This window comes from Chitinophaga horti (assembly GCF_022867795.2).
Lineage (GTDB): Bacteria > Bacteroidota > Bacteroidia > Chitinophagales > Chitinophagaceae > Chitinophaga > Chitinophaga horti.
In genome coordinates, this window is the sequence record NZ_CP107006.1 from 4,785,930 (window position 1) to 4,843,600 (window position 57,671).

The window sequence follows — 57,671 nt, forward strand, 5'->3', positions numbered from 1 at the left end:
CGTAATTTTCCGCCGGCAAAACAGACGAACATGAACTTTTACACACGCAAATGGGTAAAACCACAGGACCTCAACGCACACGGCACCTTATTCGGAGGCACGTTGCTGGCCTGGATTGACGAAGAAGCAGCCATCTATACTATTATACAGCTGGGCACGAATGGCGTAGTCACCAAGTACATGTCCGAAATCAACTTCATCAACTCTGCAAAACAGGGCGACATTGTAGAACTGGGTATCAAAGCCACCCATTTTGGTCGCACCTCGCTCACCCTCACCTGCGAAGTGCGTAACAAGATCACGCAAAAAACTATTCTCACAATTGATAAGATCGTTTTTGTGAGTGTGGATGAAAACGGCGCTCCCAAAGCACACGGCCGTACCGAAATTACTTATACTGACGAGCGGTTACGAGAAGATTAGTCGCTCCCGTCCCGTTAGCCCTGCTTCTTCCTATATGGGAAGAAGTCGTATATTTGCGCTCATTACTGATAAGCTGATAAAGCCTTGAGCCGTGTAATCGCATTCACATATTAACCTTTTGGCAATTCCGCCCCACTCCCCGGGGCGGCTGTGATTGTATTGTTTTTACTTAAACGTTATTACATGGCTATCTCTCAAAAATATGGCCGCACGTACCACTACCCGTTTTCGCCTGGCACCACCAGCGACGACCGGATAAGTCACGACTATTGGCCACTGATCAGCAACATACCACAGCTGGTACATACCGAAAAACTCGACGGCGAAAACAACTGCCTGTCCAAACTCGGCGTGTTCGCCCGCTCGCATGCAGCACCCACCACTTCGCCGTGGACGGAAAGCCTGCGCCGTTACTGGCAGCTCATCAAACATGACCTTGGCAACCTCGAGGTTTTTCTCGAAAACCTGTATGCCGTGCACTCGCTCGAATACACGCAGCTGGAGCATCACTTTTACGTGTTTGCCATCCGCGAGCAGGACCAATGGCTGAGCTGGGAAGAAACGAAATTTTATGCGGCGATGCTCAACCTGCCTACCGTGCCAGAAATTAAAGTGCTGCCAACGCCCTCGAATCGCACGGTATTTGAGCAGGAGGTACTGTCTGTCGTAAGCGGCCCCGGCACCTTTGCACCAAATGATGCAGCTACCGGCAAACCGGCCACGATGGAAGGATTGGTAACACGTAACACTGCCAGTTACCCGGTAACGGCATTCGCTGAAAATGTATTTAAATACGTGCGCAAAGGCCACGTACAAACCGATGAACACTGGACGCGCCACTGGAAACGCGCCAGGTTATTAAATGAAGGAGGTACCCATGTGGACACTCACCAACGATAAAGAATGGTCTCAGCTGGAAGCGCAATTCAGCTGGGTCAATGATATGCAATACGTGCCGCAGGACGCGGTGCATCATGCGGAAGGCAACGTCGCCATTCACACCCGCATGGTGTTGGAAGCGTTACAACAACAGGACGCCTGGCAACAACTTGCTGCCCAGGAACAGGAAGTGCTTTGGGCCGCCGCTTTACTACACGATGTAGAAAAACGCAGCACAACGGTAACGGAAGAAGATGGACACATTTCCGCCAAAGGTCACGCCCGTAAAGGCGCTACGACGGCCAGGCAGCTGTTGTACCATGATATTCCAACGCCTTTCGCCATCCGCGAAATGATTTACGGATTAGTGCGACATCACAGCCTGCCCTTATGGCTGCTCGAACGCCGCGATCCGCTGAAAGAACTGGTGAGCGCCAGCCTGGAAGTAAACACGCAATGGCTGGCCATGCTGGCACGGGCGGATGTGATAGGCCGCATCTGCCACGATAAAACCGACCTGCTTTACCGGGTGGACTGCTTCGAAGAGTTTGCAAAGAACATCATTGCTGGGGCCACACCCGGGCGTTTGCAAACAACAACGCCCGTTTCCATTACCTGCACCATGCCAATACGGACGTGGATTATGTGCCCTTCGAACAACCCGCCGTGCAGGTAATACTCATGAGCGGCTTGCCGGGCGCGGGTAAGGATACGTTTATCAAAAAGCACTATCCCGATTTGCCGGTGATATCGCTCGACGATATCCGGGAGCAGCTGAACGTGCAGGCGACCGACAAGAGTGGAAATGGCCAGGCGATACAGGCGGCTAAAGAACAGGCCCGCGTATACCTGCGCAAAAAGCAGCCATTTGTATGGAATGCGACTAATACTACCCGGCAGATGCGCGCGCAGTTGATTAGCCTGTTCCTCACCTACAAGGCGGCCGTGAAAATTGTATACCTCGAAGTACCCTATCGTAAACTGCTTGCTCAAAACAAAAACCGGGAAGCCGTGGTACCCGCACCCGCCATCGAAAAGCTGGTACGGAAGCTGGAAGTACCGGCCTTATGGGAGGCGCACGAAGTGGAATATCATATTAACGATTAAACAAGAAAACAGTCCGGCACAAAGCTGGACTGTTTTTTGTGGCTACTAGCGCTTTGTAAAATTAAAACAAGTGCCTATGTGGAACGACCTGGAAAACTACTTTGACAAGCTACCACCCATCTTCTGGAACCTGCTGTTGACCGCGATTGCCCTGCTGGCGGGATTTATATTTAAAGTGATCATCACCTTTTTTTCCAGGTATTATGCCAAACGCAGCACGAAATATTCTCTTTTTTACTCGGTTTTATCGCGCATCGGGCGACCACTTAACTTTTTTCTACCTGTCTTCATATTTAACCTGATGTTGCCCCTGATGCGTTTATCGGATCGGGCAGCCACAGGGCTGGACCGCATTGTGGGCATATTGATCATTGTAGCATTTGCCCTCCTACTGATTGGCGTCATTAAGGTGATAGAAGATTACATCAACAGCGTATTCGATCTGTCTAAAGCTGATAACCTGAAAGAAAGAAAGATCCGTACCCAGTTACAATTTGTGCGCAAATTTGTGGTATCGATCATTATTATATTAGCTGGATGTGCTATCCTGCTCAGCTTTCCGCATCTCCGCAAAATTGGTACCGGCTTGTTGACGGGTGTTGGTATCGGCGGTATCATCATCGGTTTTGCAGCGCAACGCTCCCTTGCCAACTTCCTGGCGGGTTTACAAATTGCCTTCACACAACCGATGCGCATCGACGATGTGTTGATCGTGGAAGGCGAATGGGGACGCGTGGAAGAGATCACACTCACATATGTGGTACTCAACATCTGGGATAAAAGAAGGCTCATCCTGCCCATCAATTACTTTATTGAAAAGCCGTTCCAAAACTGGACACGCAATAGTGCGGAGCTGCTGGGCACAGTGTTTATTTACCTCGATTACACCGCGCCGATGAATGCGCTGCGCGAAGAATACAGCCGCCTGTTAAAAGCCAATGAATTGTGGGACGGCAATGTGAACGTCGTACAAATCACCGATGCAAAAGAAAGAGTGATTGAAGTAAGGTTTCTGATGAGTGCCACTACCTCCGGCCGTGCGTTCGACCTTCGCTGTTACATCCGCGAAAACATGATCCGTTTCATCCAGGAAAATTATCCGGAAGCACTTCCTAAAACACGGGCGATCATCGAAGAGAAACAGTTTAAGGAAGAAATCAGGCCGTAAGCATCGCTTTTATTTCGATACGAATGAAAGCAGTGGCGTCCTTTTGTAATTCGTCGCTGTAATCGAGCAGGATAGCCGCTCCTCCAATCGCGGCATATTGCTTTACCACGTTGTACACCTGTCGCGCACCCTGACTATCCAGTCCTTCCAAATCGACAATGATGCGGTTTGACCAGGAAAGAGAAGTGTACAAGGCCACCAACTTCCGTCCCGTAGGCGTCAGGGCACTCAACTTATCATTCGAGTAAATATCGCCTGTTTCGTATACCGTTTGGGCAATACTGTTCGCCACGCTGGCGTGTTTACGAATGTAATCCTTTACGGTTACCGGGTTAAACAGGCGGCCTACGAGCGATTGCTGCGGCGCGTCTACATACAGAAAGGGTGCATCCGTAGTAACGGCACTATCAGTGGCGGGCAGTATGGCCTTCAGGCATGCCTCGCGCGCTTCCTGCTGCTTCGCTCCACCTGGCACCCGTATAACGGCAATCTCGCCATCGGTGAGCGTAAATGCCGGGATGCACACATCACCGGACTGCTGTCCTTTTAAGCTAAATAACATAGGGATCTGGTTAAAATCTATTTTATGGCTGCATTACTAATTACAGTGAAGTTCGCAAAAAATAGTCCAACATCGAAGCGGAATTTGTTATAAAATCCACAACAATGCAAATATCCCTAACACGTTCGTAGTAAAGGTCTTGCCTACACGCTAATAGCGCTACAAGTTTAATGGGCTGCCCGGCTCCAGTTCGTAAGCAGCATTACCCGCCGTAAATATTTTCGCCGGTTGTGAGCCCTCCATGGTGATGTGACGGCCCTTCACCCTTATCCAGCTGCCTTCGCGGAGCCCGACCACGGGTATAGTTTGCTGCGTATGAAATTCTTTGATGCGGGTTTCGCGGGTTTCGCCCATATGGGCTACGCCTGGAATGGGATCGATGTAGTGGGGATTGAGGTTAAACGGCACAAGGCCCATGGTATCAAAACTAGGGGGATAAACGATTGGCATATCGTTGGTAGTTTGCATATTGATGCCGCCGATGTTACTGCCCGCGCTGGCGCCCATATAGGGTTTACCGTTTTCCACGGCGTTTTTCAGCACCTGCATCAGCCCCTGTTCATGCAATTGTTTTACGAGCAGAAATGTATTACCACCTCCTGTAAAAAAGCCTTTTGCCTGGTGTATGGCCGCGGCGGGGTCGCTGAACGTATGCAGACCTGTCACTTTAATGCCCAACTCCGCAAAAGCGCCTGCCGCCTTCGCAGTATAATCATCGTGCGAAATACCGCCGGGGCGGGCAAAGGGCACAAAGATAATTTCGTCGATGCCTTCGAATAATTCTTTGATAACAGGCGTAAGGTATTGCAGATAAGCTTCTCCGAACAAAGTGGAAGTGCTTGCCAGCACGATATTTTTATTCATATCCGTTTACAGCGGGCATTTTTCGTGATAGTTGATCAATTCGATCGGCGAATGCTCGATTTCCACGCCGTCGTAAGTGGTAAGCACTTCGTCCAGCACAGCTTCTACTTCTTCCGGTGTTTTGAGTACCACCAGGCGGTTGCGGAATTCTTTAATGTTTGGCAAACCTTTCAGGTAGCTGGAGTAGTGGCGGCGCATTTCGTTGATGCCCACGATCGGACCTTTCCATTCTACAGATTTACGCAGATGCGTTTTGCAAACGTTTACGCGTTCCTGTACGCTTGGTCCGGACAACACCTCGCCCGTTTGCACGAAATGTTTGATTTCCCTGAAAATCCAGGGATAACCGATCGCTGCGCGGCCGATCATAATGCCGTCTACGCCATAGCGGTTTTTATATTCCAGCGCCTTTTGCGGGCTGTCGATATCACCATTCCCGAAAATCGGGATCTTGATGCGGGGATTGTTCTTCACTTTTCCGATGAGGGTCCAGTCGGCCTCGCCTTTATACATCTGGGCGCGCGTACGGCCGTGGATGGAGAGGGCTTTGATGCCTACATCCTGCAGGCGCTCGGCTACCTCCTCAATGTTTTTGCTCTGGTCATCCCAGCCGAGGCGGGTTTTTACCGTTACGGGCAGGCGGGTCGCTTTTACGCAGGCCGCTGTGAGGCGAACCATCAGGTCAATATCTTTCAACACCCCGGCACCGGCACCGCGACAGGCCACCTTTTTTACGGGGCAGCCAAAGTTGATGTCCAGCAGGTCGGGATTGGTCACATCCACGATACGGGAGGCCATGGCGAGGCTATCCTCGTCGCCACCGAATATCTGGATGCCGATTGGCCGTTCGTAGTCGAAAATGTCCAGCTTTTTCCGGCTTTTGATCGCATCGCGGATCAGGCCTTCGCTGGAAATAAATTCCGTATACATCAGGTCGGCCCCGTTTTCCTTGCACACAGCACGGAAAGGCGGGTCGCTCACATCTTCCATCGGCGCCAGCAGTAACGGAAAGTCCGGCAGCTCTATATTTTCAATCTTAACCATTTTTTTGATAATATGATCCTTCAGGAGGGCAAAGATACTCCAATTTCGGGAGATGGGCGTGAACGTCAGCGGACGTACAGGCAGACCAGGATTCGCCCGCTAATCCAAAAAATACTTGTCAGACCGACATTTATTATTATTTTTCGAGAAACTAACACAACGTTATGAAAAGAGCGATACTCCTGGCCGCCGCCATGGCGGGCATTGTACTTTCCTCCTATGCGCAGGCCCGACTGCTGGTAAACGCCCACGCTCCCAAAGAAACGATCAGCAGGCATATTTACGGTCACTTTTCCGAACACCTGGGCCGCTGTATTTACGACGGATTTTGGGTAAGTGACACCATGCAGGTCCCTAAGAAAGACCGTATCCGTATGGACGTGGTAGAGGCACTGAAAAAGATAAAAGTCCCCAACCTTCGCTGGCCCGGTGGCTGTTTTGCAGACGAATATCATTGGCGCGATGGCATTGGTCCGCGCGAAAACCGTCCAAAAATGATTAACTCCAGCTGGGGTAACGTAACCGAGGATAATAGCTTTGGCACCCACGAGTTCCTGGAGCTGTGCAGCCTGATCGATTGCGAGCCTTACATCAGCGCCAACGTAGGCAGCGGCACCGTGCAGGAAATGAACAACTGGGTGGAGTACCTCAACTTCGACGGACTGAGCCCGCTGACCGACCTGCGTAAAAAGAACGGCCGCGATAAACCCTGGGGTGTTGAGTTTTGGGGCGTAGGCAACGAAAGCTGGGGCTGTGGCGGTAACATGACACCGGAGTATTATGCAGGCGAATACCGCCGCTATGCTACGTTCTGTAAAAACTACCCGGACGCTCGTCTTAAAAAGATCGTATCCGGCGCAAATAGCAACGATTATAACTGGACGGAAGTAATGATGAAAAACATCCCGCTGAACATGATGTGGGGGCTGTCACTGCACCATTACACCATTCCTAAAAACTGGGGCGACAAAGGTTCTGCTACACAGTTCAACGAGCGGGAGTACTTCCTGGCCATGAGAAGCTGCATGGAAATGGAAACGCTCATCCAGCGCCACTCTATCATCATGGATAAATATGACCCGAATAAAAGAGTAGGTCTGGTGGTTGATGAATGGGGCATCTGGACGAACGTGGAACCTGGCACCAACCCTGCTTTCCTTTACCAGCAAAACAGCATGCGCGATGCGATCATTGCCGGCACGACGCTCAACATCTTTAACAACCACGCCGATCGCGTAAAGATGGCCGAACTGGCGCAAACCGTGAACGTACTGCAGGCTGTCATCCTCACCAAAGGCCGCCAGATGTTGCTGACGCCCACGTATCACATATTCGATCTGTACAAAGTACACCAGGACGCTAAACTGTTGCCTGTGCAGCTGGCTGGCCCCGAATACAACTCTGAGAACGACAAACTGCAAGCGGTGAACGTATCTGCTTCGCAGGATGCTTCCGGCGCAATTCATATCTCGTTCGTGAATATCGACCCGAACAAGGACATTACGATTCGCACCGCGCTGAACGGCAGCAGCTGGAAAAATGTAACCGGCCAGATCATCACTTCGCCTAAATTTACAGATATCAACACCTTTGAGCAGCCAGGCAAAATAGTACCTGCAGCTTTCAAGGGTGCTAAAAAAGAGGGAGAAGAATTAGTGGTGACGCTGCCTAAATTATCGGTAGTCGTATTGGAATTAAAATAACGCATCTACCCAAAAAACAAAAGCCCGCTCCTTCCGGAACGGGCTTTTACTATTTTATACCTTACTTAACTCAGGCCTCTGGTGCCGATTTAAAGAAAAGCGGCTTGAGGGTAAACCAGCCCAGCGCAGGAAAGAAGTGCATTGGAACGGTAAGACCGAGGAATAACTCGGGCATTTCAATTTCCAGCGGCAACCTGTGCGAGATGGGCCCCAGCAGCGACGCGAAGCTGAGAATGGTAAAAAGCAAATTAAACACTGGTTCTGTCCGTTGTTTCAACAGTTTGTGCAGCAGCCAGTAACCAATAGCCGCCAGCAATGTTCCGCCGATACAGGTGATGAAAATGCCGCTGGTCGTCACTACCGACGGAAATTCGCCTGCTGTATTTTCTGCATATACTTTAGCATAAGCCAGCGAGGCCACGCCTGCCAGTACACCGGAAATAATTGCCAGCAACAAAAGTTTCTTAAACATGCGCTATTTTTTAAAGTGACTATTTAGTAACAGGAACAGTAACTTCCAGCTTGATTTCGTTTGACACATCGCCACCGGCTTCGCCGATCCTGAAGTCGTTACGGTTTACGGTAAATGTGCCGGTAAATACGCCGCCATTGCCCGCTTTCTTAAAAGTAAAGGGAAGGTTTACCGCTTTTTTAACACCGTGCATCTCGAGTGTGCCCTGTGCCTGGTAACCGGCGCCTGCCTTTACAATTTTAGAAGATGTGAACGTGATGTTCGGGTATTTGCCCGCATCGAACCAGTCGGTGCCTTTGGCGTGTTTGTTCATCAGCGCATTGCCTGTATTAATAGACGCAACGGGGATGGTAACATTGAATTTAGATGCATTGAGGTTACTCTCGTCAAAGCTGATCGTACCCTTAAGCTCTTTGAATATACCTGCCGCTTCCCCTGCCGAAAACTTAATGGAATAACCTCCGGCAATCTTCCAATCTATGCCCGCTACGGGTTTGAACGCGCTGGCCGCTACTGCGATCACGAGCGCTAATGCATAAAATAACCTCTTCATAAAATTCTTTGTTTTAAAAATTAGCCTTTGATAAACTCGGTGTCGGCTTCGATTTTAACTACATCGCTCAGCATCGCTTCTGGCATACCTGGCGCAACACCAAAGTCAGAACGTTTGAAAGAACCGGTCACTTTAAAACCCGCGATTTCTTTTTTGTTCATTGGATGCGTAGTAGTACCCACCAGTTCTGCTTTCAGGGTAACAGGTTTAGTTACACCGTGGAAAGTGAGTTCGCCGGCTACGTCGTAAGTTTTAGCACCTGTTTTTTTGAAGGTAGTGCTTTTGAAAGCAATTGCGTTAAATTTAGCGGCGTCCAGCATATCTTCTTTCTGCAGGTGCTGGTCACGCTGGCTGTTATCTGTATTGATGTTTGCTACTTCCGCTTTGATTTCGATGGTAGCATCGGTGAAATCAGCTTTAGAGGAAGTGATAACGGCATCAGTTTGTTTAAAGCTGCCATGAAACTCGTTAACGCCCATGTGTACGAGGCTAAAACCTACGCGTGAGTGCGCGGCATCCAGTTTCCAGGTTTGTGCAAAGGCAGATACGGAAAAAACTAAGCTCGCTGCGATAAATGTAATCTTCTTCATCTTCGTTTTTTAAAATTTAGGTAGTGTGAATAATTGTAAATTTAGTTACCTTTAGTAACTCAAAGCTATTTAATAACTCGATTACCACCAAGAAGGAACTGAACTAAACCTTGGTATCATGATAGTAACTAATACTGAAAATCAAGAACTTACGATCGAAAATAAAATTGATAAAGTTTTCGACATGGAACATTGCGAAGGTATCCTTTGTCCGATTAAAGACATCCTGGCACACCTTGGCGACAAATGGTCGATCTTTACCATCCTTGCGCTCGGTCAAAATAAAGTGGCCCGTTTTAACGAGCTCAAAAAGCAAGTGAATGGAATTTCCCAACGCATGCTCACTGTTACACTGCGGTCGCTGGAAGAAAACGGCCTTGTTTCGCGCCAGATTTACCCGGAAATACCTCCGCGGGTAGAATATGCCCTCACTTCACTCGGTCATAGCCTTTTAGGCCAGATGCTGCAGCTGGCGGAATGGGCTACCTCGCATCGCGATGAAATTGAGGAAGCCCGTCAAAACTTCAAAGAGAAGAAACTGGTTTTCTAAATAGCTATGGCTTCAGTTCCTCTAACTTTTCCGGACTGTTTACGAGTTAAGCATGTTCCTGGTTGCTTACTTCATCCCAAATATAATATGTTTCTTACTCATGGAAAGGGGCTTGCGAACTTTTGGCAACTCTATCCATGATTTAAACAAACAAAAGCGGCCCGCCTTCTGCAAAGCGGACCGCCAATATCAAGTTGCTAATTTTTTTACCAGATCACGATACGTTGCCCCTCAGGCAACACCATCTTATCACCAGGCTTACAACCCCATGCGTCGGAAAACTCCTTCAGATGCGGCATCGGGCCGTTAATACGTTCCCTGGCCGGTGAGTGAGGATCTGTTTGTATCTGGTTGCGCAGCGCTGCTTCCGTAATGTTAGCATGCCATACCTGCGCCCAACCCAGGAAGAAGCGTTGCTTCCAGTTGTAGCCGTCGATCAGCTTCGGCTCCGGCTTACCTTCCAGTGACTTTTTCAAGGCGTAATAAGCCAGTGTAAGACCGCCCAGGTCAGCGATGTTTTCACCGATCGTAAGCGCGCCATTCACCTTGAAACCAGGCAACACTTCAATGTCGTTAAAGTAGTTGATATACTTTCCGGAAAGGGCATCGAAGTTTTTACGGTCTTCTTCTGTCCACCAGTTTTGCAAATTACCTTCCGCATCGAACTGCGATCCCTGATCATCAAAGCCGTGGCTGAATTCGTGGCCGATTACCGCGATAATGCCACCATAGTTGATCGCATCATCCGCATCCGGGTTAAAGAAAGGCGGCTGCAGGATGCCGGCAGGGAACACGATCTCGTTGTTCAGCGGATTGTAATAAGCGTTCACGGTTTGCGGCGTCATCATCCACTCTTTCTTATCTACTGCTTTGCCGATCTTCGCTACGTTCTCCTCATGTTTGTAAAGTGCAGCAGCAATCACATTCTCCACCAGTTTACCTGGTTCGATATTGATGCTTGAGTAATCTTTCCACTGATCAGGATAACCGATCTTGTAGGTGAAAGCGGCCAGTTTCTTGTGGGCCATCTTCTTTGTTTCAGGACTCATCCAGGTTAACTGGTCTACACGCTCACCGTACACGGTACGTACGTTCTCGATCATCTCAGATACTTTCTGTTTGGATGATTCGGGGAAGTATTGTTTGGCGAACAGTTTGCCCAGTGGCATACCCATGGTGCCGTCGGTTGAGCGGATGGCACGGTCGATGCGGGAACGCTGTGCTTTAGTACCGCGCATCACGGTCGCGAAGAAGCGGAAGTTCTCATCGTCCAGTGGTTTAGACAGGAAGCCGGCGAAACGGGTCAGCAGCTGCCAGCGGGAATATGTTTTCAGCGTTTCGAGGCTGGTTTCTTTCAGCAGTTTGTTCAGCCCCTGCAGGTATTCCCTGTTCTGAATGATCACAGAATCAGACTTGATACCCTGCACGGTAGCAAAGGTGCTCCAGTCAAAGTCGGGCATCAGTTGCTTCAGTTCACCGAAAGCGGCTTTGTTATAGGTTTTCACCGGGTCGCGCAATTCTACGTTCGTGAGTTGCAGTTTGGCGACTTTATTTTCGAAATCGAGAATAGTTTTACCCGGATTGGCATCTTTGAAACCGGCCAGGGCAAACATTTTATCAACATGCAGTACAAATTCGGCACGCACTTTTTCGGTGCTTTCGTCGGTTCGGTCGTAGTAGCTTCTTTCACCGAGACTCAGCCCGTCCTGCCCTTCATACAGTGCATTGATCTTGCTGTTCTTCAGGTCTGCTTCCACGCCAAATCCCGCCACGGTAGATACGCCGTACTTCTGCATTTCGCCGGTAACGATCGCCCATTCGCTCAGGCTTTGTACACCGTCGATCATGCGCAGCTGGCGCTCCAAAGGGGTGATGCCGCGTTTTGCGATGGTAACGGTATCCAGGAAGGATTTGTAGAAATCGGCGATCTGCTGTTCTTCGCTGCCTTTTTTGAAGCCGGATTTGCCCACTATGCCGAGAATGATACCTTTCAACCGCACTTCTTTATTCTCTTTATCGAGGATGTTGAAGGCGCCCCAGCGGCTGTCGGTGCCGGGGATAGGATTGTTCTTTTTCCAGTTGTTGTTGGCAAATGCGTCGAAATCGGAGCAGGGCGACGCCGTTTTATCGATCGACGACATGTCGAACGCAGGCACTTTAGCGGCCTTTTGTGCATGACTGGCTATTGGGGACAAGCCGGCGGCCAGCACTGTTGTAACAGTTAGAATTTTCTTATACATTCAATTCAGGTTTATTACCGCTAAAGTTATGGAAAATCCGGTTCTGGCAGGCAGTGCCGTGATCGGCATGAAAATTTCGTACGTTTGCAGGACTTATTTATGTGAAAACAGCGCTGCATGATGAATTTAAAGCTTGGCTTCTTCCGTTTTCTGACGATCAGTAATATTGTTGTGCTTGCATTGGAAATGTTTGGCATCTTATTGCAAGGCTGGGCCATGCCCGCCCTTTTGATAATCGCTTTCCTGCTGCTCTTGCCGGCATTTATCCATAACACGCGGTGTTTACGGCTGCAGCGTTATTTTTTGAAACCCGGTACGCCCGTAGATCCGCGCCTGCCGATGCTGGTTAACCTGAGCTCGATCGGCGCATTTATTTATGGCATACTGCTGGTATCTTTCCTGATGGTGTATTTCCGCAACCCGGACATTATTCAGCAGGCGCGTGAAATGCAGCATATGGACAAGGTGCCGGATAATACACTGCAGAAAGTGCAGCTGGGTCTCACGATCTTTCATGCCACCACGATCCTGCTGAACTGCATTATTTCAGTACAATTCTCCCGCCGCCTGCGCGATGAATTACCTGAAGAAAAAGATAACCGCGATTCACTTTAACCATTTTGTAAGAAGATGCAACATTCCTCCATACCGTTGGCGGAACGCCTCCGCCCTCGAACCCTGGCCGACCTTGTTGGACAGGAACACCTCACCGGCGAGGGAAGCATCCTGCGCAGGGCGCTGGAACAGGGTAAGATCCCATCCATGATCCTGTGGGGACCTCCGGGTGTAGGAAAAACAACGATCGCTAACATTGTAGCACATACATTGAACGTACCTTTTTACACGCTCAGCGCTATTGCGGCAGGCGTAAAGGAAGTACGTGAGGTTATAGAGATGGCTAAACACCAGCAACAGGCGGTGTTATTCATCGACGAGATCCATCGTTTTAATAAATCGCAGCAGGACGCATTGCTGGGTGCTGTTGAAAAAGGTACGATCACCCTGATCGGTGCCACTACCGAAAATCCATCTTTCGAAGTGAATGCGGCTTTGCTGTCGCGATCGCAGGTGTATGTGCTGAAAGGTCTTGGTACCGAGCAGCTGCACCAGCTGATCGCACAGGCGATGGAGCGGGACGAATGGCTGCAAAATCAACAGATCGAGCTAAAGGAAACAGAGGCGATGTTTAACATCTCCGGCGGCGACGCCCGTAAACTGTTAAACCTGTTCGAACTAGTGGTACAATCGCTCGGCCACGAATCTCCCATTGTGATCACAAATGAAAAAGTAATGGCCATCGCACAACAGCGTGTAGCCATCTACGATAAGTCCGGCGAACAGCATTACGATATTATTTCTGCTTTTATTAAGTCGATCCGCGGTAGTGATCCTAACGGCGCCGTGTATTGGTTGGCGCGTATGATCGCAGGTGGAGAGGATGTAAAGTTCATAGCACGCAGGCTGCTGATCCTGGCATCAGAAGATATCGGCAATGCCAATCCGAACGCGCTGTTGCTGGCTACGAGCTGCTTCCAGGCGGTATCGATGATCGGTTATCCGGAATCGCGCATCATCCTTTCGCAATGCGTGACTTACCTCGCCTCGTCACCAAAGAGCAATGCCTCTTATGAAGCGATCAACCGTGCGCAAAGTGTGGTGTCGCAAACAGGCGACCTGCAGGTGCCCATGCATATCCGTAATGCACCTACCAAGTTGATGAAACAACAAGGATACGGGAAGGACTATAAGTACTCGCATAGTTACGAAAACAACTTTTCTGCGCAGGAATACTTGCCGGAAGGGCTCACAGGCACAAAGTTCTACAATCCTGGCAATAATCAGCGCGAAGACGAATTACGCCGTTACCTCAAAAATCTCTGGAAAGACAAATACGGTTATTGATCCTTTTCCCTATCTAATATCTCGAACTGGATCTGCACTTGTTCGCCCGCCTCGTCGACCAGCGTAAGCGTGTGTTTACCTGGTGCGGGCCGTAATGCCAGCTGGTGAAAGTTCGCTGTCGTGTTCACAAATGCATTATCCAGGTGCCAGAATATCTTCGCATCCGGGTTACGGTGCGTCGCGCGGAATACGGTTTCGCCACGTTCCCCGCCTAACTCAAGTGGTACATAAATGCGCGCATTAGGTCTTGGGTAGATGAGGTCCATCGCGTGACCAGGCTCGTCCCCGGTGTCGCAGCCGGGTTTAAAGGGCGGCAATTGTTCATACAGGTGTTTGCTGCGGTAATAATATTCCATCGCCGGAGGCAATACGAACCAGCTTTTATGCTGCATTTGCTGGGGTAGTTCACAGGCGGCCGTTACCCGGTATTTGCCGGTGGCATCCAGGTGTACGAGTTGGTGGTACGGACACACGACGGAACGCAAGCCTGCCGCGGGCACCATTACAGAATCCGTTTCCTCACAATATGCACCGGCGCGATAACCACTTTGCCGGCATACGTTTATTTTCCTCATTAAGGATGATGGTATGTCGAACCAGCCGGTCGTTCGCAACTGCCGGAAGATTTCGAACATCACAGGTGCCGCAGTGGAAACGCCTACCAGTCCGGGCCGCCCCTCGCCATCTGTATTACCCACCCAAACACCTACTACATATTGTGGTGTTACGCCAATCGCCCATCCATCTCTAAAACCAAAGCTGGTACCCGTCTTCCATGCTACGCGTTGGGAAGATGAGAATTGCTGCCATAACATTTCCTCGCCCGGCCGCATCACATCTTCCATCGCCTGAAAAGCATACCAGATAGATGCGGCATCAATAATACCATAGGGACTCAGCTTATGTTGGGACGGACGAGTTTCGCTCAATTTGTAACCGGGTGGATGATAATCATCTTCATCATATTTACCCTCGTGCTGTTCCATGTGCAGTAAGGTGCGCGCCAGGCTGGCATACACGCCAGTCAGCTCCCACAAGGTAGTGCCGCCACCACCGAGTATCATCGACAAACCATAATGGTTGGCAGGTTTGGTAAAGGTGGTAATACCCAGGCGGCGCAGCAGGGCATGAAAACGCTGGTAACGATATTGCTGCAACATCCGCACCGCGGGAATATTCAAAGAACGTGAAAGGGCATGACTCGCGGGCACAGCCCCATCGTAATCGAGATCGAAGTTTTGCGGCGTGTAACCTGCTATTTGCGTAGGCACATCCGGCACCAAACTATTAGGCAACAACTGGCCGTCGCTCATCATCGCCGCGTACAGCAAAGGTTTTAACGTACTGCCCGGACTCCGCAACGCCTGCACCACATCCACATAACTCTCCAGCTCCACATTGCCCGGCGAGTAAATGTTGCCCACATAAGACAATGCATTACCGGTTTCCACATCCAACACCAATGCAGCCGCATTATTAATACCGTTCGCCCTGAAGCCCGCATGATGCCTGTACAATATATCGATCACGTTCCGCTGCAATTGCCCGTCAATCGAGCTTCTCACGCGTGTGTCTTCTTTATTGCCGGCTTGTTGTGTTTTGAAAAGGTCCAGCAGGTGCGGTGCCAGCTGCGGTAGCGCCAGCGGCTCGTCCGGTATAGGCTCCAGCTTAGCCAGGTCACAGGTAGCGCTATCGAAGGTGCCATTGTCGCGCAACTTCTCCAGCAAATGATTTCGTTTATTCAATAACGTTTGCCTGTTGCGGCCGGGGTGCACCAGGGCCGGACTGTTAGGCAAAACCGCCAATGCTGCCATTTCGCCCCACGACAACTGTGCAGGCTTGCGGCCATAATATCGCCACGATGCAGCTTCCAGGCCTACCACATTACCGCCGAAAGGGGCGTTAGCAGCGTACAGTCCTAGTATCGATTTTTTGGAATAACGGAACTCGAGGCGCGTTGCCTGAATAGTTTCGATCAGCTTTTGCCAAAGGTTGCGCGGCTGGTTGCGATGTAAGCGAATCACCTGCATGGTGATGGTACTGCCGCCGCTCACCACTTTACGACCTCCGAAGTTCTGCCGGATAGCACGGCCCATCGCCATAGGATCTACCCCCCAGTGGTAATAGAAACGTTTGTCTTCGTAAGCGGTAATACAGGCAGCAAACTTTGCCGGTACTTCTTTATCGCCCGGAAAGCGCCATTGCCCGTCGCCGGCAATAGCAGCGCTCAGCAACTCACCGTTGCTGTCTTCTACCACGTAGGAGGTGGGCGCCATAAACAGTTTACGTGGCAGGCAGAAGTAATAGGCGATGAGTAATACGCCAAGACCTGCCAGCCACCACTTTCTCTTGATCGCCCACTTTTTCAGTCGTTCCTTCATCTTTCATGTAAAGGCCCGTTGCCATAGTGACAACGGGCCTGTTATATTCTTTCTCTTAATTACTTGATCACTTCTACCCACTTACCCGGCACAAAGGCGTGGATGCTGTTATCATACATCGCCTCTGCTGCGGTGGCTGGCAGGTAATACCTACCGGTGTAAGCGGCGTTCAGCAACACCTGGTAAGTAACGGTCTTGTTCTCTTCCAGGTTGAAGTAGGTGTACACCCGATCGTCGCGAATGTCCTGGTAAGTAAACGGCGATACGCGTACGGTGCTGTCGTTGCCCATCAACCGGGTATTAATAATTTCCCAACCGGACGGGAACACCTGTGTAAGCGCCATCTGCTCATAATAACCACGGCGGCCCGGGTTACGCATGGTTACAGTGGCTACAAAGTCGGTGCCCTGGCGTAACGACGACGGATCAACGGACTGACCATTCCTGTTTTTATACTGCACATCCATGGTCAATATTTCCGGATCATTAGACGCATATGGGTTTTGACCGGTTTCTGGTTGCCCTTCGAGGATGAGCCTTACAAACAGCGGCCCCTGACCACGGTTCGTTACACCAGCATTACCACCGGCGGTGCCGCGGAAAGTGATGGGCACCTGTGCCAGGTAAGTAACGCTGTTGAGGTTTCCGGAGGTACCGTTCAAAGTATAACCGGCATTCATTTTTCCACCCGGTTTATTATCGCCACAATACCTGGCAATAGCGATCAGCGCGTAAGCAGTTGTTTGCGTGCTGTACCAGCTGTCTTTTGACAGATCGGCTGCCACCTGGCGTAACAGGCTGCCTGCCGAGTTGCGCTGCTTCATGAGCGTAAGCGCTTCCAGTATCATCGCACGGTCGCGCAGGTCGGAGCCATACGTGCCGCCTAATTGTGTATATGGTTTCACTTCTGTACCCAAACCTTTTACCAGGCTGGTAGCGGCTTCGGCCTGCCCCGCGAGTTGGTAGGCCATGGCCAGGCGCCATTTTGCCGGTACGGAAAGATATTGGAACTCTTTCAGTCGGTTCATCGCACCTACTTCCGGCGCTTTCGCGAGTGCCAGGAGGTACAGGCGGTAAGCCTGATCAAGGTCTGCACCGTAGAAGTTGCGGGAGTTGACGGTCCAGGCAACGGCTTTATTACGCTGGTACTTTTTCCATTGCTCCAGGAAGCCGGCCGGCAGTGCATAACCACGTTGCTGCGCTTCCAGCATAAAGTGACCGGCGTAATTCGTGCCCCACTCGTCAGATTCAGCTGCGCCAGGCCAGTAGCCCAGGCCGCCGTCAGACAGCTGGAACGACTTCAGCCTGTTAATACCTGCTTTCACATTCTTATCAATTTCAGCCTGTTTGTTTGGCGACAGTTCTATAATCGAACCAAGCGTTAGCTGCGGGAATACAGATGATGTAGTTTGCTCTACGCAACCATGCGGGTATTGGATCAGGTAGTTCAACCGTTTACCCAGGTTCAGTGGTGGAATAGAAGACACTTCCAATGTGCCGGTGTTCGTGCCGGACATACCCACAGGCGAATACGCGCTGCTCCAGTTCTGACCTGGCTCTACTACGGCTTCAATTACATTGCTGATGTATGGATTTGGATTACGCACTTCGAGTTCCACCGTTTCTTCGGCGCGTTCCTTACCGCTGGTAGCCGTGAAGGTCACCTTACCAACACCTGCCAGCGCTCTTACCTGTACATCGAAGTACACCATTTGCTCGCCGGGCTGGTTAAAGGTGATGGTTTTAGTACGCTCTCCTACTACGTCGAACAATGCGTTCGGCGCGATGGTCACGTTTACGTTGCGAACGTGCGGTTCCAGGCCGAATACGGTTACAGGTACCTGCACGGTTTCGGTAGGCCCTAACACACGTGGCAATGAAGTCAGCAGCATCAACGGCTTTTTCACCGCCACTACTTTCTCTGCTTTACCGTACGCTCCTTCATGACCTGCTACTACCATGGCTTTCACGGAGCCGATGTAAGGCGGCAGCTGGAACTGGTGCGTTTGTTTATCTCCTTTCTTAAGATAGAAAGGCCCCATAAAGGTCACCACAGGTTTAAAGCGGTTGGCCTTCGCGCCACTGGCGTTCTTATTTAATCCCTCGTCACCACCGATGCTCAGGATCCTTTCCAGGTCGGTACCCCATGCACCGATCACATAGTCGAACAGGTCCCAGGTTTTAACGCCGAGTGCTTCGCGGGCATAAAATGCGCTGTGCGGATCTGGCGTTTTGAAGCGGGTAAGATCGAGCAACCCTTCGTCCACGATGGCGATGGTGTAGGTCATTGCCTTACCATTCGTTTCGCCAACAGTGATAGACGCTTTTTCTTCCGGCCTTAATTTATCCGCCATTTTAATGGTCGGCTGTAAAATGGTATTCGGATCTTCTACAAGAATAGGCACGGTACCATACATGCGGATCGGCAGATCGTTCGCCGTTTGCGCATGTGGTTGCAACAGGCTGATGTTCACATACACATTCGGTGCCATGTTGGCCTCTGCTTTAAACGTGTAAACGGTTTGGCCTTTGTTGGTGCCGATCCAATCTGTCTTCAACACTTTGCTACCCGACTCGATGCTGATCAATGCACGACCACCTTCGGAACTTGGGATAGTGAGCGTAACGGTTTCGCCTACGTTGTATTTCGTTTTGTTCGCGTTAAACACCAGCATGGCTGCCTCGCCCGGATTCTCTTTTGCCATACGGTTCGCCCAATCCGGCCAGTCAACGTACACCGACTGCGACGCAGCGTGACCACTTTCCGGGTCTTTCACACGGATCACATAACGGCCCCAATCCGGCTGATCGATGCGCAGGCTGTAAGTGCCTTTACCATTTACCAGCGTTACGAGCTGTTTGCCTAAGAACTGATTATAGCTGTCGTTGAAGAAGTTGGAGTAGTCTGCTTCATTTTCATCCCACCACCATCTCCATCTTTCTTTATATAAACTTACTTCCACGGTGCGCGTACCAGAAACCGCGTTGCCGTTTACGTCTACATTTACCAGGCTCACCACATGATCTTTACCCGTTACCAGCATACCAGTTAAACGGTCGCCTTCCGGTGCGCGGATGCCCACGTAACTGTTAAATACATGATAAGGCATGGAGAAGTGGTCGATACTGAAATCGCCGCCCGGCTCAAATACTTTCACTTCGAAGTTGGCGTTCAGTACGCCGGGCGCCTGTTTCTCCACGTTCAATGAAGTTGACAACGGCGCGCTGCCGCTCTCGCCCAGGCTGCCTTCGAAGATGGTTTTATTTTCTACAGAAAAAGATGATACCATATCGTCGAAATGATAACCATCGAATTTCTTGAAGCTGGTATTACCGGAAGTAAGTGACACATCTACTTTCGCTTTCAGGTTTTGCGCGGTAGCACCGAAGAGCCACATGGCGCTCAAGGTACCTGTGCTGCTTTTCCTGAGTATTTCGGAGCCGAAGTCCACTTTAATTTTCAGCCTGTTGGGCTTCACCGTTTCTACGCGCACATTTTTAGTAAAGGTGGCACCTCCAACTTTTACTTTGGCAGAGTAGCTACCGGTAATGGCCTCGGACTCCGTATAAGTATGGAATTTATAAAATCCGTTGAGCGATTGATTTTGTGTAATGCGACGGTACAACTGGCCTTTCGGGTTGTACAGCTCCATCGTTACCGGGTGATTGTCTGGCAGTTTGTTGTCTTTATCTTCCAGGACAAAAGTGAGGTACAGGGAGTCGCCCGGACGCCATACGCCACGTTCTCCATAGATAAAGCCTTTAATACCGCTCTGCACTTCCTCACCCTTCACGTCAAAGCGGCTGAGTGGCAGCGAGCTGCCATCGTCCAGTTTCAGGTAGCCACGTTCGGCATCCTTCTTCGCGATCAGCAGGTAAGGTTTCCTTTTCAGTTGGAAAGTAGCGATGCCATCGCCGTCGCTTTTGCCTTTTTCGAGTACGATGCCCTGGTAGTCGAGCAGCTCGAGTTCCACGCCGCTCAAAGGTTTGGCGTCGCGAATGTCGGTTACGGCTACCAGCATGCTGTTATCATTACCGCGTTTCGCTATCAACCCGATATTGGAAGAAAGAATGTTTCGGGAAGCCCATTTATTTTTATTGTAGTAAGAGTTAGAACAAGGGCTTTCACGTTCTTCCCAGTTGTAGCCGTACGGATAATAGCTGTCATAACGGCTCCAGAATTCATCATCCTCATCAAGCTTTTCACCATAATAGCTGCCCTCTTCATCTTCACTACTTGCCTGGTCGCCCTGGGCTTCTTTGCCATTACAGCCAGCCAGGGAGTAAGATCTGCGGAAACCGATGGTTACGCGGTAAATCGCACCCGGTTCGGTACGAAGTATCTTTTCCAGGTCGAGGTTAAAGCGATTTTTACGATGCAAGTTCAGGGAACGGTCGAGGTCAAGTCGAATGGTCTTTTGCACTACGGGTGTGCCCACACGACGTAACTCATTATCACCATTCAGGCTGTTGCGCTGCAGGTATTGCGGGATATTCTTTTCGTATATTTTGATAACGGATACGTCTACGGCGTTCAGGTTTACCGCGTCGAAAGGCAGTACCAGCTTACCGGTGGAAGGCATGATCACACCATTACCGGGAATGCTTACGGAAGGCTGCCTGTTCTCAAACACCACCGATACACCAAAGGCCCTGTCCAGCCGTTTATCGTTTACATTTAACACGCCCTCGTTCACCGCCAGGTTGTACTTACCTTCCAGGCGCTCGGGGGTGAATACCTTTACTTCGCTACCTTCTACGGAAAAACGCAGGTCGCTGATGCCCGTAATACCCAGCATACCGTCCAGGCTCTGCGCGGCGTTCAACGGATCGGAGAACTGCACCAGCAGGTATTGCTCCGGCTCATATACCGGGCGTACGTCCAGCACTTTAAAGTCGCCGATCGCGGGCACGTCCAGGTTGCGGGCGCCGCTGCTTTCAATGCCTAACTCTTTGCCATTCCATTGCAGGTTCAGGCTTTTCGCCTGGTTACCTCTCGGGATATTACCGATCGTAAATTTATGTTCGCGGCCGGCCGGATTGTGCTGCCAGGTGATGGCGAGGCGTTTGCCGTCGTATTGATTGGTCAGTAATTTTTCAATGATCTGCGGATCTTCCACATCGGCCGTGTACACCACACCACTCAGGCTCATACGATCCAGCGAGGTATTACCCCAGGCTTTCAGCCCATTATCCTCCACCGAAAAGGCCGGCTTAATTACCTGGAAGTCGAAGTCGAAAGACGACAACTCACTCGGCACGTCCTTAATTACTTTGGATAATTTAAAGGTAGCCGTGTAGGCTTTACCCGGCACCATGTTCTCATTCGGCCGGAACTCGATAGTCGATGCATCTACCCAATAAGCCTTTCCTTTAATAGAGGGAGAAAAATCGAACAGGTCAACATTCACTTCTTCGTTCTGCGCATGCGGCTCGCTCGACTGGCCCGCCAGTTGAATACGAATGGGACTTTGTTTGGAAATAATGCCCGTCGTATACGCTTCCACGTATTTGGCAAACGCGGGATCGATGACTTTGCGGGAACTGCGACATCCAAAGAAAAGAAGGAGCGCCATCATACATAGAACAGATGCGGAAAACACCGTTCTCAATTGTTTTGGGTACATTGACCTAGGTTTTTTAGGACTATAATAAATTAAAGGTAACTAATATTTAATTCCGGCAAAAAGAACGTTTTATACCATTCGTCCTTTCTGCAGGCGGATAAACTTATTCACACAGGCCGGCAGTTCTTCTTCATAGTGGGTAACGTATATCATCGTTACGAACAAATGGCTGCACAGGGTTTCGAGTATGTGTTTGAAATGCGCCTTTTGCTGTGCATCCAGCCCCTGGCAGGGCTCATCGAGAATGAGTAGCGGCGGGTTCTTTACCAGTGCGCGGGCCAGCAGGGTTAATCGCTGCACGCTGTCGGGCACACTTTTAAATGAAGCTTTCGTATAGTCGCCGATGCCCAACACTTCCATCCAGCCTTCTGCCAGCTGTAATTGTTCGGCCGTACACGTGCGGATGTACCCAATGGTATCATAAAACCCGGAGCCTGCCACCTGCGCACAGGATGCCGCCGAGTTAAAATATTGATGTAATTCGGGCGATACGAAGCCGATATACTTCTTGATATCCCATATGCTTTCACCACTCCCCCGTTTCCGGTCGAACAGGATAAGGTCGTTCGCATAACCTTGTGGATTATCTGCATTAATCAGGCTAAGCAAAGTAGACTTGCCAGCGCCGTTAGGCCCGGACAGCGCCCATTTATCGCCGGCTTTCACTTCCCAGTTAATATCATAGAGGATAAGGTTGCCACCGTATTGCACCTGTACGTGCTGCATGCGCACCATATACTCAAAAGCCGGGAAGGCAGGTGCACCCGCTACCAGGGCGGCGATGCGGTCGGCATCCATGGTAAACGCCTCAGGTTGTACATCGTCGTGCGGCATGGCCTGGAATGCCTCGCGGGTGTAAGTACCCGCTACACGCCCATCTTCCAGCACCAAAACATGGGTGATAGCATCTGGTATTTCGGTGGGACTGGTGACGAGCAGCATCGTGGTACCGGCAGCCGCCAGGTTATCCACGATCTCCCGGAAGTTTTTACGCGCCTGCACGTCCAGGCCTACGAACGGACTGTCGAGCATTAACAGCACCGGCTTTTTCAAGAGTGCTTTGGCGATCATGGTGCGACGGGTTTCACCGTTGGAAAGTTTGATCACTTCCTTATCCAGCAGCGGCAGGATGTTAAGTGCTTCCAGTGAGTTATCGGCTACTTCACCGTTAGGGAACAGGTACTCCCGTACGGTAAGCGCATCGGCCGAATCGGAACTGTTAAACCGTTGCTGGTAATAAAAGTCGCCCACCATATTGGACCGGTTGCGAAAATCGTGGTGACTCGATACCTGGGCGATCAGGTCCCGGTAGGTAAAATAGGGATCTGTTACTGCATGGGTAGCCAGGTAATCTTCGTAAAAGTGATGCCGGATGGCGCCGTTAATCACGTTAAACTTACCCGCCACGGTTTGCAGCAGGCTCGTTTTGCCGGAGCCACTGCCCCCTACAATCGCCCATTGCTCGCCCTTCTTCACCTCCCAGCTTAGGCCGGTAAAAAGTGTTTTGTCCAGGTATCTTACTGTAATATGTTCTAACGAAAGGAAGCGCTGATCTGCCATGGCACCGTTGTCTATTGGTCTGTAAGGGCTAAAATTGGGAAAATTACCTGTATATCGGAAGCCCTGTCTCATAAATTTATCCTAAACTTGGGGTTGATTATCAGTGTAGATTATGAAATGGATTACCCGGGAGTTTTCCCAACTGAGCACGAATGAATTGTACGACATCCTGCACCTGCGCAGCGCGGTGTTCGTAGTGGAGCAACATTGTAATTACCAGGACCTTGACTATAACGATCAAAAAGCGTTACACCTGATGGGGTATGATGACCAGGGCCGCCTGTCCGCCTACACCCGCCTGTTCCCTCCCGGCGTTACGTTCGACATGGCCTCTATCGGGCGTGTACTCACGGCAGCGCATGCACGTGGTTCGGGCGCCGGCAAGGAATTAATGCAGGTGAGTATCGATACGGTGGAGCAAACCTGGGGCAAAGGGCCTATCAAAATAGGCGCACAGCTGTACCTTCAGAAATTTTATGAATCATTCGGCTTCGAAAAAGCCAGCGATATGTATTACGAGGATGATATCGAACATATAAAGATGGTGAGGAAGTAGGCGACTACTTCTTCGTTTTCACCTCCATCACCTTTGTATGTATTTTGTATAAAGGAATGTAGTAAGACACGTTGTACATCACGTCAAAAGCATTGCTCTTATTGCCTTTGCCATAACCCGGAATGACCAGCGCGGGGAAATCGCGGTTGGCCAGTCCTTTGTTCAGCAGGATGCGGTCACGCAAGGTCCAACCCATGTAAAAGTTCTTAAAGATTTCCGCCCGGATGCCGATCAGCAGTTCTATCCAATGAGCGGTGGCGTTCGTGCGGGGATAGCTGGCGGTATAGTTGCCATAATACGGATCATGCACCGTATAGGAGGGAATATCGTAACTGAAAGCCGCAAACCCGTAACGGATACCGGTATACACAATGTTCTTTTCTCCCGGCTCTCTCTTCTTCAACAAATTATAATCGATACCCAGGGTAATGGACGCACCATTGCCTTTATAAGAGTAGTTGGTATCGGTATGCGAAGTATTATTATAACTCAACTCACCGGCAAAGTACAGGTTACGGTTGTATTGCGCGTCGGCGGCAATGGTAACATCTGTACGGTAGGGCTGAAAATACTTGACAGCGAAACGCGTGAGGTCAATACCGAGGCGCAGGCCGCCCTGTATTTCCACCGGCTTGTATACGGTGTCTTTTTGCGCCTGTGCATTAGCTGTAACAGCCGCTGCGAGCAAAAGGATACTAAAAAAACAGCGTAAGCGTCGTTGCATTGTCGGTAGTTACTTGCTTTGAATTGATGAAGACCGAATCTATTTCGTTCTGCGTGCTAAAGATAGTATCAATATTAAAATAATTCACAAACCCGCAGCCTGCCGAAATAAAGTGAGGCACCCGTTTGTAGCGGAAGGTAATGGTATCGGCAACGCCGGTGGCCGTGGCCTTCAGGTAAAACCGGCTGCTGTCTGCCAATCCCGATAACGGTACGGTAATCGCCCGGTAGCCGCCTACCCGCTTGTAAAGTGTATCCTCACCAAGGGCCAGCACGGTCAGGTTAGGCAATATAGAATCCTTCACCACGTCGTTCCTGCCAGACGTATCCAGCCACTTAAAGCTGATGCTGGCATAGGTTTCCGTTTTGGAATTGCAGACTTTTGTTTCATCGTCGCAGGCGGAAACACCGATGGCAGTCAGCGCCATTAACACTAACGCTTTGGTCAGATTTCTCTTCATGATGGCAATATTAATAAAAAAGCCGGCATTAACGCTTTAACTCCAGCTTAAGAAACCTGGCGGTATGGCTTTCCTTGCATTTCAATAATTCTTCCGGCGTACCGGTGCAAAGGATTTGCCCGCCACCCTGGCCGCCTTCCGGCCCCAGGTCTACCAGGTAATCGGCTGTTTTGATCACATCCAGGTTATGTTCGATCACCAGCACCGTATTTCCACGGTCTACCAGCTTGTTCAACACGCCCAGCAACAGCTGAATGTCCTGGAAGTGCAGGCCGGTAGTAGGTTCATCGAGGATGTAGATGGTTTTACCGGTATCTTTCTTTGAAAGTTCGGTGGCCAGTTTGACACGCTGCGCCTCGCCACCACTGAGGGTAACGGCGCTTTGTCCCAGGGTAATGTAACCCAGGCCCACATCCTGGAGGGTTTTTATTTTCCGGTAGATGTAAGGCACCGGCTGGAAGAACTCCACGGCCTCATCCACGGTCATATCCAGCATGTCGGAAATAGACTTGCCCTTATAACGGATCTCTAAAGTTTCGCGGTTGTAGCGGCGGCCGTTACATTTTTCACAATGCACGAACACATCCGGCAAAAAGTTCATTTCGATGGTGCGAACGCCCGCACCTTCACAAACGTCGCAGCGACCACCTTTTACGTTAAAGGAGAAACGACCTGCGTTGTAGCCACGGATCTTTGCCTCGGGCACGGCGGCCAGTAAGGTGCGGATGTCGGTAAAGAACCCGCAATAGGTAGCCGGGTTACTTCTTGGCGTACGGCCAATCGGCGACTGATCAATCTCAATTACTTTATCGATATGCTCCAGCCCTTTAATGCTCTTGTAAGGCATCGGTACCTGTTTGCTGTCGTAAGCGTGCTTCGACAGGATAGGGTACAGGGTCTCGTTGATCAACGTAGATTTACCACTGCCGGATACGCCTGTCACACAAATGAAGGTGGCCAGCGGCAGGGAGAGGTCTACATTTTTGAGGTTGTTGCCGCTTGCGCCTTTCAGCTCCAGCTTTTTACCATTGCCTTTGCGGCGAACGGGCGGCGTGTCTACTTCATGAATACCTTTCAGGTATCCCGCGGTAGCGGTATCGAGTTCTAAAATTTCTTTCGGTGTACCCTGGGCTACGATGCGGCCGCCGTGTTTACCTGCACCCGGACCAATATCGATCAGGTAATCGGCGTGCAGCATAATGTCTTTGTCATGCTCCACCACGATCACGGTATTACCCATGGCTTTCAGGTTGCGAAGTGCATCGATCAGGCGCATGTTATCGCGCTGGTGCAAACCGATGCTCGGCTCGTCCAGGATGTACGTAATGCCCATCAGCTGTGAGCCAATCTGCGTTGCCAGGCGAATACGCTGCGATTCACCACCGCTCAGCGTACGAGTGGCGCGGCTCAGCGTAAGGTAATTCAGGCCCACGTCCAGCAAAAAGCCGGTACGCTCGCGTATTTCCTTCAGAATGTCTTTGGCGATGGCATTCTGCTTTTTATCCAGTCGCTTTTCGAGGTCTTTGAACCAGGCGGCCATACCATCCAGGTTCATCGCACCTACTTCGGCAATATTTTTTTCATCTATTTTGAAGAAGAGACTTTCTTTCCTCAAACGTGCCCCGTTACATTCCGGGCAGGCGCTAAGCTGCATAAAGCCTTCGGCCCAGGTGCGCACATGTTCGGAAGAGGTATCATTGAAGTAACGCCTTACCATGTTCACCACACCTTCGTATTCGGTGGATACCATGGTGGTGGCTGCATCTTCCTCATAATCCATATCCATATCCAGCTTACCGTTTTCGTCACCGAACAACAAAAGGTTCAACGCTTTTTCGGGCAGGGAAGATACAGGAGCCGTGAGGGAGAATTTATATTTACGCGCCAGCTGCTGCACCTGTTTAAAGGAGAAGCTGTCGCGGCTTTCGCCTAATGGCACAATAGCGCCGTCGTTGATGGATTTGGAACGATCGGGAATTACATCTTCCATATTGATCTGGTAAATCGTGCCCAGGCCTTTACAACGGGGGCAGGCACCATACGGCGAGTTAAACGAGAACGTATTCGGCGACGGTTCTTCGTACGACAAGCCCGTTTCCTCACACATCAGCTGACGGCTGTACTGCATGGTTTTGCCGGAGTCATTGTCCATCACGAACATCAGCCCCTTACCCATTTGCAGCGCTTTCTGCACACTCTGGCTCATACGCACCCGCGCATCTTCCTGCACCTGCAAACGATCGATCACCAGCTCAATGTCGTGTATCTTGTAACGGTCCACCTGCATACGCTCTTTCAGGTCCAGGATTTCACCATCCACCCGCACTTTCAGGTAGCCTTGTTTACGCACCTGCTCAAACAGTTCGCGGTAGTGACCTTTACGGCCGCGCACCAATGGCGCCAGTACCACTATTTTCTTCTTATGGGAGTTGCGGAAAAGGTGTTCCATAATTTCCTCTTCGGAGAAGCGGGTCATGGCCTTACCTGTATTGTAAGAGTACGCCACGCCAACACGGGCGTAGAGCAAACGTAAAAAGTCGTATATCTCGGTAATAGTACCTACGGTAGAGCGGGGATTTTTGTTGGTCGTTTTCTGCTCAATGGAAATAACCGGCGAAAGACCCGTGATCTTATCTACATCGGGGCGTTCCATGTCGCCTATAAACTGGCGTGCGTAGGCAGAAAAACTTTCCATATAACGGCGCTGCCCTTCCGCATAAATGGTATCGAAGGCGAGGGATGATTTTCCGCTGCCGCTGATACCGGTGATAACAACCAGTTTATTCTTGGGGATCCTGATGTCCAGGTTTTTTAGATTATGCTCGCGGGCACCATAAACTTCGATCTGTTCATCGCTGTTTAACACCGGAGCTATCTCTGCTTTTTGACTATTCTTTTGCTTTGCCATAACATTCCTCGAACCAAAATACTAAGTTACGGCAAAGCAGGCAGAAAGCAATTAACGGAGTAGTGCATCATCCCCCTAAAAAAACACCCCGTTGCCCTAAAAACAGGCAACAGGGTGAAAAACAGGCAGATAGCTAATTATTTAGAGAATTTACGCTCGTGTTCGGCCACTTTTTGCTGGTACATTTCCTTCTGCTCCGGCGTCAGTTCCTGGATGTAAGATGGCGGCAGCGCCAGCAGCTCTTTCGACGGTGGCGCTTTGTCTACCAGCACATTGCCGGACTTCTTCTTTTCAAGATCAAAAGCGTCGTACAATTCGCCGGTAATAGTGAAAGACTGGTAGCGTAATACGTTCGCTTCCACATTCACCACCTGGTAAAACTGGGTGTTGGCGCCGGCGCGTTGCTGCCAGCCATCCAAAGCAGGTACGTATTGTTTTGGACCGCTCACAGAAGTAAGGTAAACCGGCCCTTTCAAACTGATCTTTTTACCCTGTGCAGACTGTTCGCCAATACCACGGCCGTAGGTATGGTCGTGGCCCGTCAGCACGAGGTCCACTCTATACTTTTCGAACATCGGGCGCAGCGCGTCGCGGAGCGATTTATTGTCGCGGCCTTCCTTCGATGAAAATACAGGGTGATGCATGGTGACGATCGTCCAGCGGTTAGGATTGTCTTTCAGCAAACCTTCCAGCCAGGCCATCTGGCTCACACTATCCGCCGCGTTCAGCAAGAAAGATTGCGAGCAGATGGAGATGACACGCAGCTGTTGATAATCGACATAATACGCTCTCTCTTCCAGGCCATGCGGACCATTTTCCGGGAACGCGAATATCGGGCGCCAGAGTTTTGTAACGGTGAGCTTACGCTGCTCGTCCCGATAGTACTCATGATTCCCCGGCGTAGCGATGGTCGGCACCATGCCATAAATCCAGCCGCCGGCGTAAAAGAACTCGCCCCATTCGCTGTCGACGTTTGTACGGTTACACAAGTCGCCTGCATGCAGCATGAAACGCGCCTGCGGATCTTTCGCATAAGCTGCGCGAATGGCGCGGCTCCACAAACTTTTGTGATCGTTTTGCGCATCGCCCATATAAATGAACGAGAACGGACTAAAGCCGCTGGTAGCCGTGGTAAAATGCAGCCACTCACTCCAGTTACGGCCGTCACCTACGCGGTACATATATTGTGTAGCGGGTTGCAGGCCGGTGAAGTTTACGGTGTGATAATTAGCGGTGCCGCCGGGCAGTTGGAGAAATTGTGTAGCCGCGTCAAATACACGAGGTGTTACTTCTCTTGCCGGGTGTGGCGAAGCAAGTTTGATTTCTGCTATGCCTTTGGTGGTCGCCGAATCGGTGCGCCAGGTTACTGCCTGCGTGGTGGCAGGCTCGCTGGCGAACGTAAGTATAATGCGGTCGGGCACCGGGCTGGCCGGGTACACCGGCGAAATTTCCTGGGCTTGTACTGCTGCGGGCAATACAAGCGCCAGCCATAACATCGTCTTTTTCATCATCTGGTATCGTATCAACATAAAAAATTAAAAACGGAAGCTAATGCCCGCACTACCCCACCAACCGTCAACATAAGTATTCAACGGGTATTGCTCACTGCCAAAGTAATCGCTGCGTTTTGCGCGGGTCAGGTTGCTCAGGTTCAGCGTAGCCTTAAAGTGTTTACCGATTTGCTGTGAGGCCGAGAAGTCCAGCTGCATACGGCCTTTCTCGTGCGTATCGAATGCTGCGATATCACCTACTTCGGTCAGGTAGCTGGCAAAGAAGTAAGAAGATACGCGGCCGGAGAAACCGAATTTCTCGTACGTGAGCGACACGTTACCCACGTGCGGACGCATTTCGGGCATCGCGATCTTACGGGCGGTTTCGACAGTCGGCGTAGTTAATTCTGACTGGATGTAAGTATAGTTGGTGTAGATACCGAAGCCGTTCAGGAAGCCGGGCAGGAACGTGAATTGCTGTTGCCAGGCCACTTCGAAGCCATACAGTTTACCGCGACCACCATTCGTTTTTGTGTTGATGCGGTAGCCGTCGTACTCGCCGCCTTTCTGTTCGTAAGAGTAATCGAACAATACTTTATTCACATTTTTATAAAACACACCGCCACTCAGCAAACCGATGGATTTAAAATAATGCTCACCCAACAGGTCATAGTTGATCGCCGGCTCTTCCACCAGGTCAGGGTTACCCTGGTTGATGCGTTTTCTTCTCCTTTCAATTTCCTGCCAGGGAACCAGGTCATAGTAGTTCGGGCGGGACAGGGAGCGGGTAACAGCTGCACGCAGATTGGTGCGATTGCTGATTTTATACTTCAGGTTCAGCGACGGATAAAATCCGTGGAACGCGTTACCGTTGTCGATCTTAGTGGTGGAAATATAAGTACCGGTTTCGTCAAGCAACACCTGGTTGCCTTTGTAGTCGAACGATGTACGCTCGAAACGCACGCCCGCTACCACATCCAGCTTCTCGGTTTTCAAGGTACCCATTACGTAAGCCGCCATCATATCTTCTTTACCCTTGTAAGAATCCGGGTCAGTGTTCTGGCGCGTGTAAGTAGGATCGTCGGAGAATTTGGCCTTATTCGCCTGGAAGTATTGTTCCATGCGCTCCGTTTCCGGGAAACCGTTCAGGTTCATGAAATCGTTCAGGAAGTTATCGCGCTTGTAGTCAGACAGGAAGTCGCTGAGTTTAAAATCATCTTCCGAGGCCAACAACACGTGGTTGTAATAGTTGCGAAAACGTTCATTAGTTTTATAACGATAACGGCCACCGAACTTTAGGTCGATCCTGCTGGTTTTACCCAGCGAAAATTCACGAATAGCGTTAAAGGAAGCCTGTGCATCTTTATCATCTACCCGCTCGTGACGGTTAATGTAGTTGCGTGTAGTGTAGTTCGACAGATCGGAAGCAGTAGTACCATCGTAGCTCAGCACCGGTTGCGAAGGGTCGGCCAGGTTGATACGGGCTGACTGATCCCCCAGATTGAAAGAGGCGTTCCAGTATTTAGGCTGATCATACAAGCCTTTATTCAGGTTGATGTCATACGCGATTTTCATTTTACCGGCGAGCGATTTACCACCCAGGTTGAGGGTAAAGATATCGCGGTGATAATCGCGCCAGCGGCCATCGCGGTAGATAGTTATATCCGCGGCCTGATCGTTGCTCGTCCATTCACCAATGCTATTTCCTACGCTACCAGAGTATTGAAACTCGTAGTATTTATTGTAGATCGCACGCAGGTACAGGTTGGTATTTTTACCTGCATCGTAGTTCAGGTCGATGTTCAGACCCAGGTTTTTACGATCGATCTTAAATGCTTCGTAGGTAATGCTTTCCGGCTTACGCACTTCAGCCTCCCCGATTTCATAATCAGCATAAGAAATATCGATACGGTCCTGGCCACGCGTGCTCTGGAAGTAGCTGCCGCTCACCAGGTAACCGAACTTGTTCTTCTTACGGCCATAAGAAAGGGACAGGTCGTAGTTTGCCTTTTCGGTAAGACCGTTATAACCTACCAGCGCTTTACCCGCCAGTACCGGCTTTTCTTCCTGCGCGCTTTTAGTGATGATGTTGATTACTCCACCCGTAGCATCCGCATCACGGTCGGGTGTTAATGTTTTGATGATCTCGATCGCTTCTACCGTGTTGGAAAGTACACCGTTCAGGTCCGTGGTACGCGATTGCGTTTCCGTAGCCGGCACACGGTTACCGTTCATGTTTACGGCGTTACGCGTAGGGTCCAGACCGCGAATGATCACATCGCGCGCCACACCGTAGCTATAACCTACCGCTACACCTGGCACACGTTGCAGCGACTCGGCCACCGTGTTGTCAGGAAACTTTTCGATCTGCTCTGCAGAAAGCACATACTTGATATTATCAGCGTTACGCATGGAGTTAAGCGCTTTTACCTCGCCCCTGCGGATGCCGGAAATCGTTACGCCACCCAGCGCTTTCGTGAGCGACTCGAGCATAATCGGCAGGTGCATGGTTTCACCGCCGGACAATGACACTTGTTTTTCCATCGTTACAAAACCGATGTATCCGGTAACGATCGTGTAGCTACCCGGGCGCAGGTTCGAGATCAGGTAGTCGCCATCTTTATCGGCCGTAGCACCCATCTCTGTACCTTTAACGCGTACCGTAGCATAAGGCAATACTTGTCCGTTAGCGGCATCGCGAACAGAGCCTTTTAACACCGCATAACGTACCGGCTCTGGTTTTGCCGGTGTAATAAATACTTTGTTACCACGCAGCGAGGCGGCCAGGCTGCGGCTGGTGAACAGGCGGTCGAGCACCACGTCGAGGGGTGCATTGTTTACCGAAAGGCTTACCGGTGCGGCATGGCGAATGTCTTCTTCAAAATAGGTAAAGGCGAGACCCGTATTCTCCTGCAAATCGTTGATCGCTTCTTTCAGCGGACGGTTACTGAGGCTGAGCGACACTTTATAATCGTTCAGCTTCTGCTGTGCTGTGAGTGTGTTGCAGGTAATAACGAAAGTCAATAGGAATCCCATACGCCTTAAAAAGGCGCTGGCATGCAGTTGCTTCATATAAGGTTGTTTAATGTTTCTTTTTTAGATAGATGGTACTGTCGCGAATAATAAAGTCCACTTTGTTGGCGACCTTTACGGCCTGTAATATTTCTCTTAAAGACGGTTGGCGGAACATGCTGGTAAAGCGCAGTTGTGCGATACCCGCGTCCTCGAACACCACTTTTACATCGTAATAATTTTCCAGCAGTCCGGCTACTTCCTTTAATGGCGCTGCGTTAAACACGATGCCACCGTTTTTGATCACCGCTGCTTCCTGTTCGGAAAAGCGTTTCACCTCCCAGCTATCTTCCACCACATGGTAGCGGAGCGATTGGTTAGGTGTTAACACCGCGAGCGCCTGTGCCGTATCGGCTGCATGTTTCAGCACCTGCACCTTACCTTCTACCAGGCTTACGCATACTTCCTCATCATCATTCGCGTTCACACTAAAAGCGGTACCTAATACCCGCGTGGTAATATCACCTGAATGCACCAGGAAGGGCGATTCGTCTTTCGTAACATTGAAATAGCCCTCTCCACTCAGGTATACCTCCCGCTGCCCGCCTGTAAACTGGTTCGGGAAACGGATAGTGCTTAAAGGCGCCAGTCGTACCGTTGAACCTTCGGGGAACGTAACGGTGGTAAGCCGGCCTGCACCTGCTTTTATTTGTTGCCAGGTAACGGCTTGCGTTTTTTGTTTTTTAAGGCCGGACAAATACGCTGTTACGCCGGCAATAGAGCTGCATATCAGCAACACCGCCGCGGCTTGCCAGTAGCGCATCGGCCTTACTTTCGCAGGCACCGGCGCGGCTGGTTCGTGCAGGCGCGATATGAACTGCAGCCGCTGATGCACTGCCACATCTGTTTCCGCATTCAGAAAAGCGGGCTTCAGGCTTTCGTACACCTGGCGGTAACGTTCCTGCGACAGGAACAATTCACGCCACTGCGCTTCCTGCTGCTCGTCCGCCTCACCGGCCAGTATAGCATATACCAGCGCCCAGTTAATATGATCAAGTTCCTGTTTCACGCTTCTGTATATTGGCCGGTCTTTTTTATCAATCCTTTAAAATATTCCTTCAACCTTTTGTTGGCTTTGTGTAGCTGAAAGTTGACCGTACCTTCCGACAACTGTAACAATTGCGCGATCTCCGACGGATGATATTCCTGGAAACGATGCAGCCGGAAAATCTCACGCTGCCGGGCCGTCAACTGGCGTAAAGCGCGATCGATGCCTTCCTCTATATCTTTTGATTCCATATGATCGGTGGCTTCGGCACGATGCTCGTTCACCACGGCATCCGTGAGCGTTTCGATCACCAATATCTTTTTCCGCAGGATGTTGAATGTGGCATTGCGGGTGGCTACGCTTAAGTAGGCTTTCAGGCTGCTGCTGATTTCTAAAGTGGCGCGTTTCTGCCAGAGGCTGTGCAGCACATCGGCCGCAATTTCCTCGGCCTCTTCGCTGTTGCTGTTATAATAGAAAGCGGTGTTCGTGAGCTCCCTGTAATACTTTACAAAAAGCACTTCAAACGCTTTGTGATCATCCTGCCGGATATACTCCCATAAAAGTTCATCTACATGCTGGCTCATAACCGCTATATCCCTGTTCACATAAAAAGACACATTTTGGAGATGATTTTTATACGGAGACGTGTTACCATAAGGTTAACATAGCGAATGCTACGCTGGTGGGGATTGCGTATGTTACTGTAAGGTTAAGAAACAGGCGGAGCGGAGGGGACTCCCCTGCGTCTCGTAGGGACGAAGGTTTACTTATGCGACAAAGCCACGCTGCGTCGCATAGGGGCGAAGTTTAGGCCGCATTGCAGGGCCAGACTATGAATTGGCCCGCGCCCATGGCGTTTCCCGATGCGATCAATGAACAAATAGTGAGAATTAGTGGCCGAACTTCTCCACCCCAAACACCAGGAACCCGGGAGTCGGAATGCCATACGCTCGACAAATGCTTGGTTCGGGATCTTTCTCGTAAGAAAAATTGATGACGGTACCTGAGACTTGAAACTCGCCGGGCAGGTTAGTGGCGCGTATATCGATACTGTCGTGCCCACTGGGGATACGTATAAACCAACCGCCGCAGGCCATCCAATCCTCCCCTCTCACTACACCTTTTACAATAGGGGGATGCGTACTTTGCTTACCGCAAGCAGCAAGCAGGCCAAGGGCTACAATCATTACAACGATGGAATATATTTTCATATGGGGGACAGTTTGTGCTTATAAAACGCCCGTACCGGCAGAATGTTACAGCTCTATTGTTTACACTTCCAGTCTGTATAATAAGTGTGGGAAGCAGTATTGCTACTTACAGACTGGTAACTGGTTACATAACCGATGTTGTTCACGATGTGGTTGGAGTAATCCCTGCGCTCTACCCGGTAGCTGCCCGACCATGACTCGGCCGACTTACGCAGGTGATGCGGCATCAGGTGGAGGTAGCCCAGGGCTTCCAGCAGGTCGAAGGAGATCATAGCGTCACCGCGTTCCTCGTCGTACACCACCCCGTTTACCGGCGCATGGCCGTAGTCGTAGGTATACACCAGGCGTAAACCTGTGGTATCACGGTCGGCGATGGAGAGAATGTTGCCATGCGTATCGTAAGCCACGTTAAACACGCCGCTGAGGTCATTGCCCCAGGTAAACTTCACCAGGCGGCCCTGTTTGTCGTAAAAATAGTTCACCAGCAACGAGAAGCCTGGCTGGCCCTCGCGGGTTGCGCGGAACAGGCTTTGAATCACCCGGCCTGCACTATCTACCTTAGCGGAAAGCAGCCGATGCCCGTCCGCAGAGCGCTCCAGGAACACGTTACCGCCATCGCGCACTACCTTTAAATCGAAGTGCCGGCTGTAAGCTGCCGCCGTATTGCTTTGCAGCACATAAGCATCGCCTGCCGCATTATAGGTTTTACGATATATATATGGGTAACCATTTGCATTTTTATCCATACCACTGCCATTGCCCCAGCCAAAGCGCTCGGGCTCACATTCTACGGCTACATCCGGCGCAAAGCCTGGCTTTACCGGCAATAACGCATCATCCGTCTTTCCGCAGGAAAACCCTTGCGAACAGAGTATTAGCAAAAGAACCACCCGTAGCAAAATGCTAGCGTTTTTTTGACTCATAGTAATTGCATTAAGCAATAAATGATGCGAATAACAAGGTGGAGATTCAAAAGATATGAGTTAACAGAAAAAGGGGTACGATAGAAATAGTATCACAAAAATAGGCAACTTATAGTTGCCCGCGGTAAACTGCGTATTATATTTTTGGATTTAATATTTAAAATAGCTTAATGTATGGGCAGAGGCGGTCCGCCGCTTCAGTAAGCCGCCAGGCTGAAAACACCACTTGCAGCGCGATAAAGGCGAGACGACGGTAGCTGGAGTACAGCCAACAGGTATTTTCTGCACAAAAAAGACCGGGCACTCAAAGCGCCCGGTCTCCCAATTACTATATCGAGTAAGTTATTTCACGTATTTCTTAAATACCGCGATCGCATTGTGACCACCGAAACCGAAGGTGTTACTCATCGCCACGTTGATCTCACGCTGCTGCGCCTGGCCAATAGTGAGGTTAATGCCCTGCGGAACGTTCGGGTCTACGTTGGTTGTATTGATGGTCGGCGGTACCAGGCTATCGGAAATAGCTTTGATACAGGCGATAGCTTCAATAGCACCAGCTGCACCCAAAAGGTGACCGGTCATTGATTTGGTAGCGCTCACGTTCAGTTTTTTTGCGTGCTCGCCAAACAGGGTGTTGATGGCCTTCAGCTCGCTCAGGTCGCCCAGCGGGGTAGAAGTAGCGTGTGCATTGATGTAATCCACGTCTTCCAGCGTAAGCTCGGCATCTTCCAGCGCCTGCTGCATACCCAGTCTTGCACCCAAACCTTCCGGATGGGTAGCTGTGAGGTGGTAAGCATCAGCGGTCATCGCGCCACCTACCATTTCACCATATATAGTTGCACCACGGGCAATCGCGTGATCGTAATCTTCGAGGATAAGCGCTCCTGCACCTTCACCCATTACGAAACCGTCACGGTCCACGTCGAAGGGACGGGCGGCGCTGGTTGGATCGTCGTTACGGGTAGAAAGGGCTTTAAGGGCGTTAAAGCCAGCAATACCAGCGCGGGTTACCGGAGCTTCGGAACCACCTGCTATGATCATATTGGCTTTACCCATGCGTACATAGTTAAATGCATCTACCAGCGCACTGTTGGAAGAGGCACAGGCCGAAATGGTACAATAGTTAATACCCATCAGGCCATACTTCATCGCGATCTGACCGGCAGCAATGTCGGATATCAGTCGGGGAATGAAGAAAGGATTGAACTTAGGAACGAAGTTAGCCTGCGCAAACTCGATGATCTGGTCTTCGAAGGTTTGCATACCGCCGTTGCCTGACGCCCAGATCACACCGAACTTGGTACGATCGATCTTCTCCAGGTCCACGTTGGCGCTTTTAATAGCCTCTTCGGCCACTACCATCGCGTATTGAGTAAACAGGTCCATCTTACGGGCCTCTTTCTTCTCAATGAAGTCATCTATGTTTAAGCCTTTCAGCTCACAGGCAAATTTTGTTTTGAAGTCTGTAGTATCAAACCTGGTAATAGGTCCTGCACCACTTTTGCCGGCTTTCAGGTTATTCCAGAATGTGTTAACGTCGTTACCAAGCGGCGTTATCGCTCCCAGGCCGGTAATCACTACTCTTCTCAGTGTAACAGTGCGCATATTTATTTCTATAAGATTAAGAGCCGCAAATTTAGTTACTTATTATTAAGATTACGCATATACATAGAGAAAATTTTCTATGTCTTTCAATTTTATTTAATGCGTATAAAACCGCCGTGGTTGCTAATCTCCGGCTAAACAGTTTTTCTCTTATGAAAATTCATCCTAAAACTGGAGGTAAATTGGCAGCATCGGCTCGCTGGATTTCACCTGCGCCAGCACCCAAATGAAGATCACCATAACGGCCACGCTCCCCCACAATGGCAGCCGCGCTAACCGCAATTCCATCTTCTGCCAGGTTAAATGCGGCATAAAGTGCAACACAAAACCTGCCAGCATCAGCGCAAACACCGCCGGGTAACCGCTCACCACGCTCACGAATAAATCTCCACGGAAGTCGTACGCCACCTGGTGCAACAGGCTCAACGCAATATCAAAGGTGCGGGCGTGAAAGAAGATCCAGCAGAAACATACGAAGTGGAAGGTAAACAGGATGCCCGCCACGCGTAGTGCCATCCGTTTCGGGCCGGTCCATTTGTCCCAGCCCCGGGCTTTCATAAAGTTCATACGGGTTTTGTCCAGTCCGAGCATAAGCCCATGCAAGGCGCCCCATAATATAAATGTCCAGTTGGCGCCATGCCAGAAGCCTCCTATCAACATGGTTAAAAACTGGTTGATGTATTGCCGCACTTTACCCTTACGGTTGCCGCCCAGCGGAATATACAGGTAATCGCGCAGCCAGGAGGAGAGCGAAATATGCCAGCGCCGCCAGAACTCGGTAATGCTCGCACTCTTGTACGGCGTGTCGAAGTTCTGCGGGATCTTAAACCCGGTCCAGCGGGCTATACCAATGGCCATATCGGAGTAACCGGAAAAGTCGCAATAGATCACCAACGCATACCCATACACGCCCAACAGGCATTCAAGACCGGTATGGCGGCTGGGATCATCAAAAATAAATACCACGAAGTTCTGGTAGATGAGGTCGGAGATGATCACTTTTTTGATCAGCCCTCCTAGTATCAGGTACATGCCTTTCCCAATATCCTCCGCATCCACATGAAAAGGCTTATAGATCTGCGGAATAAAGTCGGCCGCCCGAACGATAGGCCCCATCATCAGTTTGGGGAAAAAGGAAAGGAAGAATAAATAATCCAGGAAGTCGGTGACGGGATTGATCTCCTTCCGGTACACGTCAATGGTATAACTGAGGTTCTCGAAGGTATAGAACGAAATCCCGATAGGCAGCAACAGCCCAAGCGGGGTAATGTGCCCGTGCGACAAATCATTCCACACGCCGATAAAGAAGTCGGTGTATTTGAACAGGAACAGCAGCCCCAGGTTAATGATGATACTAAATACCAGTAAGGCTTTGCGTGTTCGCTGGCTTTGCGACCGGTGAATGGTGTTCGACAAATAGAAATCGACGATGGCCGCAATGATCACCAACCCCACGTACATACCGCAGGCCTTGTAAAAGAAGTAAAGCGAAAACAGGGTAAACACCCACACCCGGCCACGGATGCTGTTGCTCACCAGTTGGTAACATACCAGGAAGGCGGCGAAAAAGAAGAGAAAGAAGGCGCTGTTAAACAGTATCGGATCTTTTGGATCGTACAGCAATTGCGAGATAAGCTTCTCCAGCGTTAACATGTTACTATAGGTTATGGTATTTTTAAAAGCCTTCAGGATGGCCTCTGCCAGCAAAGTCCCCTGCAGGTTGTAGCCGGTTGCGTTAAAATGTAAATGGTCGGCGGCCCAGCCACGGCTAAAGCGGGCGTCACTTTTCATGATGTTATAAAAGTCCCAGCAGGCCAGTCCTTCCGCCCGACAGTAGCTGACGATCTCGTTACGGAGCACGGCTACGTGGGCATTGGTCCTGAACTTACTGCGGTAATAGGTTTTATATTTCCCGTTCACTTTTTTACGATAGGGTGTTCTCACCGCCTTCCCCATCCCGCTGGGCGGCGTGGTTAAAATGAACACGGTTCCTTCCGGACTGGCCTTGCGCAAGGTGGTAACCGTCTCGTCGATCTCCGCACGAAACTGGCTGGCAGACAAATACCCGAAGGCCTCATTGGTACCCAGCGATAATATCACCAGGTTGGGCCGCAGCCAGGCCGCCTGTACCTGCAGGCTCAGGTCCATATTATTATAATTGGAAAACATGGCTCCATTAATTCCTACGGTGTGATATAATAACCCCTTCTGCCCGTTACGTAACACCGCCCCGTAAAATTTCGTATCTGGCACACCGGACCAGCGCAGGCCCATGGTAGTGGTGCCTTCAGGGAAACGCAGCGTAGCCATCGACAAACCATTACCCGCTCCCGGCAGTGGTTGCACCGACGCATCGCCGAGGGCGCCGCCTTCGTACAATACTTCTGCTGTGCTGATGGTGCCGCTCCGCAACGTCAGGCTCAGGTCGGCCGAAGGTTGCTGGGAGTATAATACAATACCGCCCGGACCCGTATACCAGTTGGTTTTCTCTACCACCCTGGCTGCCTGCCAGGCCGAGTTGGTCCCCCAGTGATAATCTGTCGGACCGTTGGTTTTCGCTACATTATACGGAAATACATATCCGCGCCCCGCATTCCCAAACTGCTCCTGCAACTTTGCCGCTACCGTACCCGGAAAAAAGCCTGCCTGCAGGTGCGAATCGCCCAGGTGAAGTACCGATACTTCGTCTGCATTTTCCGCTTTGCGAAAAAATGGTACCAGGCAGCTGTCGTTCATCAGCTGATTCACGATGCCCACCGGCGAAAAGACCGGCTTGGCCGTCGCTACTTTTTTTACAGGTTTCTTTTTGGTACGTTGCGCCGTCGCCGTTACTGTCCCTAATATGAGTAAACTGGCAATCGCAGCTTTACTAATGCGTTTCCAGTTTATATTCATCCATGATGGCTTTGTACAGCAGCTCCCCTACTTTAGAGGCGCCGCGGAAGTTGAAGTGTGTATAATCTTTATTGGCCAGCGCCGTATCGCTCTCCACCCACTTTTTCATAGAACCTTCACCACCCATGGCGTGGAACAGGTTCCAGTAGGCGAAGCCGTACTTGCTGGCTATTTTATGTTGTGTTTTCAGCAGGGCTTTTACGCCAGGCGCGGTAACGTAGGTACCGTTCTTACGGTACGACTTGTCTGCACAACCCACCATTAATATAGAGGTATGCGGCAGCACCTGGCGCAGGGAGTCGGCCACTTTGCTCATGGGTTTTTCGTACCAGTCGTAGTCGGTCAGCTCGGGCTTCCAGAGTACGTTGGCGCCGTAATGCAATACCACCAGGTCGTAGGGCCGTACGCGTTGTACATCCTCCCACATCTGCCTGGAGAGTTTAGCCATCTCAATACCGCTGATGCCGCGAAAGGAGAAGTTATCGACATAAATGCCCTGTCCGTCCTCGAACGCCGCACCGTACACCGGCAGCTGATCGTCCCCATTAAAGCTGAGGGTTACATCGGTACGGGTCGAATCCAGGTGAATGGTGACCGCATTCAGCGCCTCGCCGCCCTGCAGCGGCACACTTTTGTCGTTCACCAGCAGGTTGCCATTCGCATTGCCGTACAACACGCTTACCTCGCCAAAGTGGTCGAGGTGCGGACGCTTCACCGGCACATAACGAATCCAGCTTTGTCCTGAAGGGTAAAAGGTATGGCCCGATAAACCCAGTGCCACGCTGGCCGGGGGATCGTTTTTATAGTGATAATCTTTCCAGTTTTTAGAGAAGGTATGCCCGATGCTCGTACGGAACGATGCCACGATGGACGTAGCAGGTACGAATCCCACACCGTTACCGCCAAAGTAGGCCTGCAAGCGGTCTCGAAGGTCCTGGGTGATAAGATCGCCTTCGATCATAGAGTCGCCGAAGTAGGCTATACGTACTTTTTTACGTTTACCGGTCTGCAACTCGTGCAGCGCGTTCATGAAATGCGAAATACCGTATGAGGAGTCCTGTGGTTTAAGAATACCGTAATCGACCAGGCCGTCGTAAGTAAGATAATTGCGGGCAGTAATTATGCGGGGAGCAGCGGTAGAATCACCGTCTTTGGATGCCACTGTTACCGATTCAGGATCATCGCTGTCTTCCGTGCTGTCGGCCGGCGAAGACTTCAGATCGGCCAGTATGTCCAGCGTGCGAAAGGTATGACCATTCAGGGAAAAGCTCCTGTTCACAAAAGAAATGGCGATCAGGCAGCCAAGTGTTGCGGTAATGATGAAGAGCGGATATGGATTTTTATTTCCTGTTGACGGCATATACAAATGAATGTTCTTAGGTAGTGGACATATCCAAAAACGGGATCACTTATTTGGATATTGTTTCCGCGTACAAAACTATTCTTTTGCCAGTTCTAAATTGCCATCGAGCTCATATAATTTATAACGTTTAATCATGGCCGATACCCTGGTAATCCATATGTCTCCCGCGCTCGAATATCCCGAGTGCGACATATGTTTTAACCACACGGCCACATCCGTAGTACCTTTCAGCTGTGAGAACCACTTCTTCTTCGCGATCACTCTCGCAAAGTGTTTGTAGGACTCATCCACCGACTTGTACTCCCGGTATTTGGACCGGTAGGTTTCGCCGCGTTTGGCCAGGTTGTTTTTTCCCACGATGCCGAAGTGGTTCTTCAGCATTTTAGCATTACGACTGGTGCCCATGCCAGACTCCAACATCGCAACGCCTATCATCACACTGGCCGGTATCCCGGTTTCCTGCATCAGGGAAACCGCTACAGGGGAATACTCCTTGATGTAAGCTTTGGCCGTCCGAGTCTGCGCATGCGCAAACATCGAGCAAACACAAAGCCCGCCGATGAGTAAAGTCCTTCTGATATGTTTTCGAAGACGCATCAAAGTTGACAATTTATAGGTTGTACCGGGGCAATATTAAGACAAATTGCATAAAAAATGGATATATATGACATAAAATTGCAATGATTTAATACAAAACCGCCCTCAACCGTGCCATAAACGGATGGGTTACAGCCCGTTACGGCAAGATGTTAAAAACCCGTAAAATTTCCACATTTGGGGTTTGGGAACCAGCTTTTACTCCCCTTTTCAGCCCCCGTTGTGTCACTCCCTTCAACGGCAACACGCTCCTCAGCTTTAAAAGAAAAAAGCGGGCTAACCCGAAGGCGCCCGCTTTCATATGTACTTATTACCCTATTATTTCTTCAAAATGAGCTTCAGCTCGTCCAGCTGCGGCTGGTCGATTTCGCTCGGAGCGTCCAGCATTACATCGCGGCCAGAGTTGTTTTTCGGGAAGGCGATGAAGTCGCGGATGCTTTCGCTGCCGCCCAGCAGGGAGCAAAGGCGGTCGAAGCCGAAGGCAATACCACCATGCGGAGGTGCACCGTATTCGAATGCCCCCAGAAGGAAGCCGAACTTGTGGTTCGCCTCATCAGGCGTCATACCCAGGGCGGCAAACATCTTTTCCTGCAGTTCGCGCTGGAAAATACGGATAGAACCGCCACCAATCTCGGTACCGTTCAATACGATATCGTATGCGTTGGCTTTAATATCGGCATATTTGCTCAGGTCGTTCATCCACTCGATATGCTCCGGTTTAGGAGATGTGAACGGGTGGTGACGCGCTACCCAGCGATTTTCTTCTTCCGCGTACTCAAACAGCGGGAAATCGATCACCCACAGGGGTTTGAACACGTTTTTATCACGCAGGCCCAGGCGTTCGCCCATTTCCAGGCGCAGTTCGCTCATGGCTTTACGGGTACGCTCTTCTTTACCGGCCAGTACCAGTATCAGGTCGCCGGGTTGGGCGTTGGCCAGTTCTACGAAACCTTTCAGTTTGCTTTCGTCAAAAAACTTGTCTACAGAGCTTTTCAGCGAACCGTCGGCACCGTAGCGGATATAAATCAGGCCGCTCATGCCGATCTGCGGGCGTTTCACCCAATCAGTAAGTTCGTCCAGTTGTTTGCGGGTGTACTCTGCGCAACCTTTCGCGGCGATCGCTACTACCAGTTCCGCATCGTCGAACACTTTAAAGCCGTTGCCTTGCGCAGCAGCCGTAAAGTCTACCAGTTTCATCTCGAAACGGATGTCTGGTTTATCGTTACCGTAGTATTTCATGGCATCGTCCCAGGTCATGCGCGGGAACGCTTCGTTAAACTCGATGCCTTTAATTTCTTTGAAGATGAATTTGGTCATTCCCTCAAACGTGTTGAGGATGTCCTCCTGCTCTACGAAGCTCATTTCGCAGTCGATCTGCGTGAACTCCGGCTGCCTGTCCGCACGCAAGTCCTCGTCACGGAAGCATTTTACTACCTGGTAGTAGCGGTCGTACCCGCTCACCATCAGCAGTTGCTTAAACGTTTGCGGGCTTTGTGGCAGGGCGTAGAACTGGTTATCGTTCATACGGCTGGGTACTACGAAGTCGCGCGCACCTTCCGGGGTCGATTTGATGAGGAAGGGCGTTTCAATATCCATAAAACCTTTGGTATCGAGGAAGTTGCGGGCAGCGCGGTTAACGCGGTAGCGCAGTTCCAGGTTTTGTTTTACGGCATTACGGCGTAAGTCGAGGTAGCGGTATTTCATGCGCAGCTCGTCACCGCCGTCGGTATCGTCCTGTATAGTGAAGGGGGGCGTTTTGGCGCCGTTAAGTATAGTCAGTTCGGAAACGCTGATCTCGATATCGCCGGTAGGCATGTTCGGGTTTTTGGCGGCACGTTCGGTTACGTTACCTTTCACCTGTATTACGAACTCGCGGCCCAGGGGCTGTTCTTCCAGCTGCTGCACGAGGTTTTCGCCCATCAGCAGCTGCGTAACACCGTACCGGTCGCGTAGGTCAACGAATAAAATGGTTTTGCTGATCCTCCTGGTAGTTTGTACCCAGCCGGCCAGCGAAACCTGCTGACCAACGTGCTCCATGCGCAATTCTCCGCAAGTGTGCGATCTATACATATCTTTTGATTGTTCCGTTTTAATATCTGTACTGGCGGCGGGGCCGTCAGGGCGTCAAATATACGGTATGCCCTTCTTAATTTCTATCAGGGGGCGTTAAAATACCGTTTAATATCTGTTTCAGGCAGCATGGGCGTCTCTTTCACCAGGTTTTGCGCAAACAACCAAGCCAGGTAAGGCGCCAGGGAGCAGCCTTTCGTACCCAAACCATTGAGTACCCCCAGTTGCGGCACCGTTGGATGCAGACCAACCGCAGGACGGCGGTTCTTCGTACTGGGACGAATGGCCGCTACATGGTCTTCCACGGTGAAAGGCACCTTCAGCAGCTCCTGCAGGGAGCTTTCCAGCTCTTTACGCTGATTGTCGCCCGGGGTGGCATCTTCAAAATCCCAGTCGAAGTTGGAGCCCGCCCAGTAGAGGTCGTTGCCCTGGGGTACCAGCGTAATGCTCTTTTTCACGATCTGCTGGTTGTCGAGGCCGGGTGCTTTGATCAGCAGCGCCTCTCCTTTGTTGAGCAGGAACTGTATCTCGTTGAGGTAATAGTTGTCGGCAATATCGGCGCCTTCGCAGAAGATCACGTAATTGGCCGTAATGTCTTTATACTTCAGGCAGTCGCCGTCCATAGCCAGCTGCATCACGTCTACTTTTTCTTCGTGCAGGCAGCCCAGGCTTTTCAGGTGCTGGCGCCAGGCGGGCAGCAGGGCGCCCAGGTTTACGGTAGCTCCCTGTACCCTGGCAGTACCCAGTGGCTGGTGAAACAAGTGTTCCGTATCGGCATCCGCAGCCGTCTTGAAGTAAGCGTTTTGCGGGGCAGTGTTTTGTCTTTTTACGAAGGCATCGCGCATTTGCTCCGATGGCCATACGTGCAGGATATCGCGCTCGGTAAAGCAACTGATGCCGAGGCTTTTTTCCATTTTACGGTAAGTTTCCAGCGCAAAAGGGTAAAATGTATCGTACATCCACGCCAGCTCGAACTTGCGGCCCGATACCGGGTTAATGATGCCCGCCGCTACGCGCGAGGAGCTGTTCGGCTTCTCCACGTCAAATACCTGTACGCTTTTGCCTTCCTGCAGCAGGAACCAGCTGAGCATGGTGCCTGCAATACCTTGTCCTACAATGATAAAATCGGTTTGCATCCGGCAAAGGTGAGAAATTCTGCCAAGAAAAAGAACGGCCGGGCTCCTCGCCCGGCCGTAATGATAAGTTTGTTTATTCGGTAACCCGCACCTTTTCCCCGTCACTATGCGCACTAAACTCCGGCGCGTACATGCATTGCAGGGTACTGATGCCGTTCGAATAACTGCCGGTATGCGTCACGAAAACCGGGTATTCGAACACGTACGTGCCCGGCCGTACAGAAGAAAAGAAGAAATTAGTCGAAGCATCCTTAGTGCTTTCATAATACCCGATGCCATCGCGCCAGCGGTAGCCGCTTAATACGTTCACCGGTTCGAAGCAGGCGGCGCGCAGGTCTTTAAGATGCAGGTATTCCATCTCCTGCTGCACTTTCATGATAATACGTACCGTCACTTTATCGCCCACCTTCAGCGCGTTGCCTTCCGTGATCCTCGTGAGCACGGTACCTTTACTATCGGTTTGCTGTATGAATAATTCTTTCTCTATTGTAAGCGGTGTGGCACTGGCCGTGATCTTATCCATATCCTGGAAGTACTGCCAGTACAGGCCGCCCCATGCCGGCTGACCGGTACTGTTCTGCAATTGAATGGTGACCTCTCCCATACCAGGTGTTACCCTTTTACCTTCGAAACGTTTACTGAAATAACCGGTGCCGGCTTCCTGCTTTTCATGGCGGGAATCGATGACTTGTTCTCCCAGTTTGATTTGCACGTGCTGGTCTTCATGCATCCAATTGTTGCCGATGAGCAGGGCATAGCAGGCTTCCGCCGTGGCTTTCGTCGTACTCCAGCTGTTGGTTTGTTTGTTTTTGAGCAGCCAGGTTTTAAGCGCTGTTACGAAAGCACTGTCCTTCGTCACCACACTGAATGCCTCAATCATCAGGGCTTGTGTTTCCACCGGCGCCTCGTACCAGTAATAACCGCGTGGCTCTTTCCAGTAAGCTCCGTCAGTAGGTGTTTGCAGCGCATGTTCTTTTACGGATGCCAGTATTTCCTGCGCCGCACGGCTGTCGCCCTCACGGTGTAAAGCCAGTGCTGCCAGCCCTTTGCCATAGTTGTTGTACCTGCGCCAGTCTTTCTTCACTTGTTTGAAATAATGCTCATACGCAGGTCTACTCGCCGCCGGTATCACCCAATCTTTATAAAAACTGCGCATGTATAAATGATACACCATACTGTGATAGCCCTGGATGTTCTTTTTCATCTCCTGCTGGTAACGTTCCAGTATCTGCCGATCGAGATAGCCCAATGCATCGTGCATCATCGTTTTGATCGCTTCGTCATTTTCCAGCCCCGTAATGCCCAGCTGCCGCAAGTGCCCGAACCCGGAAACGATATACTGCGTGATGTAGTAGCTGCCAGGCATGTCTTTAAACCAGGAGAAAGCACCTTCGCTGGTTTGCATAAATTTCAGCTTCTCTTTAATGGAGTTCATAGAATGCTCCATCAAAGACAAATCGAACAACAAGGCCAGTCGGTGGCGTTGTTCCACTTCGTTCTTCGCATCTAGCACCCAGGGCGTTTCTTCCAGTAAGGCCGATTTCAGCTCCTCGTTTATTTCCAGCTTACTCGTCATACCCATTGTATCAGCCTGCCATTGCCCGAATACCGCCTTGATGCGAGGTGTCCTGTTTACCAGGTGTGCGCCGATCGCGTTGGCGTAAAGACGGTTGAAGGTTTGCTCGGAGCAATCGTAAGGATATTCCATCAGGTAGGGCAGTGACTTAACAGCGTCCCACACCGGGTTGGCGTTAAACGCCACTGTTACGGCATGATGTTGTAATCCTTCGATGGTATCGCTGTGTAGCAGCTTTTCCATTTTGAAAGTGACAGGGTTGTCGCCCTGTACGGGCAGCGGCATTGTTTCCGTGACCAGGATGCGGTTACTGAGGACAGGCAGCGCATTTTCCTCCCCATCGCTGAAGTCGCCCGCTTCCGCCACTACCCGGTATACCAGCGCATCATTATACCCGAAAGGTATCTGCAACGGGAAACTCACCACAGTGCTTTGCTGCGGCTTCACGGTAAAATGCTGTACCGGAAAAACATTCTGGAACCAGCCATCTACGGGTTGCATGGTAGCGGCATTCAGTAACTCCAGGCGTGCCTGTCCGATAAGTTCTTTATTCGCCAGGCTGATGATCTTCGCCGTTAATTCTATCTTATCTCCCTCACGCAGGAAACGTGGCGCGTTAGGTTGTACCATCAGCGTTTTTTGCGTTACCACGCTGGCTTCTGTGTAACCCGTCTGCATATCCTTCGTATGTGCCATGGCCATAAAGCGCCATTTGGTGAGCGCCTCCGGCGTGGTGAAACTGAAGGTGATGCTTCCCTTTGCGTCTGTTTTTAGTTGTGGGAGGAAGAATGCGGTTTCCTGGAGGTTGCGGCGGATCAACGCGGCAGCTGATACCGGGCCAGCACCAGGCGGCGGTGGTGGCGGCACACGGCCCGGCAAGGGGAGGCGATTGGGAGGAATTAGTTCGTTATAAACATAATCCAGGTTGTCCCCAGGCAGTTGGATTCCACTTTGCCCCCTGATCATCATTTTACTTTCCGAGCCTGTCATCGACACTTTCTTTTGCGAACCATATCCCTTAATCTCCACCGCTTTCAGGCTATCACTTGCCGTGGGCTTCGGCATGCCATAACGGTTATTATTGATACGACCGCCCGCAATACCCTGGTATTGCCAGCCGAACCAGTTCAGCCGGGCGTCATCGAAAGACTTTAAGACATCGTAAGCCTTCGCAGCCCGATGTGAGTTGATGCTTTGCGCCGTCCGGAAAGCGTCGCCTGTCCAGTTACGATAGTTAAGGCTTTGTGTATTAAAAAATTCCGGCGTCTGCCATTGATGCGGATGTAGTTGATCAAGCGACGCATCGTACATGGCAGCCAACATTTCTGCAGCAGCCTTCTGTTTTTTTTCATCACGCACCTGTATTTGCCAGGTTTGTTTTTCGCCGGGCTCCAGTTTATTGCGGAAAGTAGCCAACTGAAGATCAAGCATCGTATTTTCCCATCGCACGGAAATATGTCGAGACTGCCTGTAGAAGCGGTTATCTTTTACCATCAGGTACTCTATCGCCAGCCCCTCGTGATCCTCATCTGTTAACCTGAAATCGCTGTGCTTCTTTTCCTGCGAAAGCGGCAGCCAGCTGTACGAATCTTTCCCGTGGCGTGTGACCACCTGCATTACGTTAGCCCCGGTCGCAGACGTACCGACCATCGTGGTCACGGTTCGACCAGGCTTACCCGTTTTTGCGATTTGGGGCGCCCATAAGTAAGTGGGCACCGCGAAGGATTTTTTACGCACATCTTCCAGGTGTGTCGTGGTTTTCTGGTAAATAGAATCACCACGAGCATCTACACCGGCGATCTCGAACAGGTACACGCCGTCCTCCCAATTTTTTACGTTTAATTTGATAATACCATCAACACTATCTAGATGTTGGCTCCATACCTGTGCGGCACGCGGCCATCCCTCCTCTGAAAAGGCTTCTTTATAATGATCACGTGGAAAATACTTTTCAAATTCCTCCTCCGACATCACAAACTGATCGGGCACTGACCATCGGCGATCGCGTTTTAATTTCGCGGGTGGTTGCAGTCGCGTAGCCCGAATCGTAACCGGCGCAGGTATAGTGTAGTGAGAAAGGTTTTTCGTAGTCGGCCATATTGATATTGAATCCCGGTTATTTATAGTTACACTGATATTTCCGAACACGCCTCTATTTCCGGCAAATACATAATGATTTGCCTCCCTGGTTTCCCCGCTACGGTCCGTAACCGATGCTTCCACAATGTTGCTGACCATCGACAAGCTTTCATCGCGACGCGCAGTATCGGTAGGAAAACGTACATAAAAATGCCCGGCACTATCCGTCGTCGTTTCACCTTTCACGACTAACCGCTCCCGGCTGACAACTTCACGGCCATATATCGCATAATCGCTTTGAGGTGTCGTCACTTTGTATTCAACGTGCGCGCCATCTATAACAGCGCCATTCAATGCGGTAGCCGTTCCTTTCACAGTAAGCGTATCACCGGCGCGGTAATTAATGCGTATCGTATCAAATACAACGGAAAACTTCGGCCGTTTATATTCTTCCACCCTGATGGAATGTATCCTCCCTGTTTCGTCATCATTCACCTGGTAGACCCCATTTAACAGCCCCGTCGGTATCCTGAAACTGCCGGTATAACTGCCATAGTCATTTGATGTCACGATGATAGAATCGACTTTATTACCATTGGCATCTATTAACGCCAAACGGCTCTTATAGCCCGTTTTCAGTTTATCTTTACCCACCTTCCCAATATTATGTTCCGTTACGATGCCTTTGAAATGTACCGTCTGTCCGGGACGATAAATACCACGGTCGGTAAAGAACCATATTTTTGTTTCTTTGCGATCAACCCGGGTTGGGACCGGGTACATATAGGATCCTTCGGCTTTTAACGTATCCCCATCCTTACTGATTTCTATTGTCTGAAAAACGGTCTTGCCAGATGGCATGTTCACCATTCCCTGCGCATTCGTATACAACGGTGTGCCGGCGTTAATCAGCGATACACGGGCTTCCGGCACTGGTTTACCGCTCTCCCGGTCCACAACGAACAACTGGCTGCTGTTATGAAAATAAGCAAGGGAAGAAACCGTAATCTCGTGGGAGGCCACAGCACCACTGTCTGGCCGGAATTCTTTATTGGTGGACGCATGTAATATATATTGTCCAACCGGCAAGGCTTCGATCTTTACTTCTGCTCCATGGTTTTTATAGTCGCCGGGATCAGGTACCGGCTGCGTCCAGGCAGTCGCCACGGGCTGCTCATTCAGTAATTTCCAATCTCCCAGGTTAATGAAAGAGCCGCCTGCGTTCAATTGTTTTCTCAGGTCACTGGTGAGTTTGATGACGCGAAAATGTATGTTCCTGGCATTCCTGTACCGTACGTACGCGAGAAAGGGTTTGCCGGGAATATTAACCCGGTCGGTGTTGAATGAAAGGTGGTCGTTAGTGATGCTCACCACTAAACGCTGACAACTCACCGCACCGGGCGTGCCTGGATAACGATCAATCGCCTGCCTGCAATAAGCAATCGCCTGCTCTATTTTTGCTTTACGATCACCTGTAGTGGCGGTGTTATAAAGATGCTCCGCCAGCCGGTGATAAACTTCTCCATGCTCCGGCAGACCGTCATACTCCTTTAACATCCGCTCCAACGCCTGCTGGTAGGGGCTGCGCAGAATGGCATCGTTGTTATGCACAAAATCAATACGCGCCAGATCGGCGTGCAGTATCGCTTCGCGGCTTCCTGTCGCCACCTTAAAAGCCAGTACTTGCTGATGCAACTGCAAGGCTTCATAACCAAGTGTAGAAAGGGTATCAGGATTAGGGAATTTGAATTTAATAAAGGTTGCCACAGGTGCATAACCCGCTGAATCGCGGATATAAAAACGAGAACCGGCATTATAGGCAGATACGCCGCCCGAACTATAATATTCCAACGCCCGCGTACTCAGCAGGTCGTACAACGTCGGCTGCAGCTGCCGCGTGTTTTGCTCACCGTACAGGATAGCGTCATAACGTTTGATGTCCCGCCGTTGCAACATTTGCGGATCGGCCAGGGAGGCGTGATAGGCATTATTTATTTCCTGGTGTAACCGGTCAATACCCCAGCTCTCCATACCACCTGTTGTATCCGCCGCTATCCTGGTACGGCTGCGGATATTATAGAGGTTCTGTGTTAAAAAACGCCACATCACTTCGCCCTTCATACTATACAAAATAGCCCGGGCAGGCGGTTTGGCAGCAGGAATACTTTCATCGATCAGCGCCAGGTAGGGCGCAAAATCTTCCGGGTCGATGTCGGATTGCATGCGGATTTGCAGCAGCAGGGCTTTCAACCAATTGACTTCGCTGTCATCTTTCAGTGCCTGCTTATAAATGATATCGAGTTCTTTTAATGCCGATTGCGGCTGGGACTTTTCATAATATTTATCTACCTCCGCCCAGTGAGCGTCGTAGTTAAATTGTTGGGCCAACAGCTGATGGGTAAATAATAAGAGCGTCAGGGATAAAACCAGTCTATGCAACATATGGGTTACGTTTATTCGGTTAAGTTAAGGTTTTAAGGGAATAATCAATACTACCAAAAGCGAAGACTGAACACGAGATTGGCTTTATTCATTACCAATGACGAGCAGGAAAACTGCTTATGACGAATAGCGTGGTGAAAGCACAAGTGAGTGACACAACGGGGGCTGAAGGGAGGAGAAAAAGCTGGCTAACAAAAAAAGAGAGGCGCATAAAGCACCTCTCTCACCATATTAAAAAGAAGATAAAATTAAGCAGGAACACCAGCTTTGCTGAGTACTTCGGCCATTTTCTTGCCAATGTCCGCAGGGCTTGCTACTACGTGCACGCCACATTCGGCCATGATTTTCATTTTAGCAGCAGCAGTATCGTCCGCACCACCGATGATCGCACCGGCGTGGCCCATACGGCGGCCCGGAGGCGCAGTTTGGCCGGCGATGAAGCCTACAACAGGTTTAGTACCGTTTTCTTTGATCCAATGTGCCGCTTCTGCTTCCATGCTACCACCGATCTCACCGATCATGATGATCGCGTCAGTCTCAGGGTCGTTCATCAGCAGTTCCACTGCATCTTTGGTAGGCGTACCAATGATCGGGTCGCCACCGATACCAATGGCAGTAGAAATACCGAGGCCGGCTTTCACTACCTGGTCAGCCGCTTCGTAAGTAAGGGTACCTGATTTAGATACGATACCGATGCGACCTTTTTTGAAGATAAAGCCGGGCATGATGCCAACTTTCGCTTCTTCCGCCGTAATAACGCCAGGACAGTTAGGCCCAACGAGGCGGGTATTTTTACCCTGCAGGTAGTTTTTGGCTCTCACCATATCCTGCACAGGAATACCTTCTGTAATACAAACTACCAGCGCAATACCAGCATCAGCAGCTTCCATAATAGCATCCGCAGCAAAAGCAGGAGGTACAAAAATGATAGATACATCCGCCGCAGTTTCTTTAACCGCGTCGGCTACGGTGTTAAATACCGGGCGGTCCAGGTGTTTGGAACCACCTTTACCAGGCGTTACGCCGCCTACCACCTGCGTACCGTATTCAATCATCTGTGTAGCATGGAAGGTACCTTCAGTACCCGTAAATCCCTGCACAATTACTTTGCTATGCTTATTAACTAAAACACTCATCGCGCTTGATTTATTGATTAATTTAATTGAGCTATTGAAAACAGCCGGACAAAAATAAGGAAAAGGAGATAAGAAAAACGGGGAATTTTAGGCTTTCTCCTCCCGGGCGCCCGGACGGTCTTTCAGGTTGCTGCGCCAGTTTTTGTCCTTGAAAGCGTCCAATTGCCTCATTTCCTTGGCATCCTGGAGGAACTCGGAGGCGAAAATAAAGTCGTTCAAACGCTTGTCTTTGCTGAATATGATTTCTTCGTTATTTCCTTCCCACTGCTTTTTGCCCTCGAACATGTACACGATGTGATCGCCGCTTTCCATTACGGTGTTCATGTCATGGGTGTTCATTACGGTGGTAATATTATACTCTACCGTCAGCTCTTTGATGAGTTTATCGATCACCAGGGAAGTTTGCGGATCGAGGCCGGAGTTGGGCTCGTCGCAGAAGAGGTACTTAGGGTTCAGCACGATGGAGCGGGCAATACCTACCCTCTTTTTCATACCACCGCTGATTTCGGCGGGGTACTTCTTGCCGGCTTCCTTCAGGTTTACACGGTCCAGCACTTCCTGCACCCGCTTCTTTTTGTCGCGTGTACGGTCATTGCTGAACATATCGAGCGGGAACATCACGTTCTGCTCTACCGTCATACTGTCGAACAGGGCCGAACCCTGGAACAGCATGCCTATTTCTTTGCGGATCTCTTTACGCTGGTTATTGTCCATGGCGGTAAAGTCTTTGCCGCTATAGAGGATGCTGCCGCTATCCAATTCGATAAGGCCTACCATACACTTCATCATCACCGTTTTACCGCTACCGCTGGACCCGATGATGAGGTTCATTTTACCGGCTTCCATGGTTACCGTCACATCCTTCAGGATTTCCTTATCGCCAAAGCCTTTTTTTATGTTGACCAGTTCTATCATTCCCGTCTTGTTTTAAAGTAGTATGGCCGTAAGGGCGTAGTCTGCAAAGAGGATGAGCACACAGCTGACAACTACCGCGGTAGTGCCGGCCTTACCGATTTCCAGGGCGCCGCCCTGTACGTTATAGCCGTAGTAGGCTGGTACGCTGGAGATAATAAAGGCGAACGTAAATGATTTGCTGAGGGCAAAAAACACGTTATACGCTTTAAATTCCTGGCGAAGGCCTTGTGTATATTCTTCGTTGGAAATGATCCCGGCCATCACACCTGCTGCTTTACCACCCCATATCCCCAGGAAGCCCGCGATCATTACCAGGCAGGGAATGGTGATCAAAGCCGCCAGTATTTTAGGCATCAGCAGGTATCCTTTTGTATTGATGCCCATGATTTCCTGTGCATCGATCTGCTCTGACACGCGCATATTCCCCAGCTCGGAGGCGATCTTGGAACCTACCACACCGGCCAGGATAACGCAGGTAAGCGTTGGGGCAAATTCAAGAATGATGGTATCCCTTACCACCTGGGCGATGGTCGCTTTCGGGATGATGGGACTTACCAGCTGGTAAGCCGTTTGGAGCGTAGTTACGCCCCCCATGAATAGGGAGATAATAAATACGATGCCGGTAGAACCAACACCGATGTCATTACACTGTTGCATGAACTCCTTCCAATACATCCGCATGTTTTCCGGCTTTGTAAACATGCCCTTCAACATCAGTACGTATTTACCAAAATGGTAGAAAAACTTAAACTCCATAACTGTTCAAAGATAGGAAAAACGGGTTTAGTATTATGTTCCCCGGCAAAGTATTGGCGGGGAATATCTACCCGGGCGCAAGTATTGGGCCATGTTATAGATGGCCGGCCGCCATGGGCATGATGGGTACCCGCCGGGTTTCCCTGGTTTGCGGTTACCGCAGGCTTTTTACCAGCAGCCGCTTCAGGCTTCGCTCGATGATCTCGCCCATGGTGCGGCATTTGGAAAATACGGGGTCTTCATAATGTTGCGCCAGCTCATCACCCAGTTGCTGTATCTTTTCGGGTAAGGATACACGGTCGGTCATGATCACATCGCGCAGGTCTTTGATACGGTGGCGCTGTACTTTCAGCCGACGGGCAATCAGCGAGCGCTCCTCCTGCTGGTACTGTTTCACCACCTCCGCATTCAGGTGCTGCATGGCCAGCTCCACGAACACACGGTTCTCCTTAAAGAACTGCGGCATGTACAGGGTTTTCTTTCCCTCGTAAAATTGCTGGTCAAAGTCGATTGCCCGGATGCGGAACTGCACGTCATCAAAATCGGGGGTGATGTCGAACACGAAGTTGTAAGACCGCATATCGCCTAACAACCGCACGAAACAGCGCTCGTTGAATTTCACAAACTCCTTGGCAATACGTTTGGGATTGAACTCCGGCCGCTGTAGGTAACCGGTTACGAACTGGTCGCCCGGTACACCGGCAATATGTTCTTCGATCAATGTGTTACCGTCTATGAGGTAGCTCATCCAGTACGGACTCAGGATATGTTCCAGCTCCAGCCCGTAAATGCGGGAAGCATCGGCGACTTTTACGTAGAAGTAGTCGTATACCTCGTTATAGTTGTTCACCACTTTTATCCTGAAGGGATGCGAGTTGCCGAAGGTACAGTAGTCGATGCGTTCGATGTGCAGATGTTCTTCGGCAGCCTGGTCGCCACCGGCTTTGAAGATAGAGTAGATGCGTTTAAGCCCGGCATGCAGCTGCCCCACCATGTTTTGCGGGTACACCACCGTCTCCCATAACGTGTCTTTACCGTCTTTATCGATTAACGGGAAACCATACTCGTAATAACGGAGTTCCTCGTATGAAACGGGCAATTTTACTTCCCTTTCGTACAACCTCAGGTAGTTCCTGAAAGCTGGTGTAAGGGGAAAGAATATCTTTTTACGCGAGATTTCCTGCATGCAGGGAAATTACGAAAAAAAGAGGCTGACCGTTTACCGGCCAGCCCCTTATCAAACTTTTATTTACAGGTCCCCCTGCTCCTGCAGGCGCTTTGCTACCCGCAATCCCAATTCTTTCCCCCACTGTTCCCCTGCCTGCATGGCTTCGTTCATTACCTGCGGCATCGTATTGATCATTTTACGGCCGGTAGGCGTTTTGTAGAAGCGGATCAGGTCCTGCAGCTCGTTCTTTTCATAATGCCGTTCGTAGATCGGTATGAAAATATCTGCCAGGTTGGAGGTTTGTATCTCCTTTTTGATCTCTGTCTTCAGCTTCTGTAGGATGTCTTCCGACAGTCCCAGGCCGCTGTTCGAGAAATTATCCAGCATAGCGCCGGCCATCTCACCCGCCATTTTCGTCATATTCGTTAACTCCATCACCTCGCGGATCAGGGGTCTTTTAGATGTGTCTTTTGCGGCTTCCTGTGCCGAAACACCTGCTGCAAACGCGCAACAGATCAGGGTAATGATGATTCTTTTCATGGTATGAGGGGGGTGTTAATTACTTCTTCTTTTTCCCTTTCTTTTCGCCCTCGTCGTTGCGGCAACATTTCGTTTGCGCGTCCACGACAGCGATCAGCACCACGTTCACGATCTGGCGAACAGTACTGCCCAACTGCAGGATGTGCACGGGCTTTTTCATACCCAGCAACACCGGACCAATCGCATCGAAACCCGCTACTTCCTGCAGGAGGTTGTAGGCTACGTTACCTGCCGTCAGGTTCGGGAAGATGAGGGTATTGGTATCACCTTCGATCAGTTCAGAGAACGGGTAGTTATCTTTCAGTATCTCTTTGTTAAAGGCCATCGCCGCCTGTATCTCACCATCTACACACAGTCCGGGTTCCTTTTGCTTCACCAGTTCACGGGCTTTGCTCACCAGCTGCGCTTCCGGCGTTTGGCTGGAACCGAAATTGAGTAAGATACCATCGCGATCCTGGGCGTAAGGTTGAACTGACGTACTTCTTTGGCTACCATCAGGGTGATTTCCGCCAGCTCTTCCGCCGTTGGATTGAAGTTCACCGTGGTATCGGCCAGGAACAGCGGTCCGCGTTTGGTGTTGATGATGTACATACCCGCCACACGTTTCACGCCTTCTTCCATACCGATCACCTGCAAAGCCGGACGAATGGTATCAGGATACTTCCTGGTCAAACCCGAGATGAGCGCATCGGCCTCTCCTGTTTCCACCATCATACAACCGAAGTAGTTACGCTCACGCATGATCTTTTTCGCCTCGTACAGATTGAAGCCTTTACGCTGACGCTTTTTGAAGAACAGCTCTCCAAAATAGTGGCGTTTATCGTGCATTTCATCGCTCTTCGGATCGATGATCTCGATACCGTCGATATCAATACCGTTGTCGGCAGCCAGGGTGCGGATCTTCTTTTCGTTACCCAGCAAAATCGGGAAGGCGATGCCTTCGTCGTTCACTACCTGCGCTGCTTTCAGGATCTTCAGGTTATCGGCCTCGGCAAATACCACACGGCGTGGATCTTTGCGGGCTTTGGTACCGATAACGCGGAACAGCTGGTTATCGAGTCCCAGGCGTTTGTTGAGCACATCTTTATAACCCTCCCAATCCGTGATCGGCGCAGTAGCCACGCCACTGTCCATCGCCGCTTTTGCCACAGCCGGGGCTACAGTGCTTAGCAGGCGCGGGTCGAGCGGTTTGGGAATGATATAGGTGGGACCAAACACGATATTTTTCTCGTTATAGGCCAGGTTTACGATATCGGGTACAGGCGACTTTGCGAGCTCTGCCAGCGCTCTTACCGCTGCCAGCTTCATTTCCTCATTGATCTGCGTAGCACGCACGTCGAGTGCGCCACGGAAGATATAAGGGAACCCGAGTACGTTGTTTACCTGGTTCGGATAGTCGGAGCGACCGGTAGCCATGATAATGTCCGGACGAGCAC

At 50.5% G+C, this 57,671-nt stretch carries 41 protein-coding genes and 1 pseudogene (1 of these 42 only partly in view); 10 read left to right on the forward strand and 32 right to left on the reverse strand.

What is annotated here, in order from left to right:
• The first annotated feature begins 30 nt into the window (after positions 1–30).
• From MKQ68_RS19225 to MKQ68_RS19245, 5 genes are all read left to right on the forward strand, one after another.
• Positions 31–423 (forward strand): acyl-CoA thioesterase, encoded by a 393-nt coding sequence (locus tag MKQ68_RS19225; protein ID WP_264280515.1) that lies wholly within the window; start codon positions 31–33, stop codon positions 421–423.
• Between the two features lie 183 nt (positions 424–606).
• Positions 607–1,323 carry an RNA ligase family protein gene (locus MKQ68_RS19230; RefSeq protein WP_264280516.1) on the forward strand — a complete coding sequence of 239 codons (717 nt, stop codon included), beginning with the start codon at positions 607–609 and terminating at the stop codon, positions 1,321–1,323.
• Positions 1,301–1,978 carry an HD domain-containing protein gene (locus tag MKQ68_RS19235; RefSeq protein ID WP_264280517.1) on the forward strand — a complete coding sequence of 226 codons (678 nt, stop codon included), beginning with the start codon at positions 1,301–1,303 and terminating at the stop codon, positions 1,976–1,978. The genes MKQ68_RS19230 and MKQ68_RS19235 overlap by 23 nt, the downstream gene beginning before the upstream one ends.
• Positions 1,948–2,409 (forward strand): AAA family ATPase, encoded by a 462-nt coding sequence (locus tag MKQ68_RS19240; protein ID WP_264280518.1) that lies wholly within the window; start codon positions 1,948–1,950, stop codon positions 2,407–2,409. Before MKQ68_RS19235 ends, MKQ68_RS19240 begins: the two co-directional genes overlap by 31 nt.
• A gap of 76 nt (positions 2,410–2,485) precedes the next feature.
• Positions 2,486–3,577, forward strand: coding sequence for a mechanosensitive ion channel family protein (locus MKQ68_RS19245; protein WP_264280519.1), 1,092 nt, complete (start codon positions 2,486–2,488; stop codon positions 3,575–3,577).
• Here MKQ68_RS19245 and MKQ68_RS19250 read toward each other — a convergent pair.
• From MKQ68_RS19250 to dusB, 3 genes are all read right to left on the reverse strand, one after another.
• On the reverse strand, positions 3,567–4,139 hold the full coding sequence (locus MKQ68_RS19250) for a hypothetical protein (protein ID WP_264280520.1): 573 nt from the start codon (positions 4,137–4,139) through the stop codon (positions 3,567–3,569). The two genes, MKQ68_RS19245 and MKQ68_RS19250, sit on opposite strands and share 11 nt — an antisense overlap.
• A 159-nt stretch (positions 4,140–4,298) precedes the next feature.
• On the reverse strand, positions 4,299–5,003 hold the full coding sequence (gene pepE, locus MKQ68_RS19255; RefSeq protein WP_264280521.1) for a dipeptidase PepE: 705 nt from the start codon (positions 5,001–5,003) through the stop codon (positions 4,299–4,301).
• Positions 5,004–5,009: 6 nt separating this feature from the next.
• Positions 5,010–6,047 (reverse strand): tRNA dihydrouridine synthase DusB, encoded by a 1,038-nt coding sequence (gene dusB / locus MKQ68_RS19260; RefSeq protein WP_264280522.1) that lies wholly within the window; start codon positions 6,045–6,047, stop codon positions 5,010–5,012.
• A gap of 164 nt (positions 6,048–6,211) precedes the next feature.
• Here dusB and MKQ68_RS19265 point away from each other — a divergent pair, with 164 nt between their 5' ends.
• The gene (locus tag MKQ68_RS19265) at positions 6,212–7,750 is read left to right on the forward strand and encodes an alpha-N-arabinofuranosidase (protein WP_264280523.1); all 1,539 of its coding nucleotides are present in this window, start codon (positions 6,212–6,214) and stop codon (positions 7,748–7,750) included.
• 70 nt (positions 7,751–7,820) lie between these two features.
• Here the strand turns inward: MKQ68_RS19265 and MKQ68_RS19270 are convergent, their stop codons facing one another.
• Genes MKQ68_RS19270 through MKQ68_RS19280 form a run of 3 tightly spaced genes read right to left on the reverse strand, consistent with a single transcriptional unit; the run spans position 7,821 to position 9,365 of the window.
• Positions 7,821–8,222, reverse strand: a complete 402-nt coding sequence (locus MKQ68_RS19270) for a hypothetical protein (protein WP_264280525.1) — start codon at positions 8,220–8,222, stop codon at positions 7,821–7,823.
• Positions 8,223–8,241: 19 nt separating this feature from the next.
• A complete protein-coding gene (locus tag MKQ68_RS19275; protein ID WP_264280526.1) occupies positions 8,242–8,775 on the reverse strand; it encodes a YceI family protein in 534 nt (177 codons plus the stop codon).
• Positions 8,776–8,795: 20 nt separating this feature from the next.
• Positions 8,796–9,365: a YceI family protein gene (locus MKQ68_RS19280; protein WP_264280527.1), complete on the reverse strand. Its 570-nt coding sequence runs from the start codon at positions 9,363–9,365 to the stop codon at positions 8,796–8,798.
• 118 nt (positions 9,366–9,483) lie between these two features.
• Between MKQ68_RS19280 and MKQ68_RS19285 the strand changes: the two genes are divergently transcribed.
• A complete protein-coding gene (locus MKQ68_RS19285; protein ID WP_264280528.1) occupies positions 9,484–9,915 on the forward strand; it encodes a winged helix-turn-helix transcriptional regulator in 432 nt (143 codons plus the stop codon).
• Positions 9,916–10,121: 206 nt separating this feature from the next.
• Here MKQ68_RS19285 and MKQ68_RS19290 read toward each other — a convergent pair whose 3' ends face one another.
• Positions 10,122–12,155: a M13 family metallopeptidase gene (locus MKQ68_RS19290; protein WP_264280529.1), complete on the reverse strand. Its 2,034-nt coding sequence runs from the start codon at positions 12,153–12,155 to the stop codon at positions 10,122–10,124.
• A 117-nt stretch (positions 12,156–12,272) separates the two neighbouring features.
• Between MKQ68_RS19290 and MKQ68_RS19295 the strand changes: the two genes are divergently transcribed.
• Positions 12,273–12,770, forward strand: coding sequence for a hypothetical protein (locus MKQ68_RS19295; RefSeq protein ID WP_244842383.1), 498 nt, complete (start codon positions 12,273–12,275; stop codon positions 12,768–12,770).
• 15 nt (positions 12,771–12,785) lie between these two features.
• Positions 12,786–14,057, forward strand: a complete 1,272-nt coding sequence (locus MKQ68_RS19300; RefSeq protein WP_264280530.1) for a replication-associated recombination protein A — start codon at positions 12,786–12,788, stop codon at positions 14,055–14,057.
• Here MKQ68_RS19300 and pbpC read toward each other — a convergent pair.
• From pbpC to MKQ68_RS19315, 3 genes are all read right to left on the reverse strand, one after another.
• Positions 14,051–16,438, reverse strand: coding sequence for a penicillin-binding protein 1C (pbpC, locus tag MKQ68_RS19305; protein WP_264280531.1), 2,388 nt, complete (start codon positions 16,436–16,438; stop codon positions 14,051–14,053). The genes MKQ68_RS19300 and pbpC overlap by 7 nt on opposite strands.
• 59 nt (positions 16,439–16,497) lie before the next feature.
• The gene (locus MKQ68_RS19310; RefSeq protein ID WP_264280532.1) at positions 16,498–22,065 is read right to left on the reverse strand and encodes an alpha-2-macroglobulin family protein; all 5,568 of its coding nucleotides are present in this window, start codon (positions 22,063–22,065) and stop codon (positions 16,498–16,500) included.
• Between the two features lie 69 nt (positions 22,066–22,134).
• Positions 22,135–23,625 (reverse strand): ATP-binding cassette domain-containing protein, encoded by a 1,491-nt coding sequence (locus MKQ68_RS19315; protein WP_264280533.1) that lies wholly within the window; start codon positions 23,623–23,625, stop codon positions 22,135–22,137.
• Positions 23,626–23,737: 112 nt separating this feature from the next.
• On the opposite strand from MKQ68_RS19315, the gene MKQ68_RS19320 reads away from it, so the two are divergent.
• Positions 23,738–24,181 (forward strand): GNAT family N-acetyltransferase, encoded by a 444-nt coding sequence (locus MKQ68_RS19320; RefSeq protein WP_264280534.1) that lies wholly within the window; start codon positions 23,738–23,740, stop codon positions 24,179–24,181.
• 4 nt (positions 24,182–24,185) lie between these two features.
• Here the strand turns inward: MKQ68_RS19320 and MKQ68_RS19325 are convergent, their stop codons facing one another.
• The 22 genes and pseudogenes from MKQ68_RS19325 to MKQ68_RS19435 form a co-directional block, all read right to left on the reverse strand.
• On the reverse strand, positions 24,186–24,905 hold the full coding sequence (locus tag MKQ68_RS19325) for a DUF6048 family protein (RefSeq protein WP_264280535.1): 720 nt from the start codon (positions 24,903–24,905) through the stop codon (positions 24,186–24,188).
• Entirely contained in the window at positions 24,877–25,365 is a 489-nt protein-coding gene (locus tag MKQ68_RS19330; RefSeq protein WP_244842402.1) for a DUF6452 family protein, read from the reverse strand. Before MKQ68_RS19330 ends, MKQ68_RS19325 begins: the two co-directional genes overlap by 29 nt.
• Positions 25,366–25,393: 28 nt before the next feature.
• Positions 25,394–28,273, reverse strand: coding sequence for an excinuclease ABC subunit UvrA (gene uvrA / locus MKQ68_RS19335; protein ID WP_264280536.1), 2,880 nt, complete (start codon positions 28,271–28,273; stop codon positions 25,394–25,396).
• Between the two features lie 137 nt (positions 28,274–28,410).
• The gene (locus MKQ68_RS19340; RefSeq protein ID WP_264280537.1) at positions 28,411–29,802 is read right to left on the reverse strand and encodes a purple acid phosphatase family protein; all 1,392 of its coding nucleotides are present in this window, start codon (positions 29,800–29,802) and stop codon (positions 28,411–28,413) included.
• Between the two features lie 6 nt (positions 29,803–29,808).
• Complete coding sequence (locus tag MKQ68_RS19345) at positions 29,809–32,835, reverse strand: TonB-dependent receptor (protein ID WP_264280538.1); 3,027 nt, start codon at positions 32,833–32,835, stop codon at positions 29,809–29,811.
• Between the two features lie 10 nt (positions 32,836–32,845).
• Positions 32,846–33,844 carry a FecR family protein gene (locus MKQ68_RS19350; RefSeq protein WP_264280539.1) on the reverse strand — a complete coding sequence of 333 codons (999 nt, stop codon included), beginning with the start codon at positions 33,842–33,844 and terminating at the stop codon, positions 32,846–32,848.
• On the reverse strand, positions 33,841–34,428 hold the full coding sequence (locus MKQ68_RS19355; protein ID WP_264280540.1) for a sigma-70 family RNA polymerase sigma factor: 588 nt from the start codon (positions 34,426–34,428) through the stop codon (positions 33,841–33,843). Before MKQ68_RS19355 ends, MKQ68_RS19350 begins: the two co-directional genes overlap by 4 nt.
• Positions 34,429–34,713: 285 nt before the next feature.
• Positions 34,714–35,034: a hypothetical protein gene (locus MKQ68_RS19360; RefSeq protein ID WP_264280541.1), complete on the reverse strand. Its 321-nt coding sequence runs from the start codon at positions 35,032–35,034 to the stop codon at positions 34,714–34,716.
• Between the two features lie 53 nt (positions 35,035–35,087).
• Entirely contained in the window at positions 35,088–35,915 is an 828-nt protein-coding gene (locus tag MKQ68_RS19365) for a hypothetical protein (RefSeq protein ID WP_264280542.1), read from the reverse strand.
• 384 nt (positions 35,916–36,299) lie between these two features.
• Positions 36,300–37,562, reverse strand: a complete 1,263-nt coding sequence (fabF, locus tag MKQ68_RS19370; protein WP_264280543.1) for a beta-ketoacyl-ACP synthase II — start codon at positions 37,560–37,562, stop codon at positions 36,300–36,302.
• 165 nt (positions 37,563–37,727) lie between these two features.
• Positions 37,728–40,457: an MBOAT family O-acyltransferase gene (locus tag MKQ68_RS19375; RefSeq protein WP_264280544.1), complete on the reverse strand. Its 2,730-nt coding sequence runs from the start codon at positions 40,455–40,457 to the stop codon at positions 37,728–37,730.
• Entirely contained in the window at positions 40,432–41,817 is a 1,386-nt protein-coding gene (locus tag MKQ68_RS19380) for a GDSL-type esterase/lipase family protein (protein ID WP_264280545.1), read from the reverse strand. The genes MKQ68_RS19375 and MKQ68_RS19380 overlap by 26 nt, the downstream gene beginning before the upstream one ends.
• A 78-nt stretch (positions 41,818–41,895) precedes the next feature.
• Positions 41,896–42,417 carry a glucosaminidase domain-containing protein gene (locus tag MKQ68_RS19385; RefSeq protein ID WP_264280546.1) on the reverse strand — a complete coding sequence of 174 codons (522 nt, stop codon included), beginning with the start codon at positions 42,415–42,417 and terminating at the stop codon, positions 41,896–41,898.
• A gap of 318 nt (positions 42,418–42,735) precedes the next feature.
• Positions 42,736–44,487 (reverse strand): aspartate--tRNA ligase, encoded by a 1,752-nt coding sequence (aspS, locus tag MKQ68_RS19390; protein ID WP_264280547.1) that lies wholly within the window; start codon positions 44,485–44,487, stop codon positions 42,736–42,738.
• Between the two features lie 86 nt (positions 44,488–44,573).
• Positions 44,574–45,623 (reverse strand): NAD(P)/FAD-dependent oxidoreductase, encoded by a 1,050-nt coding sequence (locus tag MKQ68_RS19395; protein ID WP_264280548.1) that lies wholly within the window; start codon positions 45,621–45,623, stop codon positions 44,574–44,576.
• Between the two features lie 73 nt (positions 45,624–45,696).
• On the reverse strand, positions 45,697–51,720 hold the full coding sequence (locus tag MKQ68_RS19400) for an alpha-2-macroglobulin family protein (RefSeq protein WP_264280549.1): 6,024 nt from the start codon (positions 51,718–51,720) through the stop codon (positions 45,697–45,699).
• Positions 51,721–51,968: 248 nt separating this feature from the next.
• The gene (sucD, locus tag MKQ68_RS19405) at positions 51,969–52,856 is read right to left on the reverse strand and encodes a succinate--CoA ligase subunit alpha (protein ID WP_264280550.1); all 888 of its coding nucleotides are present in this window, start codon (positions 52,854–52,856) and stop codon (positions 51,969–51,971) included.
• An 87-nt stretch (positions 52,857–52,943) separates the two neighbouring features.
• Positions 52,944–53,771 (reverse strand): ABC transporter ATP-binding protein, encoded by an 828-nt coding sequence (locus tag MKQ68_RS19410; protein ID WP_264280551.1) that lies wholly within the window; start codon positions 53,769–53,771, stop codon positions 52,944–52,946.
• 12 nt (positions 53,772–53,783) lie between these two features.
• A complete protein-coding gene (locus MKQ68_RS19415) occupies positions 53,784–54,527 on the reverse strand; it encodes an MlaE family ABC transporter permease (RefSeq protein ID WP_264280552.1) in 744 nt (247 codons plus the stop codon).
• Between the two features lie 154 nt (positions 54,528–54,681).
• A complete protein-coding gene (locus tag MKQ68_RS19420) occupies positions 54,682–55,713 on the reverse strand; it encodes a hypothetical protein (RefSeq protein ID WP_264280553.1) in 1,032 nt (343 codons plus the stop codon).
• Positions 55,714–55,776: 63 nt separating this feature from the next.
• The gene (locus tag MKQ68_RS19425; RefSeq protein ID WP_244842441.1) at positions 55,777–56,235 is read right to left on the reverse strand and encodes a DUF2059 domain-containing protein; all 459 of its coding nucleotides are present in this window, start codon (positions 56,233–56,235) and stop codon (positions 55,777–55,779) included.
• Between the two features lie 19 nt (positions 56,236–56,254).
• A pseudogene (locus tag MKQ68_RS19435) lies at positions 56,255–57,671 on the reverse strand (NADP-dependent malic enzyme) (it continues 895 nt past the right edge of the window).

What these genes read in the sequence shown, in the direction of transcription:
- pepE (WP_264280521.1), bottom strand. Translation starts at nt 5,003, where the DNA reads ATGAATAAAAATATCGTGCTGGCAAGCACTTCCACTTTGTTCGGAGAA.
- MKQ68_RS19265 (WP_264280523.1), top strand. Translation starts at nt 6,212, where the DNA reads ATGAAAAGAGCGATACTCCTGGCCGCCGCCATGGCGGGCATTGTACTT.
- MKQ68_RS19290 (WP_264280529.1), bottom strand. Translation starts at nt 12,155, where the DNA reads ATGTATAAGAAAATTCTAACTGTTACAACAGTGCTGGCCGCCGGCTTG.
- MKQ68_RS19330 (WP_244842402.1), bottom strand. Translation starts at nt 25,365, where the DNA reads ATGAAGAGAAATCTGACCAAAGCGTTAGTGTTAATGGCGCTGACTGCC.
- MKQ68_RS19320 (WP_264280534.1), top strand. Translation starts at nt 23,738, where the DNA reads ATGAAATGGATTACCCGGGAGTTTTCCCAACTGAGCACGAATGAATTG.
- dusB (WP_264280522.1), bottom strand. Translation starts at nt 6,047, where the DNA reads ATGGTTAAGATTGAAAATATAGAGCTGCCGGACTTTCCGTTACTGCTG.
- MKQ68_RS19395 (WP_264280548.1), bottom strand. Translation starts at nt 45,623, where the DNA reads ATGCAAACCGATTTTATCATTGTAGGACAAGGTATTGCAGGCACCATG.
- MKQ68_RS19235 (WP_264280517.1), top strand. Translation starts at nt 1,301, where the DNA reads ATGTGGACACTCACCAACGATAAAGAATGGTCTCAGCTGGAAGCGCAA.
- MKQ68_RS19360 (WP_264280541.1), bottom strand. Translation starts at nt 35,034, where the DNA reads ATGAAAATATATTCCATCGTTGTAATGATTGTAGCCCTTGGCCTGCTT.
- aspS (WP_264280547.1), bottom strand. Translation starts at nt 44,487, where the DNA reads ATGTATAGATCGCACACTTGCGGAGAATTGCGCATGGAGCACGTTGGT.
- MKQ68_RS19310 (WP_264280532.1), bottom strand. Translation starts at nt 22,065, where the DNA reads ATGTACCCAAAACAATTGAGAACGGTGTTTTCCGCATCTGTTCTATGT.
- MKQ68_RS19340 (WP_264280537.1), bottom strand. Translation starts at nt 29,802, where the DNA reads ATGTTGATACGATACCAGATGATGAAAAAGACGATGTTATGGCTGGCG.
- MKQ68_RS19300 (WP_264280530.1), top strand. Translation starts at nt 12,786, where the DNA reads ATGCAACATTCCTCCATACCGTTGGCGGAACGCCTCCGCCCTCGAACC.
- MKQ68_RS19270 (WP_264280525.1), bottom strand. Translation starts at nt 8,222, where the DNA reads ATGTTTAAGAAACTTTTGTTGCTGGCAATTATTTCCGGTGTACTGGCA.
- MKQ68_RS19295 (WP_244842383.1), top strand. Translation starts at nt 12,273, where the DNA reads ATGATGAATTTAAAGCTTGGCTTCTTCCGTTTTCTGACGATCAGTAAT.
- MKQ68_RS19285 (WP_264280528.1), top strand. Translation starts at nt 9,484, where the DNA reads ATGATAGTAACTAATACTGAAAATCAAGAACTTACGATCGAAAATAAA.
- MKQ68_RS19425 (WP_244842441.1), bottom strand. Translation starts at nt 56,235, where the DNA reads ATGAAAAGAATCATCATTACCCTGATCTGTTGCGCGTTTGCAGCAGGT.
- MKQ68_RS19230 (WP_264280516.1), top strand. Translation starts at nt 607, where the DNA reads ATGGCTATCTCTCAAAAATATGGCCGCACGTACCACTACCCGTTTTCG.
- pbpC (WP_264280531.1), bottom strand. Translation starts at nt 16,438, where the DNA reads ATGAAGGAACGACTGAAAAAGTGGGCGATCAAGAGAAAGTGGTGGCTG.
- uvrA (WP_264280536.1), bottom strand. Translation starts at nt 28,273, where the DNA reads ATGGCAAAGCAAAAGAATAGTCAAAAAGCAGAGATAGCTCCGGTGTTA.
- MKQ68_RS19280 (WP_264280527.1), bottom strand. Translation starts at nt 9,365, where the DNA reads ATGAAGAAGATTACATTTATCGCAGCGAGCTTAGTTTTTTCCGTATCT.
- MKQ68_RS19325 (WP_264280535.1), bottom strand. Translation starts at nt 24,905, where the DNA reads ATGCAACGACGCTTACGCTGTTTTTTTAGTATCCTTTTGCTCGCAGCG.
- fabF (WP_264280543.1), bottom strand. Translation starts at nt 37,562, where the DNA reads ATGCGCACTGTTACACTGAGAAGAGTAGTGATTACCGGCCTGGGAGCG.
- MKQ68_RS19420 (WP_264280553.1), bottom strand. Translation starts at nt 55,713, where the DNA reads ATGCAGGAAATCTCGCGTAAAAAGATATTCTTTCCCCTTACACCAGCT.
- MKQ68_RS19225 (WP_264280515.1), top strand. Translation starts at nt 31, where the DNA reads ATGAACTTTTACACACGCAAATGGGTAAAACCACAGGACCTCAACGCA.
- MKQ68_RS19410 (WP_264280551.1), bottom strand. Translation starts at nt 53,771, where the DNA reads ATGATAGAACTGGTCAACATAAAAAAAGGCTTTGGCGATAAGGAAATC.
- MKQ68_RS19345 (WP_264280538.1), bottom strand. Translation starts at nt 32,835, where the DNA reads ATGAAGCAACTGCATGCCAGCGCCTTTTTAAGGCGTATGGGATTCCTA.
- MKQ68_RS19250 (WP_264280520.1), bottom strand. Translation starts at nt 4,139, where the DNA reads ATGTTATTTAGCTTAAAAGGACAGCAGTCCGGTGATGTGTGCATCCCG.
- MKQ68_RS19385 (WP_264280546.1), bottom strand. Translation starts at nt 42,417, where the DNA reads ATGCGTCTTCGAAAACATATCAGAAGGACTTTACTCATCGGCGGGCTT.
- MKQ68_RS19380 (WP_264280545.1), bottom strand. Translation starts at nt 41,817, where the DNA reads ATGCCGTCAACAGGAAATAAAAATCCATATCCGCTCTTCATCATTACC.
- MKQ68_RS19315 (WP_264280533.1), bottom strand. Translation starts at nt 23,625, where the DNA reads ATGGCAGATCAGCGCTTCCTTTCGTTAGAACATATTACAGTAAGATAC.
- MKQ68_RS19245 (WP_264280519.1), top strand. Translation starts at nt 2,486, where the DNA reads ATGTGGAACGACCTGGAAAACTACTTTGACAAGCTACCACCCATCTTC.
- sucD (WP_264280550.1), bottom strand. Translation starts at nt 52,856, where the DNA reads ATGAGTGTTTTAGTTAATAAGCATAGCAAAGTAATTGTGCAGGGATTT.
- MKQ68_RS19415 (WP_264280552.1), bottom strand. Translation starts at nt 54,527, where the DNA reads ATGGAGTTTAAGTTTTTCTACCATTTTGGTAAATACGTACTGATGTTG.
- MKQ68_RS19400 (WP_264280549.1), bottom strand. Translation starts at nt 51,720, where the DNA reads ATGTTGCATAGACTGGTTTTATCCCTGACGCTCTTATTATTTACCCAT.
- MKQ68_RS19375 (WP_264280544.1), bottom strand. Translation starts at nt 40,457, where the DNA reads ATGAATATAAACTGGAAACGCATTAGTAAAGCTGCGATTGCCAGTTTA.
- MKQ68_RS19275 (WP_264280526.1), bottom strand. Translation starts at nt 8,775, where the DNA reads ATGAAGAGGTTATTTTATGCATTAGCGCTCGTGATCGCAGTAGCGGCC.